The organism is Citrobacter sp. MGH106 (assembly GCF_001037495.1).
Lineage (GTDB): Bacteria > Pseudomonadota > Gammaproteobacteria > Enterobacterales > Enterobacteriaceae > Citrobacter > Citrobacter murliniae.
In genome coordinates this window covers 461,372-519,042 of the sequence record NZ_KQ089822.1, presented here as the reverse complement: position 1 = coordinate 519,042, position 57,671 = coordinate 461,372, and the positions used below count along the sequence as shown (strand labels likewise).

Annotated in this window: 44 protein-coding genes and 3 tRNA genes (2 of these 47 running past the window's edge); 16 read left to right on the top strand and 31 right to left on the bottom strand. The window is 51.6% G+C overall.

Going from position 1 to position 57,671, the window contains the following annotated elements:
* From eno to rlmD, 5 genes are all read right to left on the bottom strand, one after another.
* A protein-coding gene (eno, locus tag SK36_RS02330; RefSeq protein ID WP_045446862.1) for a phosphopyruvate hydratase crosses the window boundary here: on the bottom strand, positions 1-126 show its beginning. 1,173 nt of this gene lie to the left of the window's left edge; the window shows 126 of its 1,299 coding nt (coding positions 1-126); its start codon is at positions 124-126; the stop codon falls past the left edge of the window.
* 87 nt (positions 127-213) lie between these two features.
* Complete coding sequence (gene pyrG / locus SK36_RS02325; RefSeq protein WP_045446865.1) at positions 214-1,851, bottom strand: glutamine hydrolyzing CTP synthase; 1,638 nt, start codon at positions 1,849-1,851, stop codon at positions 214-216.
* 224 nt (positions 1,852-2,075) lie between these two features.
* A complete protein-coding gene (gene mazG / locus SK36_RS02320; RefSeq protein ID WP_048220657.1) occupies positions 2,076-2,867 on the bottom strand; it encodes a nucleoside triphosphate pyrophosphohydrolase in 792 nt (263 codons plus the stop codon).
* Between the two features lie 117 nt (positions 2,868-2,984).
* Complete coding sequence (relA, locus tag SK36_RS02315; protein WP_045446871.1) at positions 2,985-5,219, bottom strand: GTP diphosphokinase; 2,235 nt, start codon at positions 5,217-5,219, stop codon at positions 2,985-2,987.
* A 125-nt stretch (positions 5,220-5,344) separates the two neighbouring features.
* Positions 5,345-6,643, bottom strand: a complete 1,299-nt coding sequence (gene rlmD, locus SK36_RS02310) for a 23S rRNA (uracil(1939)-C(5))-methyltransferase RlmD (protein WP_048220656.1) — start codon at positions 6,641-6,643, stop codon at positions 5,345-5,347.
* A 57-nt stretch (positions 6,644-6,700) separates the two neighbouring features.
* On the opposite strand from rlmD, the gene barA reads away from it, so the two are divergent.
* Positions 6,701-9,457 carry a two-component sensor histidine kinase BarA gene (gene barA, locus SK36_RS02305; RefSeq protein ID WP_045446877.1) on the top strand — a complete coding sequence of 919 codons (2,757 nt, stop codon included), beginning with the start codon at positions 6,701-6,703 and terminating at the stop codon, positions 9,455-9,457.
* An 80-nt stretch (positions 9,458-9,537) separates the two neighbouring features.
* Here the strand turns inward: barA and SK36_RS02300 are convergent, their stop codons facing one another.
* From SK36_RS02300 to syd, 8 genes are all read right to left on the bottom strand, one after another.
* A complete protein-coding gene (locus SK36_RS02300) occupies positions 9,538-10,680 on the bottom strand; it encodes a glycerate kinase (protein WP_045446880.1) in 1,143 nt (380 codons plus the stop codon).
* 78 nt (positions 10,681-10,758) lie between these two features.
* Entirely contained in the window at positions 10,759-12,099 is a 1,341-nt protein-coding gene (gene gudD, locus SK36_RS02295; RefSeq protein ID WP_048220655.1) for a glucarate dehydratase, read from the bottom strand.
* A 20-nt stretch (positions 12,100-12,119) separates the two neighbouring features.
* Entirely contained in the window at positions 12,120-13,460 is a 1,341-nt protein-coding gene (locus SK36_RS02290) for an enolase C-terminal domain-like protein (RefSeq protein ID WP_048220654.1), read from the bottom strand.
* A gap of 2 nt (positions 13,461-13,462) precedes the next feature.
* Positions 13,463-14,815: a galactarate/glucarate/glycerate transporter GudP gene (gene gudP / locus SK36_RS02285; protein WP_045446889.1), complete on the bottom strand. Its 1,353-nt coding sequence runs from the start codon at positions 14,813-14,815 to the stop codon at positions 13,463-13,465.
* A gap of 480 nt (positions 14,816-15,295) precedes the next feature.
* Positions 15,296-15,745 carry a flavodoxin gene (locus SK36_RS02280; RefSeq protein WP_045446892.1) on the bottom strand — a complete coding sequence of 150 codons (450 nt, stop codon included), beginning with the start codon at positions 15,743-15,745 and terminating at the stop codon, positions 15,296-15,298.
* 18 nt (positions 15,746-15,763) lie between these two features.
* Entirely contained in the window at positions 15,764-16,546 is a 783-nt protein-coding gene (gene truC, locus SK36_RS02275) for a tRNA pseudouridine(65) synthase TruC (protein WP_048220653.1), read from the bottom strand.
* On the bottom strand, positions 16,546-16,875 hold the full coding sequence (locus SK36_RS02270; RefSeq protein ID WP_045446898.1) for a YqcC family protein: 330 nt from the start codon (positions 16,873-16,875) through the stop codon (positions 16,546-16,548). Before SK36_RS02270 ends, truC begins: the two co-directional genes overlap by 1 nt.
* Positions 16,876-17,507: 632 nt before the next feature.
* Positions 17,508-18,053, bottom strand: a complete 546-nt coding sequence (gene syd, locus SK36_RS02265) for a SecY-interacting protein (protein ID WP_048220652.1) — start codon at positions 18,051-18,053, stop codon at positions 17,508-17,510.
* Positions 18,054-18,121: 68 nt separating this feature from the next.
* Between syd and queF the strand changes: the two genes are divergently transcribed.
* From queF to xni, 5 genes are all read left to right on the top strand, one after another.
* On the top strand, positions 18,122-18,970 hold the full coding sequence (gene queF / locus SK36_RS02260) for an NADPH-dependent 7-cyano-7-deazaguanine reductase QueF (RefSeq protein WP_048220651.1): 849 nt from the start codon (positions 18,122-18,124) through the stop codon (positions 18,968-18,970).
* 113 nt (positions 18,971-19,083) lie between these two features.
* Positions 19,084-20,448, top strand: a complete 1,365-nt coding sequence (gene ppnN / locus SK36_RS02255) for a nucleotide 5'-monophosphate nucleosidase PpnN (RefSeq protein WP_045446906.1) — start codon at positions 19,084-19,086, stop codon at positions 20,446-20,448.
* 562 nt (positions 20,449-21,010) lie between these two features.
* Positions 21,011-22,300 (top strand): HAAAP family serine/threonine permease, encoded by a 1,290-nt coding sequence (locus SK36_RS02250; RefSeq protein WP_045446909.1) that lies wholly within the window; start codon positions 21,011-21,013, stop codon positions 22,298-22,300.
* A 50-nt stretch (positions 22,301-22,350) separates the two neighbouring features.
* The gene (locus SK36_RS02245; RefSeq protein WP_045446912.1) at positions 22,351-23,718 is read left to right on the top strand and encodes an L-serine ammonia-lyase; all 1,368 of its coding nucleotides are present in this window, start codon (positions 22,351-22,353) and stop codon (positions 23,716-23,718) included.
* A gap of 117 nt (positions 23,719-23,835) precedes the next feature.
* Positions 23,836-24,591: a flap endonuclease Xni gene (gene xni / locus SK36_RS02240; protein WP_048220650.1), complete on the top strand. Its 756-nt coding sequence runs from the start codon at positions 23,836-23,838 to the stop codon at positions 24,589-24,591.
* Positions 24,592-24,667: 76 nt separating this feature from the next.
* Here the strand turns inward: xni and fucO are convergent, their stop codons facing one another.
* The 7 genes from fucO to SK36_RS02205 form a co-directional block, all read right to left on the bottom strand.
* On the bottom strand, positions 24,668-25,816 hold the full coding sequence (fucO, locus tag SK36_RS02235; RefSeq protein ID WP_048220648.1) for a lactaldehyde reductase: 1,149 nt from the start codon (positions 25,814-25,816) through the stop codon (positions 24,668-24,670).
* Positions 25,817-25,842: 26 nt separating this feature from the next.
* Complete coding sequence (fucA, locus tag SK36_RS02230) at positions 25,843-26,490, bottom strand: L-fuculose-phosphate aldolase (RefSeq protein WP_045446921.1); 648 nt, start codon at positions 26,488-26,490, stop codon at positions 25,843-25,845.
* A gap of 232 nt (positions 26,491-26,722) precedes the next feature.
* Positions 26,723-27,721: a LacI family DNA-binding transcriptional regulator gene (locus SK36_RS02225; protein ID WP_045446924.1), complete on the bottom strand. Its 999-nt coding sequence runs from the start codon at positions 27,719-27,721 to the stop codon at positions 26,723-26,725.
* Positions 27,722-27,786: 65 nt separating this feature from the next.
* Entirely contained in the window at positions 27,787-29,367 is a 1,581-nt protein-coding gene (locus SK36_RS02220) for an FGGY-family carbohydrate kinase (protein WP_048220647.1), read from the bottom strand.
* 53 nt (positions 29,368-29,420) lie between these two features.
* The gene (locus SK36_RS02215) at positions 29,421-30,371 is read right to left on the bottom strand and encodes an ABC transporter substrate-binding protein (protein WP_045446930.1); all 951 of its coding nucleotides are present in this window, start codon (positions 30,369-30,371) and stop codon (positions 29,421-29,423) included.
* 73 nt (positions 30,372-30,444) lie between these two features.
* Positions 30,445-31,428, bottom strand: a complete 984-nt coding sequence (locus tag SK36_RS02210; RefSeq protein ID WP_045446933.1) for an ABC transporter permease — start codon at positions 31,426-31,428, stop codon at positions 30,445-30,447.
* A gap of 3 nt (positions 31,429-31,431) precedes the next feature.
* The gene (locus SK36_RS02205) at positions 31,432-32,931 is read right to left on the bottom strand and encodes a sugar ABC transporter ATP-binding protein (protein ID WP_045446936.1); all 1,500 of its coding nucleotides are present in this window, start codon (positions 32,929-32,931) and stop codon (positions 31,432-31,434) included.
* A gap of 464 nt (positions 32,932-33,395) precedes the next feature.
* Between SK36_RS02205 and fucI the strand changes: the two genes are divergently transcribed.
* From fucI to fucR, 4 genes are all read left to right on the top strand, one after another.
* Entirely contained in the window at positions 33,396-35,171 is a 1,776-nt protein-coding gene (fucI, locus tag SK36_RS02200) for an L-fucose isomerase (RefSeq protein WP_045446939.1), read from the top strand.
* Positions 35,172-35,289: 118 nt separating this feature from the next.
* Complete coding sequence (gene fucK / locus SK36_RS02195; RefSeq protein ID WP_048220646.1) at positions 35,290-36,708, top strand: L-fuculokinase; 1,419 nt, start codon at positions 35,290-35,292, stop codon at positions 36,706-36,708.
* 1 nt (position 36,709) lies between these two features.
* Positions 36,710-37,132 carry an L-fucose mutarotase gene (gene fucU / locus SK36_RS02190; protein ID WP_045446943.1) on the top strand — a complete coding sequence of 141 codons (423 nt, stop codon included), beginning with the start codon at positions 36,710-36,712 and terminating at the stop codon, positions 37,130-37,132.
* 58 nt (positions 37,133-37,190) lie between these two features.
* Positions 37,191-37,922, top strand: coding sequence for an L-fucose operon activator (gene fucR / locus SK36_RS02185; RefSeq protein WP_048220645.1), 732 nt, complete (start codon positions 37,191-37,193; stop codon positions 37,920-37,922).
* A 35-nt stretch (positions 37,923-37,957) separates the two neighbouring features.
* On the opposite strand, the gene rlmM is transcribed toward fucR, so the two are convergent.
* The 4 genes from rlmM to SK36_RS02165 form a co-directional block, all read right to left on the bottom strand.
* Positions 37,958-39,058, bottom strand: coding sequence for a 23S rRNA (cytidine(2498)-2'-O)-methyltransferase RlmM (gene rlmM / locus SK36_RS02180; protein WP_045446948.1), 1,101 nt, complete (start codon positions 39,056-39,058; stop codon positions 37,958-37,960).
* Entirely contained in the window at positions 39,051-39,446 is a 396-nt protein-coding gene (locus SK36_RS02175) for a DUF423 domain-containing protein (protein ID WP_045446951.1), read from the bottom strand. The genes rlmM and SK36_RS02175 overlap by 8 nt, the downstream gene beginning before the upstream one ends.
* An 18-nt stretch (positions 39,447-39,464) precedes the next feature.
* Positions 39,465-40,382: a glycine cleavage system transcriptional regulator GcvA gene (gene gcvA / locus SK36_RS02170; protein ID WP_005130970.1), complete on the bottom strand. Its 918-nt coding sequence runs from the start codon at positions 40,380-40,382 to the stop codon at positions 39,465-39,467.
* A 363-nt stretch (positions 40,383-40,745) separates the two neighbouring features.
* On the bottom strand, positions 40,746-40,973 hold the full coding sequence (locus SK36_RS02165) for a YgdI/YgdR family lipoprotein (RefSeq protein ID WP_045446955.1): 228 nt from the start codon (positions 40,971-40,973) through the stop codon (positions 40,746-40,748).
* A 191-nt stretch (positions 40,974-41,164) separates the two neighbouring features.
* On the opposite strand from SK36_RS02165, the gene csdA reads away from it, so the two are divergent.
* Positions 41,165-42,370: a cysteine desulfurase CsdA gene (csdA, locus tag SK36_RS02160; RefSeq protein ID WP_048220644.1), complete on the top strand. Its 1,206-nt coding sequence runs from the start codon at positions 41,165-41,167 to the stop codon at positions 42,368-42,370.
* On the top strand, positions 42,370-42,816 hold the full coding sequence (csdE, locus tag SK36_RS02155) for a cysteine desulfurase sulfur acceptor subunit CsdE (protein ID WP_048220643.1): 447 nt from the start codon (positions 42,370-42,372) through the stop codon (positions 42,814-42,816). Before csdA ends, csdE begins: the two co-directional genes overlap by 1 nt.
* 45 nt (positions 42,817-42,861) lie before the next feature.
* Here the strand turns inward: csdE and tcdA are convergent, their stop codons facing one another.
* Both tcdA and mltA read right to left on the bottom strand, forming a co-directional pair.
* Entirely contained in the window at positions 42,862-43,668 is an 807-nt protein-coding gene (tcdA, locus tag SK36_RS02150; RefSeq protein WP_048220642.1) for a tRNA cyclic N6-threonylcarbamoyladenosine(37) synthase TcdA, read from the bottom strand.
* A gap of 133 nt (positions 43,669-43,801) precedes the next feature.
* On the bottom strand, positions 43,802-44,899 hold the full coding sequence (gene mltA / locus SK36_RS02145) for a murein transglycosylase A (protein ID WP_048220641.1): 1,098 nt from the start codon (positions 44,897-44,899) through the stop codon (positions 43,802-43,804).
* Positions 44,900-45,104: 205 nt separating this feature from the next.
* On the opposite strand from mltA, the gene SK36_RS02140 reads away from it, so the two are divergent.
* The 3 genes from SK36_RS02140 (at position 45,105) to SK36_RS02130 (ending at position 45,504) form a co-directional block, all read left to right on the top strand.
* Positions 45,105-45,181: transfer RNA gene (locus tag SK36_RS02140), tRNA-Met, on the top strand.
* Positions 45,182-45,261: 80 nt separating this feature from the next.
* Positions 45,262-45,338, top strand: a tRNA-Met gene (locus SK36_RS02135).
* Between the two features lie 89 nt (positions 45,339-45,427).
* Positions 45,428-45,504: transfer RNA gene (locus SK36_RS02130), tRNA-Met, on the top strand.
* 74 nt (positions 45,505-45,578) lie between these two features.
* On the opposite strand, the gene amiC is transcribed toward SK36_RS02130, so the two are convergent.
* On the bottom strand, positions 45,579-46,832 hold the full coding sequence (gene amiC / locus SK36_RS02125) for an N-acetylmuramoyl-L-alanine amidase AmiC (protein ID WP_045446970.1): 1,254 nt from the start codon (positions 46,830-46,832) through the stop codon (positions 45,579-45,581).
* A 234-nt stretch (positions 46,833-47,066) separates the two neighbouring features.
* Between amiC and argA the strand changes: the two genes are divergently transcribed.
* Positions 47,067-48,398: an amino-acid N-acetyltransferase gene (gene argA / locus SK36_RS02120; protein ID WP_045446973.1), complete on the top strand. Its 1,332-nt coding sequence runs from the start codon at positions 47,067-47,069 to the stop codon at positions 48,396-48,398.
* A gap of 44 nt (positions 48,399-48,442) precedes the next feature.
* Here the strand turns inward: argA and recD are convergent, their stop codons facing one another.
* The 4 genes from recD to recC form a co-directional block, all read right to left on the bottom strand.
* Positions 48,443-50,275 (bottom strand): exodeoxyribonuclease V subunit alpha, encoded by a 1,833-nt coding sequence (recD, locus tag SK36_RS02115; RefSeq protein ID WP_048220640.1) that lies wholly within the window; start codon positions 50,273-50,275, stop codon positions 48,443-48,445.
* Entirely contained in the window at positions 50,272-53,817 is a 3,546-nt protein-coding gene (recB, locus tag SK36_RS02110) for an exodeoxyribonuclease V subunit beta (protein ID WP_048220639.1), read from the bottom strand. The genes recD and recB overlap by 4 nt, the downstream gene beginning before the upstream one ends.
* Positions 53,810-56,698, bottom strand: coding sequence for a pitrilysin (gene ptrA / locus SK36_RS02105; protein WP_048220638.1), 2,889 nt, complete (start codon positions 56,696-56,698; stop codon positions 53,810-53,812). The genes recB and ptrA overlap by 8 nt, the downstream gene beginning before the upstream one ends.
* 176 nt (positions 56,699-56,874) lie before the next feature.
* On the bottom strand, positions 56,875-57,671 hold the end of the coding sequence (gene recC, locus SK36_RS02100) for an exodeoxyribonuclease V subunit gamma (RefSeq protein WP_048220637.1). 2,572 nt of this gene lie beyond the right edge of the window; only the last 797 of its 3,369 coding nucleotides appear in the window; its start codon lies beyond the right edge, outside the window — the gene reads right to left on this strand; its stop codon occupies positions 56,875-56,877.

The window sequence follows — 57,671 nt, the reverse complement described above, 5'->3', positions numbered from 1 at the left end:
AGAAGCACCTGACGGAGCTGCTGCCATACCAACGAAACCACCTTCCAGGTGTACTTCGGCTTCAACAGTCGGGTTACCACGGGAGTCGATGATTTCACGACCGATGATTTTAACGATTTTGGACATTAGATTTTCCTCAGTACAAGTTAAACTAAAACTCCAGACAAACAATGCACCCGTGTGGGTGCATTGCCGTTCTAACTTTTCTACTTCTTACTTCGCCTGACGCTTCTGATGTTCACTAGCGGCTTTCACAAAGCCTGCGAACAGCGGGTGTCCATCACGCGGCGTGGAAGTAAATTCCGGGTGGAACTGACAGGCCACGAACCACGGATGATTCGGTACCTCAATGATCTCGACCAACTGATCATCACCGGAACGGCCTGCAACACGCAGACCCGCAGCTTCAATTTGTTTCAACAGCATATTGTTGACTTCGTAGCGGTGACGATGGCGTTCAACAATTGTCGGCGTGCCGTACAGTTGACGTACCAGACTCTCGTCGTCCAACTGACACTGCTGCGCGCCAAGGCGCATAGTGCCACCCAGATCGCTCTTCTCGGAACGGACCTCGACGTTGCCGTCTTCATCACGCCATTCGGTAATCAGGGCCACCACCGGGTACTTACAGTCTGGCACAAATTCCGTAGAGTTGGCGTTGTCCATCCCCGCTACGTTACGTGCAAACTCAATCAACGCAACCTGCATACCCAGGCAAATGCCCAGATAAGGAATATTGTTCTCACGCGCAAAGCGCGCTGTCGCGATTTTACCTTCAACACCACGGTAGCCGAAGCCGCCAGGGATCAGGATTGCATCGAGACCTTTCAGGATCTCAACACCACGTGTTTCGACATCCTGCGAATCAATCAGCTTGATGTTAACGGTGACACGATTCTTCAAACCACCGTGCTTCAGCGCTTCGATCACTGACTTATAGGCATCCGGCAGTTCAATATACTTGCCAACCATACCGATAGTCACTTCACCTGCCGGATTAGCTTCTTCGTAGATAACCTGTTCCCATTCTGACAGATTTGCTTCCGGACAGTTCAAGCTGAATCGTTTACAAATATAATCGTCCAGCCCCTGAGATTTCAACAGGCCTGGAATTTTATAAATAGAATCGACATCTTTCATTGAAATAACGGCTTTTTCTGGCACATTACAGAACAATGCAATTTTTGCACGTTCGTTGGCCGGAACCGCACGATCTGAACGACAGATCAGAATATCTGGCTGAATACCGATGGAAAGCAGTTCTTTTACGGAGTGCTGAGTCGGTTTAGTTTTGACTTCACCTGCCGCCGCCAAATAAGGAACCAGGGTCAGGTGCATGAACAGCGCGTGCTCACGACCAATATCCACCGCCAACTGACGAATCGCTTCCAGGAACGGCAGAGATTCGATATCACCGACCGTACCACCGATTTCAACCAGCACCACATCATGACCTTCGCCACCGGCAAGGACGCGCTCTTTAATCGCGTTAGTGATGTGTGGAATAACCTGTACGGTTGCGCCCAGATAGTCGCCACGGCGCTCTTTGCGCAGGACATCGGAGTAGATACGCCCGGTAGTGAAGTTATTGCGGCGAGTCATTTTGGTACGAATGAAACGCTCGTAGTGACCCAGGTCCAGGTCGGTTTCAGCGCCGTCTTCAGTAACGAACACTTCCCCGTGTTGGATTGGACTCATAGTACCTGGATCAACGTTGATATACGGATCCAGTTTCATCATGGTCACGTTGAGGCCACGTGCCTCAAGAATAGCTGCCAGGGAGGCTGCGGCAATGCCTTTACCCAGAGAGGATACGACCCCGCCGGTCACAAAAATATAGTTCGTTGTCATGCTGGACCTGAGAAGTTAGGGTGAAACGATGGAATAACCAAGACGGGAAAGTAGTATACCCGAACATGACGAGCGCCACAAACTTTCATTATTCCTCCTCTTCACCAGGCTCACATTAACATCGGGAGTGAGAAAATAGCCCCTTTGGGGTAAATGTTTTTGACGTAAATCAATCGCTTGTTATTTAAAAAATCACACAAATCGCCCTTGACCGACGAAATCCTTTAGAGATCAATTTCCTGGCGTTTTACCTGTTGCCAGACTTCTTCCATAGTTTCCAGATCAACTCCAGTCATTTCCAGACCTCGTTCAGCAACAATTCGTTCAACTTCACGAAAACGTCGTTCAAATTTCTCGTTGGCTTTTTGTAATGCAGTCTCTGCTTTAGTGCCTAAATGACGCGCCATATTGACCGTCGCAAACAGCAAATCCCCCATTTCCTCCTCCAGTTTAGCCTGGTCGACAACGGCCTGCTTCGCTTCGAACATCACTTCGTCGATCTCTTCGTAAACCTTATCGACAACCGGTCCTAGCGTCTTCCAGTCGAAACCAACATTTGAGCAACGTTTCTGGATTTTTTGCGCGCGCATTAATGCTGGTAAGCTGCGAGGAATATCATCAAGCGCGGAATGCTGCGCTTTCTCTGCACGCTCTTCGCTTTTTATTTGCTCCCAGCGGGTTAGTACCTCTGTACTGTTGCTGGCAGAAACATCGGCAAATACATGCGGATGACGACGCTCGAGCTTATCGCTGATAGCAGCACAGATATCATCAAAATTGAAACGTCCTTCTTCCTGCGCCATTTGGGCGTAAAACACCACCTGAAACAGCAGATCGCCCAGTTCTCCGCGCAGATCGTCGAAGTCTTCACGCGCAATGGCATCGAGAACTTCATAAGTTTCTTCGAGAGTGTAAGGGGCAATAGTGGCGAAAGTCTGCTCTTTATCCCACGGACAGCCGTTTTCCGGGTCGCGCAGGCGCTGCATAATACCGAGCAGTCGGTCGATTTGATTCATGTGAAGATCCTGAAAACGATTCAATAGACAGGCCGGATAAGACTTACGTCGCCATCCGGCGCTTTCATGATGCCTGATAGTGACGCCATTGCGTCTTATCAGGCCTACGAAGAAAAATTATCCACCGTGTAAACGACGCGCGTCGATCACATCGGGTACCTGATTGAGCTTGCCGAGTACGCGCCCGAGCACCTGCAGGTTATAAATTTCGATGGTCATATCGATAGTAGCAAGCTGCTGTTTAGTATCACTACGGCTGGCAACACCCAGCACGTTCACCTTCTCGTTAGCCAGAATGGTAGTGATATCGCGCAATAAGCCGCTACGATCGTTGGCCTGAACACGGACAACCAGCGAATACCCGGCAGAATAACTCTCGCCCCACACCGCGTCGACAATTCGTTCCGGCGCATGTGAGCGCAGCTCCACCAGTTGTTCGCAATCGGCCCGGTGTACGGAAATACCACGCCCCTGGGTGATAAATCCAACGATCTCATCGCCAGGGATCGGCTGGCAGCAGCGAGCGATGTGATGCATCAGGTTTCCAACCCCTTCAACCACGACTCGACCATCATCTTTACGACGGCTTTGCGGCGCATGCGTTTTCTGCTGAAGCTGTTTCAGCGCCGCCGCATCTTGTTCGGCTGCACTCGGCTTATTAAACTGCGATTGCAGGAAGTTCACCATCTGGTTGAGGCGGATATCTCCCCCACCAATCGCGGCCAGCAGTTCCTCAAGTTCGTTGAAGTTGTAACGCGGAAGCAGGTGTTTTTCAGCCTCTTTCAGACTAATGCCCAAATGCGCCAGTTCGTCATCGAGGATCTGTCTTCCGGCCAGAATATTCTTGTCCCTGTCTTGTTTACGGAACCAGGCATGAATTTTCGAGCGGCCACGACTGGTAGTCACATAACCCAGGTTAGGGTTCAGCCAGTCACGACTTGGGTTTGGCTGCTTCTGGGTGATAATTTCAATTTGATCACCCATTTGTAGCTGGTAGGTAAACGGCACGATGCGTCCACCAATTTTGGCACCAATACAACGGTGTCCCACATCACTGTGAATGTGATAGGCAAAATCAAGCGGCGTGGAGCCAGCGGGTAAGTCCACGACATCACCTTTTGGCGTAAAGACATAAACCCGATCGTCAAAGACCTGGCTGCGCACTTCGTCCAGCATTTCGCCGGAATCCGCCATCTCTTCCTGCCAGGCGATCAGCTTACGTAGCCACGCAATCCGATCTTCATGACCGGAGCGAGCCGCACCTGACGCGGTGCCCTCTTTGTACTTCCAGTGCGCTGCGACGCCCAGCTCCGCATCTTCGTGCATCTGTTTGGTACGGATCTGGATTTCAATGGTTTTACCGCCTGGCCCCAGCACAACCGTATGGATTGACTGGTAACCGTTAGGTTTCGGATTCGCGACGTAGTCATCAAACTCATCAGGCAGATGGCGATAGTGGGTATGAACAATCCCGAGCGCGGCATAGCAGTCCTGCAGACGTTCCGCCACGATACGCACGGCGCGCACATCGAACAGTTCATCAAAGGCCAACTGCTTTTTCTGCATTTTGCGCCAGATGCTGTAAATATGTTTCGGGCGACCGTACACTTCCGCTTTAACGCCTTCAATTTTCATTTCAGAGCGCAAATGTCCGACGAACTCATCAATGTAGTGTTCGCGATCGATGCGGCGCTCATGCAGCAATTTGGCAATGCGCTTGTATTCTTCCGGATGCAGGTAGCGGAAGCAGTAATCTTCCAGCTCCCATTTTAACTGCCCGATCCCTAAACGGTTGGCCAGCGGAGCATAGATATTGGTGCACTCTTTTGCCGCCAGTACACGTTCATCTTCCGGTGCGTCTTTCACTTCACGCAGGTGCGCAATACGTTCTGCCAGTTTGATGACCACACAGCGGAAGTCGTCCACCATTGCCAACAACATGCGACGGACGTTATCGACCTGTTCTGATGAGACTGAGTCGGTATGCGTTGCTTTAAGCTGGCGGATCGCCGCCATATCGCGTACACCGTGGATAAGATTGACGATAGACGTGCCTACGCTTTCACGCAGAGTATCTTCGCTAACCACGCTGGCATCCGCCAGAGGAAACAGCATTGCAGCCCGCAGTGTGTCGATATCCATACTCAACATAGAGAGTATTTCCACCATTTCCACACCACGCCACAGCAGCAGATCCGCATCCGGATGCCCCTGTGTTTGCTGCAGGCAGTACGCCCAGGTTTCGGCTAAGCGTTCACACGACTGCTGGCTGGAGATCCCGAGACTCGCGATCCATTTCTTTGGATCAAACTCACCAGCTTTATTTATATGTGCACTTCTTACCGCAACCATCGTCCTCTCCTTAAGGGGCCAGGCCTGTCGAAGTCGACAAGCCATACCCACTGTCTTTCAGGCTGCATTTTTGTTGGCTTCTGACAGACTCAATGCAACCCGAAATTCATCGGGTAAAATATTTATTACAAACGCTCAAACAGGACCATTGATTCCAGATGTCCAGTGTGCGGGAACATATCGAGCATCGCCAGTCGTTGAATGGCATATCCCGCGTTAAGTAACGCTTCGCTGTCACGAGCCAGCGTAGCAGGATTACAGGATACATAAACAACGCGACCAGGTTTTAATTTTATAATATGTTGCATCACGCCTGCAGCCCCCGCACGCGCAGGATCGAGAAGGACTTTATCGAACCCATTTTTCGCCCACGGCTGCCTAGTGACATCTTCCTCAAGGTTTTCATGAAAGAATGTCACATTGTGTAATCCATTATTCAGTGCATTTTCCCGGCCTTTTTCCACCAGCGCAGGCACACCTTCAACCCCCACCACACTTGCAGCTCGTGCTGCCAGCGGCAGCGTAAAATTCCCCATACCGCAGAACAGATCGAGCACGCGATCCTCAGGCTGCACATCCAGCCATTCCAGTGCCCGGGCCACCATTTGTTGGTTCACCCCTTCATTGACCTGGATAAAATCACGCGGGCTGAAGGTTAAACGTAGTCCATTTGAGTCGTACCAGGGCGATTCCCCTGAGATTGATTCAAGTATCTCGCTTTGTGGAGCCAGAAACAAAGACAGTCCCTGGGAATGCGAAAAGCATTCCAGTTTTTCTTTATCGGCTGCACTTAGTGGTGCCGTATGCCGCAGAATCATCAGGGTGCCGTTACCCGCCAGCACCAGTTCAACATGACCAAGATGCCGAAGCCCTTGCAAACTCTCCAGGCACGCCCTGATGTCGGGCAGCAGCGCCTCAAGTTGGGGCACCAAAACAGGGCATTGCTTCACATCGATAATGTCGCTGGAGCCGGATTGACGAAATCCCATCTGCAACTGCTGTTCTTTGGGTCGATAGTTCAGACTTAAACGCGCCCGACGACGATAACCCCACGGAGTGCCAGAAATGACTTCTGAAACCTCACATTTCATCAAACGTGACAGCGCCGCACTTTTACTTCGCTGCTGCAGATGAATGCTTGCATGCTGCTGCTGGCAGCCGCCACACACACCGAAATGTGGGCAACGTGGCACTTCACGATCCGAACTGTCGTTTAAGCGACGTTTGACTTGCGCTCGGGCAAACTGTTTTTTATCTTCGGTTATTACGACCTCGGCGCTTTCCTGGGGCAATAATTCCGGTATAAACAGGGCCTTCCCGTTATGGCGAGCTACGCCCTGACCAAAAGGATCGAGGTCATTGACAGTAACGGTTATGATCTGACGCGTCGTCACGCGTCGCTTTGCAGAGTAGAATTGCGCCATCGACGAGATATTTCTCTATTTAACAGTGTGACCCTAATTGTCCCATAACGGAACTCCATGACCAACTACAGCCTGCGCGCTCGCATGATGATTCTGATCCTGGCCCCGACCGTCCTGATTGGTTTGCTGCTAAGTATCTTTTTTGTTGTGCACCGCTATAACGACTTGCAGCGTCAACTGGAAGACGCGGGTGCCAGCATCATTGAGCCACTTGCTGTCTCCAGCGAATATGGCATGAACTTGCAAAATCGGGAATCCATCGGCCAGCTTATCAGCGTGCTGCACCGCCGCCATTCCGATATCGTGCGGGCAATTTCTGTCTATGACGAAAATAACCGATTGTTCGTCACATCAAACTTTCATCTCGATCCATCGGAAATGCAGCTTGCTACCGGCGAGCCGTTTCCCCGCAAGCTGAGCGTTACCCGGCTCGGGGATATCATGATCCTGCGTACCCCTATTATATCGGAAAGCTATTCTCCGGATGAATCTGCCATTAGCGATGCGAAAAATACGAAAAACATGCTGGGATACGTGGCACTTGAGTTAGACCTCAAATCAGTGCGGCTACAACAGTACAAAGAGATCTTCATCTCCAGCGTTATGATGCTGTTTTGTATTGGTATTGCGTTAATTTTCGGCTGGCGTCTGATGCGTGACGTCACCGGGCCTATCCGCAACATGGTGAATACCGTCGACCGTATACGAAGAGGGCAACTCGACAGCCGGGTAGAAGGATTCATGTTGGGTGAGCTGGATATGCTGAAGAATGGCATCAACTCAATGGCGATGTCTCTCGCCGCCTATCATGAAGAGATGCAGCACAACATTGATCAGGCCACCTCCGACCTGCGTGAAACACTGGAGCAGATGGAGATTCAGAACGTCGAACTGGATCTGGCGAAGAAGCGCGCCCAGGAAGCTGCGCGCATTAAATCTGAGTTTCTGGCAAACATGTCGCATGAACTGCGTACGCCGCTTAATGGCGTCATTGGTTTTACACGCCTGACGTTAAAAACTGAGTTAAACACCACGCAACGGGATCACCTGAATACGATTGAGCGCTCTGCCAACAATCTGTTGGCTATCATCAATGACGTTCTCGACTTCTCCAAACTGGAAGCAGGTAAGCTGATTCTGGAAAGTATCCCCTTTCCTCTGCGCAGTACGCTGGATGATGTCGTAACACTTCTGGCACACTCATCCCATGATAAAGGGCTTGAGCTGACGCTTAATATTAAGAATGATGTGCCAGACAATGTAATCGGCGATCCGCTGCGCTTACAGCAGGTCATTACCAATCTGGTCGGGAATGCCATCAAATTTACCGAGAGCGGTAATATCGACATTCTGGTCGAGAAACGCTCCCTCAGTAATACCAAGGTACAAATCGAAGTACAAATCCGCGATACCGGCATTGGTATTCCGGAACGAGATCAGTCCCGTCTGTTCCAGGCCTTCCGCCAGGCGGATGCCAGTATTTCACGACGCCACGGTGGCACCGGGCTGGGGCTGGTGATTACACAAAAACTGGTTAACGAAATGGGTGGGGATATTTCGTTCCATAGCCAGCCGAATCGCGGCTCCACTTTCTGGTTTCATATCAGTCTCGATCTCAATCCTAACGTTCTCAGTGAACGCTCACCAACCCGTTGCCTGGTCGGTAAACGGCTGGCCTACGTTGAACCCAATGCCACTGCAGCACAATGCACATTGGATATATTAAGTGAAACACCGCTGGAGGTGATTTACAGCCCGTCATTCTCCGCGCTGCCAGCGGATCATTACGATATTTTGCTACTCGGCGTACCCGTTACTTTCCGTGAACCGCTCACCATGCAGCATGAGCGACTGGCAAGCGCTGCAGCGATGTCAGATTTCCTGTTACTGGCGCTTCCTTGCCATGCGCAAATTAACGCGGAGAAATTAAAACAAGGCGGCGCTGCGGCGTGTCTGTTAAAACCACTTACCTCAACCCGCTTGCTGCCTGCACTCACGGAGTATTGTCATCTGAATCAAAGCGCAGAGCTGCTGCTGATGGATGAGAGTAAAATTGCCATGACCGTCATGGCTGTGGATGACAATCCGGCGAACCTCAAACTGATCGGCGCATTGCTGGAAGATAAGGTGCAGCACGTCGAACTGTGTGACAGCGGACATCAGGCAGTAGATCGCGCCAAGCAGATGCAGTTTGATCTGATTCTGATGGATATTCAGATGCCGGATATGGACGGTATACGCGCTTGTGAACTGATCCATCAACTTCCTCATCAGCAACAGACGCCAGTTATTGCCGTAACGGCACACGCCATGGCCGGTCAAAAAGAGAAGCTACTCAGTGCCGGAATGAACGATTATCTGGCGAAGCCAATCGAAGAAGATAAGCTGCATAATCTGCTGTTACGCTACAAGCCCGGAGCAGTTGCGTTGACCCGGGCGATTGCCGTTGAACCCCTTGAGCCAGTCGTCAACCCGAACACCACGCTCGACTGGCAACTGGCATTAAGACAAGCCGCAGGGAAAAACGATCTGGCGCGCGATATGCTGCAAATGCTGATCGATTTCCTGCCTGAGGTTCGTAACAAAATTGAAGAACAACTGGTAGGTGAAAATCCCGAAGGCCTGGTGGATTTGATTCACAAACTGCACGGCAGCTGCGGCTATAGCGGCGTTCCCCGTATGAAGAACCTGTGCCAGCTCATTGAGCAGCAGTTGCGCAGTGGCACCAAAGAAGAAGATCTGGAACCTGAATTTTTAGAGCTTCTTGATGAAATGGATAACGTCGCGCGAGAAGCGAAGAAGATGTTGGGATAACGGTTTAACTACCCGGCGAGCTTAGTGCCGCCGGGTAAATCGCCGGATAGCGGCGTAAACACCTTATCCGGCCCAATAATTCAACGTAATTGTTGCCCTACTTTAAGCGTTGCAGCCACATTTCGCGCCGTCATCCGTACATTTTCGCTCGCATTATCCAGCGCCTCGTCCAGCGTACAAATGGTAAAAATCACGCTAAAAACAGCATCGATACCATGCTCATGCACCACACCAACATCCGGTGTCAGACTACCCGCAATACCAATGACGGGCTTATTGTAACGCTTTGCAACGTTTGCCACACCGACCGGCACTTTGCCATGAATCGTCTGGCTGTCGATACGCCCTTCGCCGGTCACCACTAAATCCGCATCTGCGACGCAGTCATCAAGGTGTAACGCATCGGTTACGATCTCTATGCCACAACGTAACTGAGCGCCACAAAACGCATACAGCGCAGCCCCCATGCCACCGGCAGCGCCGCCGCCAGCCAGCTCGAGCACCTCAACATTCAGATCGCGGTCAATCAAATGCGCATAGTGCGTTAGCGCCTGATCCAAACGCGCAATCACTTCGGGTGTAGCCCCTTTTTGCGGACCAAATACCGCAGAGGCCCCCTCTTTACCAGTAAGCGGGTTGGTCACATCACATGCCACTTCGATGCGACACTCGGCAAGACGTGCGTCTAACTGAGAGATATCAATCCTGGCGAGCGCTTCCAGGCCCATACCGCCCTGTGCAATGTCGTTATTCTGCTCATCCAGTAATCTTGCCCCCAGTGCCTGCACCATACCGGCACCACCATCGTTTGTTGCACTACCACCAATCCCGATGATGATATGCTCAACCCCCGCATCCAGCGCATGACGTATCAGCTCTCCGGTACCCCAGGAGGTCGTTTTTAGCGGGTCACGTGAACCCGGTGGCACCAGCTCCAGCCCACTGGCTGCTGCCATCTCAATAAACGCGGAACGTGCATCCCCCGATAAGCCATAAAATGCCTGAACATTGCTTCCCAGAGGACCAGTAACATCAACATGAACAAGGCGACCTGCCGTTGCAGCAACCATTGCTTCAACCGTTCCCTCGCCACCATCAGCAAGCGGGATCTTTACGTAATCAGCATCAGGCCAAATTTCACGAAACCCCTGCTCAATGGCAGTTGCCACCTCAAGCGCACTCAAACTTTCCTTATAGGAGTCCGGTGCGATCACTATTTTCATAAAGCATCCTTACGCATGTTGACGGTGTTAAGCATACAACAGGAGAAGTGCCGGTTCCTGTCAGAACCGGCATAACGCTTAGCGCACCATGCATGGGCGTTTATTATCAAAGGTCCAGTTCGGGATCAGATACTGCATTCCCATCGCATCGTCACGCGCCCCCAGTCCATGTTTCTGGTACAGTTCGTGCGCTTTCATTACTTGATCCATATCGAGTTCCACGCCCAGCCCCGGTTTCGCAGGTACCTGCACCATGCCACCTTTAATTTCAAACGGCTCTTTGGTCAGACGCTGGTTGCCTTCCTGCCAGATCCAGTGAGTGTCGATAGCCGTAATTTTACCCGGTGCCGCCGCTGCTACATGGGTAAACATCGCCAGCGAAATATCAAAGTGGTTATTGGAGTGAGAGCCCCATGTCAGGCCAAACTCATGGCACATCTGCGCCACGCGTACGGAACCCTGCATAGTCCAAAAATGCGGATCCGCCAGCGGAATATCAACGGATTGCAGAGACAGCGTATGTCCCATTTGACGCCAGTCGGTCGCGATCATATTGGTCGCCGTCGGCAGTCCGGTAGCGCGACGGAATTCTGCCATCACTTCACGCCCGGAGAAGCCCTGCTCTGCCCCACACGGATCTTCGGCATAGGCCAGCGAGCCTTTCAGGTATTTACCGATTTTGATCGCTTCATTGAGCGACCAGGCACCGTTTGGATCCAGCGTCACGCGCGCCTGTGGGAAGCGTTTCGCCAACGCAACAATAGATTCAGCCTCTTCTTCCCCTGCCAGCACACCGCCTTTCAGTTTGAAGTCATTGAAACCATATTTTTCATACGCCGCTTCTGCCAGTCTTACCACTGCATCCGGAGTCATCGCCTCTTCATGACGCAGACGATACCAGTCACATTGCTCATCCGGCTGGCTCTGATACGGCAACGGCGTCGCTTTACGGTTGCCAACAAAGAACAGATAACCAAGCATTTCGACTTCGCTACGCTGCTGACCATCGCCCAGCAAAGAGGCCACGTTTACCCCCAGATGCTGACCCAGCAGATCCAGCATTGCTGCTTCGATCCCGGTAACAACGTGAATAGTGGTACGCAGATCGAAGGTCTGCAAACCACGCCCACCGGCATCGCGATCGGCAAATGTATTGCGTACGGCATTCAGCACATTTTTATATTCGCCAAGCGCTTTGCCGACTACCAGCGGGATCGCATCTTCCAGGGTTTTGCGAATTTTCTCGCCACCGGGAATTTCACCGACGCCAGTATGACCGGAGTTATCTTTGATAATCACAATATTACGCGTGAAGAATGGGGCATGCGCGCCGCTCAGATTCATCAGCATGCTGTCGTGACCCGCAACCGGAATAACCTGCATAGCGGTAACGACTGGGGTAGTAAATTGTGTACTCATCATTGTGTCCTTATTCAAAATCAGTGACGGCCGAAAACGGGACGTTTACGGTCAAAAGTCCATCCGGGGATCAAATACTGCATCGGGCCTGCGTCATTACGCGCGCCACCGGGCAACGCCTTATACGCTTCATGTGCTTTTTGTACCTGATCCCAGTCCAGTTCCACACCCAGTCCGGGAGCGTCCGGAACAGCAATTTTTCCGTTCTTAATTTCCAGTGGATTTTTCGTCAGGCGGCAATCACCCTCCTGCCAGATCCAGTGCGTGTCGATAGCCGTCGGATTGCCCGGTGCAGCAGCACCAACATGGGTAAACATCGCCAGCGATATATCGAAGTGGTTATTCGAGTGGCAACCCCAGGTCAGGCCCCAGTCATCGCACAACTGTGCCACGCGCACCGCGCCAGAAAGCGTCCAGAAGTGCGGATCGGCCAGCGGAATATCCACAGAGTTGAGCATCACTGCATGACCCATTTCACGCCAGTTGGTAGCGATCATATTAGTCGCGACAGGCAGTCCCGTCGCACGACGGAACTCCGCCATCACTTCGCGACCAGAGAACCCTTGTTCCGCACCACATGGGTCTTCCGCGTAGGTCAGAACATCATTCAACCCTTTACACAGCGAGATAGCTTCATCCAGTAGCCAGGCACCGTTGGGATCGACCGTAATACGTGCGTCTGGGAAGCGTTTTTTCAGCGCACGTGCGGTTTCAATTTCCTGCTCACCTGGCAGCACACCGCCTTTGAGTTTGAAATCTTTAAAACCGTAGCGATCCTGCGACGCTTCTGCCAGACGTACTACCGCATCGCTGTTCATCGCTTGCTGGTGGCGCAGGTGATACCATTCATGATTACCCGGAGTACTTTCCAGATACGGTAAATCGGTCTTTGTGCGATCACCGACATAGAACAAATAGCCAAGTACGGTCACCGCGTCGCGCTGTTTACCCGGCCCTAACAGTTCGCAGACCGGTACATTGAGCGCTTTGCCCAGCAGATCCAACAGCGCAGCTTCCAGCGCCGCCACCGCGTTGACTCGCAGCTCAAAGGTCCAGGCGCCTTTACCAAAGGTGTCAAAGTCAGCCGCCTGATTTCCTTTATGTACCTGCTGGACTACTTTATTCAGCCGGGCGACCTCCTTGCCCAATACCATCGGGATGGCGTCTACCAGCGTCTGATAAATCACTTCCCCGCCCGGCGCTTCACCGACGCCGGTATTCCCAGCGTTGTCGGTGAGAACGACGATGTTGCGGGTAAAATATGCGTTGTGCGCGCCGCCAATATTAAGCAGCATGCTGTCATGCCCGGCCACCGGGATGACCTTCATGTCGGTAATTACGGGACTCGATTGTGTTGTCATGATCATTGCCCTGCTACAGGTTTCAGTTCGATACGCTTAATATCGCCCACCAGCACCAGATAGCTCAGTACGGCAATCAGCGCGTGAACACCCACGTAAATCAATGCGCCGTTGAACGAGCCAGTGGTGCCAACGATGTAGCCGATGGCAATCGGCGTCACGATGCCGGAGATGTTACCGAACATATTGAACAGGCCACCGCTCAGGCCGCTGATCTCTTTTGGTGCGGTATCAGCCATCACCGCCCAACCCAGCGCCCCAATACCTTTGCCAAAGAAGGCCAGTGCCATAAAGCCGATGATCATCCATTCAACGTTGACGTAGTTACAGAACACCATCACCATCGATAACAGCATCCCCATAACAATTGGCGTTTTACGGGCGATATTCAGCGAACCAGTACGGCGCATCAGCCAGTCGGAAATAATGCCGCCGAGCACGCCACCAGCGAAGCCGCAAATCGCCGGCACCGAGGCGACAAACCCCGCTTTCAGAATCGACATGCCGCGTGCCTGCACCAAATAAACCGGGAACCAGGTAATGAAAAAGTAGGTCAGGGCGTTAATACAGTACTGACCGATATAGATACCTACCATCATACGAGAGCCAATCAGTTGCTTAATTTGCCCCCACTTCACGCTGAACGGAACCTTGGCTTTGGCTGCGGCCTGATCCATGTTGATCAGCGCGCCACCTGCGGCAATATACTCAAGCTCTTTTTGGTTCACACCAGGATGCTGGTTCGGTTCGTGGATAACCTTCAACCAGATAAAGCTAATCACGATCCCGAGGCCCCCCATAAAGAAGAACACGTGTGACCAACCCACTTCATGAGTCAGCCAGCCCATAATCGGAGCGAAGATAACGGTGGCAAAGTACTGTGCAGAGTTGAAGATAGCGACCGCCGTTCCCCTTTCCTGTGCCGGGAACCAGGCCGCGACGATTCGACTGTTACCGGGGAATGAAGGCGCTTCAGCGAGACCAACCAGGAATCGCAGAGTGAACAGCGCAACGATGATGCCGAAGCCGCTAAAGATGTCGACGAAGCCCTGCAACAGGGTAAACATGGACCAGATAAAGATGGACCAGAAATAGACACGTTTTGAACCGAAGCGGTCGAGCAGCCAGCCGCCTGGGATCTGGCCGATAACATAAGCCCATGAGAAGGCAGAGAAAACATATCCCATGCCAACCGCATCCAGGCCAATGTCTTTGGCCATTTCTGAACCAGCAATCGATAAGGTAGCGCGATCGCCGTAGTTGAAGGATGTGACGATAAACAGCATCACCACTATCCAGTAGCGAGCATTTGTGCGTTTTTCCGCACTGCTCGCTGCCTGACTTAATGAACTCATTGTTGCACTCCTGAATTTTCGTGTTAGCCACGCTCACTCTGAACTGCACAACCGGTAGGGAATCAGAGGTGACGTTTCATATATATGCAGCTTTTTATGAGGTCGTTCGCCTTGCATGCTGCGTTTTTATTTACTGGCATAAGCAGTATAAAAAGCGTCCCGCGCGCTCTCACCGTGCAACAACACAACATTTTGGCAGCGTATCACGTATGTTTGTGGCAAAAGCCCAGGGTACTGGAAGCAACTTCACGGAAATGAAATCCGATGGGTTGAAAAGGAGAATGTCAGGCGTGAAAAGAGAGGAGTGTGAAACAGGTCGCTTGACCCTATGAAAACGCCAGTAAAAACCCTTTCAAATGAAAGGCTTTTACTGGCATTTGCCCGAAGCTAACACGATTCAGTTTTATTAGGATAGAAACGCGTCGTTCTTTTGCTTGCTGGCACAGGCAAGGCACCCTCCCGGTAGGGGGAGGGTGAACCTTAAGACAGGAGGGTTCCCCAGTTTTCTACCCAGGGATTGGATTCACTTTCCGGCTCAGGGTGCTCACTGGCATCAATCAGCAGCATCTCACCCACGCGCTGGGCGCTCTGCTCCTGTAGCAAAGCGTCAAACTGTTTTCCACCATTGCAGAAATTAACGTAGCTACTGTCACCCAGTGCAATCACGCCGTAACGCAGATTTGGCTGGAAACCAAGATTATCTTTAATCCCCTGAAACAGCGGCACAATGCTGTCGGGAAGATCCCCTTGTCCGGTTGTTGAGGTTACTACCAGCACATATTTTTCCTGATACGCCTGCCAGTCAGTCAGCTCAGGATCTTCAAACACCGTGGCTTTATGACCCTGCGCAGTAAGGATCGCTTCGGCCTCTTCGGCTACCAGCAGCGCGTTTCCGTACATCGTGCCGACAAAAATACCAATTTCCGCCATACCCTTTGTCTCCCTGAATTAAGAATCTATCTGCTCATCCTGACCCGACGGCTCGCTTAACTCAACCCTTTCATTCTCAGGGAGAAGTCCACGCCAGCCAAACTGTGATAACGCCTGCATCCAGACCTCGTCAAGTCCGGCGCGAATAACCAGCGGCTCCCCGGTAAACGGATGAATAAGTTCAAGCTGGCTGGCATGCAGCATTAATCGCTGGCAACCGAAATGCTCTGCAGCACTGCGATTTTGCCGCAAATCTCCATGCTTACTGTCGCCAATTATAGGATGGCGCAAGTGAGCAAGATGGCGTCTGAGTTGATGTTTACGCCCTGTTTGAGGATCAAGCTCCACCAGCCCGTATCGGGTTGTCGGATACCGCCCGGTTGCCACCGGCATTTCAACCGTCGCCAGACCTCGATAATGTGTGACCGCTGGCTGCGGCTCTTTGTCCACGCGGGCAAATTTATCGGCGATTTTGTCCAACTCCTCCACCAGTGGATAATCCAGCACCGCATCATCCATCAGCCAGCCGCGCACAATCGCATGGTAACGTTTCTGGATTTGGTGCTGTTCAAACTGCTGCGACAACAGACGCCCGGCTTCACTGGATAACCCCATCAGCAGCACACCAGATGTCGGTCTGTCGAGGCGATGAACGGTAAAAACATGCTGACCAATCTGGTCGCGCACCGTTTGCATCACCACCACTTTCTCGTCACGGTCGAGCCAACTACGGTGGACCAGCCAGCCAGAAGGTTTATTTACAGCAATCAGCCATTCATCCTGATAGAGTATTTCCAGCATCAGATGTTATCGCTTGTAAACAGCGCATCCAGATCCTGCAATGCCATCAGAATAACCTCACGCTGCGGATGATCGGCTGCCAGCGCCATTTCGTAATACGGCGAGATGGCAAATGCCTCCGGAAGCGGCTGAGCATTATCCAGCAGGGCATGCATGCGGGGAATCAACACCCATTGCAGCCATTCAACTGGTTCCATGGTATCCATACAAAAAGGCTGCGTGCTGGTAAACAGATGCTCCTCTGGCTCATCCATCCGCCAGTGATTATGTTCACGCAGCAACGCTTCTAGCGCATGTAACTGCTCGCGCACACGGTCATGAGTCGTCATGAAATTAACCTCAATGATGAAAAATCTGGCGCGAAGAATAGCACTTGTGAGAAGGAAATAAAAAAAGGGAGCACTGTAAAAACAGTGCTCCCGGTTCGTTTCGCAGCATTCCAGCTACTTTTAGTGCTCCCTGCTCATCCGTGACAACTTTTCCTGTGGTCTTTCGACCTGTTCGTCCTGAACGTTTGCATCCTGCTCACACCACCCCGATGTGAAAACTTCATCCTGAAGTGTCCCTGGCCATCCTGACCCACCGGCTATCCTGACCGGCTCTCGTTCTCCTTCCTGGAGGTGTCCTTTAACGCATCCAGCGTTTTCCTCTTTGCTTCATCCTGAAGCCTGTCCTTGCAACACCATCCTGGTGTGTCCTGCAGAAGTGTCATCATCCTGATGTTCACTTCGTTGTGCGACTCCTTGTCGACAGAGATAGAATCGCCTGTTTCGCCTTATCTTACAAGACACTTACAGACAACCCCTTAAGCTTTTTTTCATATGAAAGCGGGTAGTAAGATAGTAATACGTTGATTTACATAAAATTAGTGTTAAATGGAACAACTAAACCTTTACTTATTACCTGGCAATCTCCTACAGGGTTTGTAAGAGATCTCTCACACGGTTCAGGGCAAACTGGACTACAGAGCAGGCTTAAGTTGAGTGAGAAATTCCGCAAGCGAAGCCGCCAGTACCGTTCTGTTACGGGTACCCAGCGTTTCTTTGCACACTTCTCCTGACAGGTTGCACACGGAAATGACATCAAGTTCATTTTCTTGTGTGGCAATAAAAAGCGTAGGCGATAACTTGAGTCGCTTTTGCGTAACCAGATGGCCGATCAGGTTTTCCTGAACACGCCTGAAGTCATCTTCACTCCAGGTTTGCAGCAATGTCAGCTTTTCATCTGCAAACTGCGCGTGCATATCCCCGGCAAACTGGGTGGTATAAAAAGCATGAATAGCGGGTTGTATCACAATATCAAAGGCGCGTTCAACCGCATTTACGTTGGCGTCTCCCACAAAGGGTTGGGGTTGCCAGTACACCGCATCATTGGTGGAAGAAATAATGCACGGAGAAGGTACGCCGTACAGCTCTTCGCTCAACGGCCAACTGTTATTTTGTTCATGCCATGCGTCGCAATAACGTGTCGTAAAGGCTGTCAACGCCTGCGCAGTCAATTCGTCCACTGATTTCTCTCTTCACAAAAGCCAGGATACACTTGTCGCATAGTGTATCTGGTTTATGACGGTGAAACATGTCTTCTTATGAAAACCATCAGGCGCTTGATGGCCTGACTCTCGGAAAATCAACAGATTACCGGGATAATTACGATGTCAGTCTGTTGCAGGGCGTTCCGCGCAGCCTGAACCGCGACCCGCTGGATTTAAAGGCCGATAACCTGCCTTTTCACGGTGCCGATATCTGGACGCTGTATGAACTGTCCTGGCTGAATGCTAACGGCTTGCCGCAGGTTGCCGTCGGTCATGTTGAACTGGATTACACCAGCGTTAATCTGATTGAATCGAAAAGCTTTAAGCTCTATCTGAACAGCTACAACCAAACCCGGTTTGACTCCTGGGATGCGGTTCGCCAGACGCTGGAAAACGATCTGCGCGCCTGCGCTCAGGGTGATGTCAGCGTGGCACTCTATCGTATTGACGAACTGGAAGGGCAACCTATTGCTCATTTCAACGGTACCTGCATCGATGACCAGGACATCGTTATCGACAGCTACGAATTCAGTACAGAGTATCTGGAAAATGCCGTTAGCGGTGAGAAAGCTGTGGAAGAAACCCTGGTCAGCCACTTGCTGAAATCCAACTGTCTGATCACTCATCAGCCGGACTGGGGCTCCATACAGATTCAGTACCGTGGACGGAAAATCGATCGCGAGAAGCTGTTGCGTTATCTGGTCTCTTTCCGCCATCACAATGAATTCCACGAGCAGTGCGTGGAACGCATTTTCAATGACATTCTGCGCTTCTGCCAGCCGGAAAAACTGAGCGTCTACGCGCGCTACACTCGACGTGGCGGCCTGGACATTAATCCGTGGCGAACTAACACCAATTTTGTCCCCGCCATCGGCAGACTGGTACGTCAGTAATCTTTTTTCTCAATTTTGCGTGTCGGATTCCGCACGCAAGGTTGTGAAAGATCATAAGCCAGGGCTATTGTAATCAATAGAGGATGATGTCTCTCGTCCCGTAAGGAGTTTACTTGATTACACATATTAGCCCCCTTGGCTCAATGGACATGTTGTCGCAGCTGGAAGTCGATATGCTTAAACGCACGGCCAGCAGCGACCTGTATCAACTGTTTCGTAACTGTTCTCTTGCCGTCCTGAACTCCGGCAGTTTGACTGACAACAGCAAAGAGCTGCTGTCACGTTTTGAAAGTTTCGACATTAACGTGCTACGCCGCGAACGTGGCGTGAAGCTGGAACTGATTAACCCACCTGAAGATGCGTTTGTTGATGGACGTATTATTCGCGCGCTACAGGCCAACCTGTTTGCCGTGCTGCGCGATATTCTTTTTGTCAACGGACAGATCAGTAACGCCGGTCGCTTTCAACATCTGGATCTTGAAAGCTCAGTGCACATCACTAACCTGGTCTTCTCAATCCTGCGTAACGCCCGAGCGCTGCACGTCGGTGAAGCGCCGAATATGGTCGTCTGCTGGGGCGGTCACTCGATTAACGAAAATGAGTACCTTTATGCCCGTCGCGTCGGCACTCAACTGGGTCTGCGTGAACTGAACATCTGTACCGGTTGTGGTCCAGGAGCGATGGAAGCCCCGATGAAAGGTGCTGCGGTCGGCCACGCCCAACAGCGCTACAGAGACAGCCGCTTTATCGGTATGACTGAGCCATCAATCATTGCCGCTGAGCCGCCTAACCCGCTGGTTAACGAACTCATTATCATGCCGGACATTGAAAAACGTCTGGAAGCGTTTGTACGTATTGCGCACGGTATTATCATTTTCCCTGGTGGCGTAGGAACAGCGGAAGAGCTGCTGTATCTGTTGGGGATCCTGATGAATCCGGCCAACAAAGATCAGGTTCTGCCACTGATCCTGACCGGTCCTAAAGAGAGTGCGGATTACTTCCGGGTCCTGGATGAGTTTATCGTGCACACGCTGGGAGAAAATGCTCGTCGTCACTACCGCATCATCATTGATGATGCTTCGGAAGTAGCGCGCTTGATGAAAAAAGCGATGCCGCTGGTGAAAGAGAATCGCCGCGACACCGGAGATGCCTACAGTTTCAACTGGTCGATTCGTATCGCACCTGACTTGCAGATGCCGTTCGAGCCGTCCCATGAAAACATGGCCAATCTGAAACTGTATCCTGACCAGCCCGTTGAAGTGCTGGCGGCTGACCTGCGTCGTGCGTTCTCCGGTATTGTTGCGGGTAACGTGAAAGAAGTTGGCATCCGTGCCATTGAAGAGTTTGGCCCGTACAAAATCCACGGTGACCGCGAGATGATGCGGCGCATGGACGATCTCCTGCAGGGCTTTGTTGCGCAACATCGTATGAAGCTACCTGGTACTGCGTATATCCCTTGCTACGAGATCTGCGCTTAACCTCCAACGACAGATTGACGCTGCTATCGCGGTGACAGATTTGTCCATATACAAGCCGGGATTGGCACCTCTGCCTCCCGGCTTTTTTAGTGATACCAGTCACATAGCACAACTCCAACACATAAATACCAATAATATCTCCTCAAAAAAGCCTCAACACGCAAACGTTTACCTTTCGAAGCCGACCGTGATTTATCGCCGCAAATTATTATTAGTCGCCAGAATTCACTAAAAATGACAGTTTTTACAGCGCAACGCTCGTATCTTCTCGCCTTACCTTTCATGGCATATGTCGTTAATGGTAGCCTTCGCGCCCGTAAATTCGCTTTGACTATTTTTTAACAGATTAATGGTCCAAATTTATCCACATAAAAGGTGGATTATTGCATTTGAGATCGCGATCACTGATACATTCATAACTAAAATGTATCTTTCCGCCCGAAAATTATTACGGCGAAAAATTATATAAAAAATCGCTAAACGAATTTCGTTTTACAGTCGGGTCTTTTTTCATTGGATTGAACCCAAACCTGACTTTTTAAGCTTCCTCCAGGAGAAATAGATGGAAAACACGCAAACCAGCACTATCGTTACGGGCCAGACCCGCAGCGCATGGCGCAAGACAGACACCATGTGGATGTTGGGCCTTTACGGCACGGCGATTGGCGCGGGTGTATTATTCCTGCCAATTAACGCAGGCGTTGGCGGTATGATCCCGCTGATTATCATGGCCATTCTTGCCTTCCCGATGACCTTCTTTGCTCACCGTGGCCTGACTCGCTTCGTGTTATCCGGTAAAAATCCGGGTGAAGACATTACCGAAGTTGTAGAAGAACACTTTGGCATTGGCGCGGGTAAGCTGATTACCCTGCTCTACTTCTTCGCTATTTACCCAATTCTGTTGGTGTACAGCGTTGCTATCACTAACACAGTAGAAAGCTTCCTGACCCATCAGCTAGCAATTACCCCACCGCCGCGCGCGATCCTTTCTCTGATCCTGATTGTCGGCATGATGACCATTGTTCGCTTCGGTGAGCAGATGATCGTGAAAGCGATGAGCATCCTGGTGTTCCCGTTCGTTGCTGCATTGATGCTGCTGGCTCTGTACCTGATCCCTCAGTGGAGCGGTGCGGTTCTGGAAACTCTGTCTTTTGACTCTGCTGCAACCACCGGCAATGGCCTGTTGTTGACCCTGTGGCTGGCAATCCCGGTAATGGTGTTCTCCTTCAACCACTCCCCGATCATCTCCTCCTTCGCCGTAGCGAAGCGTGAAGAGTACGGTGATGAAGCTGAGAAGAAATGTTCTAAGATCCTGGCATTCGCTCACATCATGATGGTATTGACCGTTATGTTCTTCGTCTTCAGCTGCGTATTTAGCCTGACCCCGGCGGATCTGGCTGCGGCGAAAGAGCAGAACATCTCCATCCTGTCTTACCTGGCGAACCACTTTAACGCGCCGATCATTGCCTGGATGGCACCGATCATCGCGATTATTGCTATCACCAAATCCTTCCTCGGCCACTACCTGGGCGCACGTGAAGGTTTCAACGGTATGGTAATTAAGTCTCTGCGTAGCAAAGGCAAATCCATCGAAATCAACAAACTGAACAAAATCACTGCGCTGTTCATGCTGGTAACCACCTGGATTGTGGCAACGCTGAACCCGAGCATCCTCGGTATGATTGAGACCCTGGGTGGCCCAATCATCGCGATGATTCTGTTCCTGATGCCGATGTATGCGATTCAGAAAGTACCGGCAATGCGTAAGTACAGCGGTCATATCAGCAACGTCTTCGTTGTGATTATGGGCCTGATTGCAATCTCCGCTATTTTCTACTCGCTGTTTAGTTAATCCCCTGCGCCGCCCTCGGGCGGCGCACCTCGTTACACAATGGACGCCTAATGATTAGCGTATTCGATATCTTCAAAATCGGCATTGGCCCTTCCAGTTCCCATACTGTAGGCCCAATGAAAGCAGGCAAACAATTCACGGACGACCTGATTGCACGCGGAATACTCACTGACGTAACCCGCGTAGTGGTTGATGTTTATGGTTCTCTGTCTCTGACGGGGAAAGGCCACCACACCGACATCGCGATTATTATGGGCCTGGCGGGTAATCTGCCGGATACCGTAGACATCGACTCCATCCCGGGATTCATCCAGGATGTTAATACTCATGGACGTTTGCTGCTGGCAGACGGTCAGCATGAAGTTGAGTTCCCGGTCGATAAGTGCATGAATTTCCATACAGATAATCTGTCTCTGCACGAAAACGGGATGCGAATTACTGCGCTGGCGGGTGAAAAGGCCATATACAGCCAGACCTACTATTCCATTGGCGGTGGATTTATCGTTGATGAAGAACACTTTGGTTTACCGAATAACTCGCCGGTAAACGTGCCTTACCCGTATAAATCCGCAGCCGATCTGCAAAGACATTGCCAGGAAACTGGTCTGTCGCTTTCCGGTCTGATGATGCAAAACGAACTGGCGTTACACAGCAAAGAAGAGCTGGAACAGCACTTTGCCAATGTCTGGGAAGTCATGCGTAGCGGAATTGAACGTGGCATCACCACAGAAGGCGTGTTGCCGGGCAAACTGCGCGTTCCACGTCGAGCGGCAGCGCTGCGTCGTATGCTGGTTAGCAGCGATAAAACCACCACCGATCCGATGGCGGTTGTTGACTGGATCAACATGTTCGCGCTGGCGGTTAATGAAGAAAATGCTGCCGGTGGACGCGTGGTCACTGCACCGACTAACGGTGCGTGCGGGATTGTTCCGGCTGTGCTGGCGTATTACGACAAGTTCATCCGCGAAGTGAACGCTAACTCACTGGCACGCTATATGCTGGTCGCAAGCGCCATTGGTTCACTATACAAGATGAACGCCTCTATCTCAGGTGCTGAAGTCGGTTGCCAGGGTGAAGTCGGCGTAGCATGTTCAATGGCGGCGGCGGGTCTGGCAGAACTGCTGGGCGGTAGCCCAACGCAGGTATGTATCGCCGCGGAAATCGGTATGGAACACAACCTCGGGTTAACCTGCGATCCGGTTGCCGGTCAGGTTCAGGTACCGTGCATTGAACGTAATGCCATTGCCTCCGTGAAAGCGGTTAATGCTGCACGTATGGCGCTGCGCCGTACCAGCGAGCCGCGCGTGTGCCTCGATAAAGTTATCGAGACCATGTACGAAACGGGTAAAGACATGAACGCCAAGTACCGCGAAACTTCTCGCGGCGGCCTGGCAATGAAGATTGTTACCTGCGATTAATTCTCTTCAGATTGCCGGACTGGCGTTAACCGCCATCCGGCAAAATGTTGATTTCTGATATTAGCCTCGCTTCGCCGTGAATGTTACCCTACACCCTGATTTGTAAGGGAGAACATTGTGGCCGTCCATCTGCTTATCGTTGATGCACTGAATCTCATCCGCCGCATTCATGCGGTTCAGGGTTCACCTTGTGTGGAGACATGCCAGCACGCGCTCGATCAATTAATTGTGCACAGCCAGCCCACGCATGCTGTTGCAGTATTTGATGATGAAGCACGTAACAGCGGCTGGCGTCACCAACGACTGCCCGACTACAAAGCGGGCCGTCCACCGATGCCCGACGAATTACATAATGAAATGTCCGCCTTACGCACCGCTTTTGAGCAGCGTGGGGTCTGCTGCTGGGTCTCAAGTGGTAATGAGGCTGACGATTTGGCCGCAACCCTGGCAGTAAAAGTCACCCAGGCCGGGCATCAGGCTACCATTGTCTCGACCGATAAAGGCTACTGTCAGTTGCTCTCCCCGACGCTGCGTATACGCGATTATTTTCAAAAGCGCTGGCTGGATGCACCGTTCATTGAGAAAGAGTTTGGCGTACTGCCTCAGCAGTTACCGGATTACTGGGGACTGGCGGGGATAAGCAGTTCAAAAGTACCTGGCGTCGCAGGCATTGGTCCTAAAAGCGCAACCCAGTTGTTAGTTCAGTTTCAACATCTGGAAGGGATTTACGCCCATCTCGATAATGTGCCTGAAAAATGGCGTAAGAAACTGGAGGCGCACAAAGAGATGGCATTTCTTTGCCGCGATATCGCCCGGTTGCAAACGAACTTACATATCGACGGGAATTTGCAGCAACTTCGGCTGATACGATGATAAATGAATTGCCGTGTGGCTGCGCTCATCCGGCTTACAGAACCAACAAACTGTAAGCCGGATACGTACATAAGAACTACCAGGCCGTATGGTACAACTCGACAATATCGGCAAGGCTCGCTTCACGCGGATTTCCACCGGTACAAACATCATCGAATGCCGCCTGCGCCAGCGCCGGTATATCGTCTTTACGAACGCCAACGTCACGTAAGTGCAGCGGGATCCCCACGTCACGGTTAAGCCCAAACACCGCATCAACGGCGGCTTTGCGTGCCTCTTCCAGAGTCAGATTTTCCACCTTCACACCCATCGCTCGGGCGATATCACGGAATTTCTCTCCGGTAAATTCAGCGTTGTACTGCATTACATGCGGCAACAAAATAGCATTGGCGACGCCGTGCGGTGTGTTATAAAACGCCCCCAACGGGTGCGCCATACCATGCACCAGCCCCAGACCGACGTTTGAGAACCCCATTCCCGCAACGTACTGGCCCAGCGCCATCGCTTCCCCCGCCTGAAGGTCTCCGGCAACTGAACCGCGTAACGCACTGGCAATAATCTCAATAGCTTTAATGTGCAGCGCATCCGTTAACGCCCATGCTGCACGCGTGATGTAGCCTTCAATGGCGTGGGTCAGCGCATCAACGCCGGTCGCAGCCTTTAATGCGGCAGGCATGCCATCCATCATATCCGCATCAATAAACGCCACCTGCGGGATATCATGCGGATCGACACAAACAAACTTACGCCTGTTCTCCTCATCCGTGATCACGTAGTTAATGGTCACTTCTGCTGCCGTCCCCGCCGTAGTGGGGATTGCCATAACCGGTACGCTCGGGAAGCGCGTTGGCGATAACCCTTCCAGACTGCGTACATCGGCAAACTCAGGGTTATTATGGATAATGCCAATAGCCTTACAGGTATCCTGCGGCGAACCGCCACCAATGGCTATCAGATAGTCTGCACCACTTTTCTGGAAGACACTCAGCCCTTCTTGTACCACCGCAATGGTTGGATTGGGCATTACGCCGGAAAAAATGTCCCATTCCAGACCTGCTGCGTCCATCCGCGATGTTACCTTATCGACAACACCACACTGCACCAGATTAGCATCTGTCACAATCAGCGCTTTACGGTAACCACGGCGGATGACCTCATCGGTTAACGCCCCAACAGCTCCCCGGCCAAACCATGCCGTTTCGTTCAGAATCATTCTGTTCGCCATCGTTTTTCTCCTTTCGCTATGCGAAATTACTCTTCAATACGTAATCCATAGGATTTGAATTTCTCCAGCACAATAGCGATTTCTTCATCATCCAGTACCGGAACAGGATCGACAATCGCCAGCGTGCTCAGATAAAGACGGGCCAGAACTTCCACTTCTTGTGCCAGCCACAAGGCTTTTTCCAGATTCGCCTCGCAGGCAATCAGCCCATGATGCTGCAACAGTGTGGCTTTTCGGTTTTGCAGGGCAACAACCACATGCTCTGACAGTTCGCGAGTACCAAATGTCGCATACGGCGCACATGGAATGGAGTTACCTCCGGCAGCCGCAATCATGTAGTGAATGGCAGGGATTGGACGGTTCAGAATCGACACCGCAGTGCAATGAATCGCATGATTATGCACGACCGCATTAGCATCTGGCCGTGTCTGGTAGGCAGCCAGATGAAAACGCCATTCGCTGGAAGGTAATTGTCCTTTATCATAATTACCGTCGTTATCGACATACACGATCATATTTTCTGTGAGTCTTTCATAAGGAATACCGCTGGGCGTGATCAACATTCCGTTCTCATAACGTGCACTCACATTTCCCGCCGTTCCCTGATTCAGTCCAAGGCTGGTCATTTCAAGGCAGGTTTCAATAATTTCTCGAGATAAACGCATTCTTTCCATAATGAATCTCCGGGTACAGTTTCCCCTCGTCTTTATTGCGAAATAATGCACCCGCAGAATAAGACGCGGTCAGGTTTCAGATATGAGCAGCCACTGAATATTATTATTCAGATTCAGTAGGCTGAATTATTTTTGGTACATACACAAAATCATTCAAATTGCGTCAAGACGGCAAGTGAGCGAACGCAGCCAACACGGAGGCAGCTTGAAGGATGACGTGTAGAGCTACGTGTTATTTCTGTCTGACACGCTTAATAAGTTTCATCTCAACTTTTACCGTTTCTTTAATTGGCTGATCGTCAATTGCACTCATCATCATATCGAATGCTTTTTCTGCCCAGACATTTTCGTCCTGCTGCATTGACCAGACATTATTGGCCAGGAATCCCAACATCGGATGTTCATCGAATGTCCCAATATTGATATCAGGTGGAATAACACCAAAACGGTTGCGAATCGCGATAACTGCACCTTCCAGCACGGGTAACGACGAGGCGATAAACGCCTGAGGGCAGCCCTGCTCGTTGATCAGTTTGTCCATGAGTCGATAGCCACCATCCGGGGTATTGTCCGGGCCTTCACGCACCCAATCCTGATGAGAAATACCATTTTTACTCAACGCATTTAGGTAACCTTTCAAACGATCGCCGATACTGGGTAAACCGGTATCCCCCACTAAAAACCAGATTGGCGATTTCCCCGCGTCAAACAAACTTTGCGTCAGCTTTTCACCACCCAAAATATTATGACTTTCAACCAGCGCGTTATCGGTGTACTTAAAATCACGGTCAAGTAACACCATTGGTTTTCTGACCTGGCGTAAATGGTGTTGCTGATTTTCTAATGTCGAAGGAACAATAAAGAGACCATCAACATTGCGTGCAATTAACGCTTTGGTTAATTTGTTTTCGTAATCCACATCATCGTAGGTACAGCTAATCGTTAGCTGATATCCAGAGCGACGACAGCGTTGCTCGAGTTTTTCTGCGAGCGTGGCAAAAAAGACGTTGGAAATATTGGGCACAATCAGACCCAGCGTATCCGTTTTATTGAGTTTCAGGCTACGGGCCGAATGGTTTATCACGTAACCATATCGCTCAACGTATTCATTAATGCGAGTCTGGGTTTTGACGCTGATCCGATATTGCTCAGCTTTCCCATTCAGCACCAGTCGCACGGTCGTAACCGATAAATTCAGATCGCTGGCTATCTGTTCTACTGTTTTAGCCATCTATATGCCCCAGTCCACATCCAAAACGTCCATTCACAATCATAAAAGTATTTTAAACTTTTGTCTTACTGCATCAGTTGGTTAAGCGTCTGCTGTTGATCCCACATTGTAAGATAAGCCTGATATTTGCGGGTATAAAAGTCCTGCCGCTGTGGATTTGCCTTAATCACTTCACCTGGCGTAACCATCGCCTGGCACGCTGCTGGAAAATTCGACCACGCGCCGCTTGCGACCGCGCCGGTAATCGCCGCGCCTAATGTCACGGCATCTTCTTCCTGCATCAGATGGATATCGCATCCGGTAGCATCGGCATACTCTCGCAGCCACAAAGGATTATGCGTAGCGCCGCCACACAGCGTCAGTCGAGAAATGGTATGGCCGTTTTCGCGCATCACTTCCATAATATGCCGCGTACCGCAGGCGATCGCCTGTAATGTCGCCAGATACAAGCGGGCAAGCTGTCCCTCTCCTCGCTCAAGAGTCAAACCGCAGACGCTGCCCCTGGCATCGGGTCTTGCTCGCGGTGAACGGTTTCCGTGGTGATCGGCCAATACATGCAGATAGCGCCCCGGTTCCGATTCATTTTCTTCCAGCGCAGCAACCCATTCATTCACTAAAACGATCGGATGACAGCCCCGCGCTTCGGCTTTACGAAACAGCTCGGCGCTGGCTCCTGACTCCTGAAGTGTCCAGTCAACTAACGCACCGGCAGCACTCTGCCCACCTTCCGTCAGCCAGTAGCCTGGCAACATGGCGGACCAGTACGGCCCCCATACACCCGGCGTATGAATTTCCTGTGCGCTGCATAACATATGACAATTTGACGTTCCGCTAATCAGCGCCAGCGTTCCCGCAGGCTGAGCACCAGCAAGTGCAACTCCGCCAGCATGGGCATCAATCATTCCACTAGCGACCACTACTGCTGTCGTCAGCCCCAACGCCTGTGCAGCTTCTGGGCTAAGCGTACCAACAGCAGCTCCCGGCGGCAGGATCCGAGACGGAATTTTGCCCAGTAGATCGGTTAATTCAACAGCGTCGAGCAGGGAATGGCTAAAGCGTTGCTCATGTGCCAGATAGTTCCATTTGCAGGTCAGGGTACACAGTCCCGCCACATCATTATCGGTGGCTTTCCAGACCAGAAAATCCGCCAGATCGTAGAGGCGATGCGCACTCTGCCAGGTAGCGGGAAAATGATTCTTCAGCCAGAGTGCTTTAGGAAGCTCCATTTCTACACTAACTTCACCACCTACGTAGCGCAGAGCCGGATCCTTTGTCGCATTGATACACTGGGTCTCTTGCGCTGCACGGTGATCCATCCACATGATGATGTTATGGTCCGGCGATTCCCCAGGTGAAACCGCCAGCCCCTGCCCTTGCTTATCCAGCGCGACCAGAGAACAGGTGGCATCAAAACCCAGTGAACGGATCTCCTCTGCAGGAACGCCGGCTGACGACACAGCCCCTTTCACCGCACTGCAAACCTGCAGCCAGATTTCAGCAGAAGATTGCTCCACTCGCTCCGGGCCTGGTCGAAACTGCGAGATAGGGAAAGTCGCAAAGGCCAGGCGCTTGCCGCTGGCATCAAATACACCGGCCCTGACACTTGCGGAACCGACATCCACACCGAGGAAATATCCACTGCTCATAGTAACTCCCTGACGCTGGCTAAAAATGGGGCGAGAGTTTCGCCCCAACGGGCTTATTTCTTACCGAATGGGTGCAATAACTTCTCGATTTCCGGCGTGTTAATGTTCTTCGCGTTAACAAATTTCACGGGAATATCGATCTCTTTCGGTACGGACTGACCCGACACTGCGGCATTCAGCGTTTTGATACCCTGATAGCCAATCTGATAGGCATCCTGTACCACAAAGCCCTGGATAACTCCGGACTTCAGGAAGGCAATAATCGCCTCGGTACTGTCAAAGCCAATCACCTTCACTTTGCCCTTCAGGTTTTGACTATCAATAGCGTTAGCAACCCCCAAAGTTGAACCTTCATTGGTGCCATAGATCCCTGCGATGTCAGGGTTCGCCTGAATCATATCGATGGTCTTATCCATCGCTTTTTGCGGATCGCCATCGCTGTACTGGACAGGGAGAACCTGGATATCCGGATACTTTTCCTTCATGCGGGCAATAAATCCTTCCGAGCGTTCAATCGCTGAAGAGGTGCCAGCCACATGCGCAATAATGCCGACTTTTCCTTTGTTACCCACCTCAGCAGCAAGCGCATCTGCCGCTTCTGCCCCCGCTTTACGGTTATTGGTTGCCACAAAGCTGGCAGGAATATCGGAATTCACGCCAGAGTCAAACGTCACGACCTTAATGCCACGTGAGTTGGCCGTTTCCACCAGCGGTGCGAGTGCATTGGCATCTAACGCCGCCAGCAACAGTCCATTAGGTTTTTGCGCCATTGCGTTTTCAACTAACTGAATCTGCTCAGCAATTTGGGTTTCATCCGCCGGTCCGACATAGCTGGTTTTATCACCCAGCTCTTTCGCTGCCGCTTCTGTACCCATTTTCACGGTTTGCCAGAATTCATGCTGGAAACCTTTACTGACCACCGGAAGATTCATATCTTTAGCCAATGCGCTGGAGGTCATGCAGGCCAGCAGAGATAACGCATAGACAAAATGCCTGGTTTTCATTGTTGTACTCCGTTCTGAGTGAGTCACCCTAAACGTCAGGGTTATGATGCCCCGTGACTACCGGGAGCGTTAATCAACGAATTTTCTTGCGTAATGTATCGAGGTAAACCGCAGCGATAACCACGACACCCATTGCTACCATTTGCCAGAACTGAGAGACACCCATCAGGTTCAGACCATTTTTCAGTACACTCATAATGAATGCGCCGATGATAGTGCCACCGATAGTCCCAATCCCGCCCATCAGGCTCGTACCGCCAATCACAACCGCAGCTATCGCTTCCAGCTCATAACCCACACCGACCGTAGGTTGTCCTGAGTTCAGACGAGAAGCCAGAATGACCCCGGCAATCCCGGTCAGCAGACCGCAAAAGGCGTAGACGAAAATTTTGACGCGCTGGACTTTGATCCCGGAAAGATGTGCTGCAACTTCGTTACTGCCCACAGCGTAAACATAACGACCAATGACCGTTTTCTTCAGGATATAAGCGGCAATCAGCGCGACAACAACAAGGTAAAAAACAGGATAAGGCAGCACATCGAACAGGCGTCCCTGCGCCAGCATTTTGAACGTAGGGTAATCAGCAAAGTAAATCGCGCGACCGTCAGTCATCACCATGTTGATACCCCTGACAGACATCATCAGTCCCAGCGTGGCGATAAATGGCGGTATCGTCATTTTGGTTACCAGTATCCCGTTGATATAACCGCATAATCCTCCGGCCAGAACACCTGCCAGGATACACACTGGCAACGGCAGGCCCAGCGTTGCGCATATCCCTACCGCTACCCCGGAAAAGGCGACGACAGACCCGAGAGAAAGATCGATCCCTGAGGTGATAATGACGAAGGTAACGCCAATTGCCATGATGCCAATCACCGAGGTTTGCAGGGCAATTGTCATAATGTTTTCAGTATTAAAGAAAAAAGGTGAGCCAAAGCTAAAAAATATCACCAGAATAATCAGGCTAAAAAGCGGCGCAAGGCGCATTAAAAGTTCTTTGTTAATTTTTATTTTCTTATTATTGCTGTCTGAAGAGGTTACAGAGATAGTCATAAATTAGTCCTCTAACGTCGCGTATTGCATGATTTTTTCTTGTGTGGCGTCATCAGAAGCTAACTCACCGGTAATACGGCCATTGCGCATAACTAAAATGCGATCGCACATACCCAGCACTTCCGGTAATTCAGAAGAAATCATGATAATTGATTTTCCTTTTGCCACCAGGCGATTCATTAATTCATAAATTTCAAGTTTAGCCCCTACATCAATACCACGCGTGGGCTCATCAAAGATGAGAATATCAGTATCCTTACATACCCATCTGGCAATAATAATTTTCTGCTGATTACCGCCACTTAAATTCAACGCAGCCTGCTCAAGATGCGGCGTTTTAATTCGCAGAGTTTTTACCTGTTCCTGACTTATTTTCTGACAGCGTTTACTATCAACATTGCCATAGCGATCGGAATACTCCGGGTAATTGCCGAGCATAATATTACGCTCAACAGACAAGCCTAATGCCAGTCCTTCTTTTTTTCTGTCCTCGGTTAAATAGCTGATACCTTGCCTGATGGCGTCAGGGATATCTTTTACCACCGTCTCTTTGCCGCGCAGCTTAATCGTTCCACTATCTATTGGGTCAGCGCCGAAAATCGCACGCGCCAGTTCAGTACGACCTGCGCCCATCAGACCGGCAAAGCCTAAAATCTCCCCCTGGTGAAGGGTAAAGTTGATGTCGTTCAGTACACCTTTTCGTGTCAGGCCGCTCACCTCCAGCACTGGTTTGCGCTGGGGTTGTGGTTCGCGACGAGGATAGATATTGCCGAGATCACGGCCAACCATCATCGCGATCAGATCGCTGATTTTTACCGCATCATAATCAACGGTGGCGATAAACTGTCCATCCCGCATGACGGTGGCACGATCGGCAATCAGCGCCAGTTCCTCAAGCCGGTGAGAGATATAAACGATGCCAGTACCCTGTTCTTTAAGTAAACGGGTAACCTGAAATAAACTGTCGATCTCCGTTTCGGTTAGTGCAGCGGTCGGTTCATCCATAATTAGAACTTTGGCATTCACCGATATCGCTTTTGCAATCTCAACCATTTGTTGTTGCGCGACAGTGAGGTCGGCAACCAGAGTCTCTGGCGAGATATTCAGGTTTAATTTTTGCAAAATATCGATAGCAGCCTGGCGCTGTTGTTTTTCATCAAGGCGCCAACGGTTATTTTTGCAAAACTCCCTGCCAATAAATATATTCTCTTCAACCGTGAGTTCAGGAAAAAGATTAAATTCCTGGTGAATAATCGTGATCCCGGCTTTCTGGGCGCTCAATGGGTTCGCGAATGCAACGGGTTGGTCCTCGAAAACAATATCTCCCTCATCAGGTTGATAAACACCGGATAAAATTTTCATCAGGGTAGACTTTCCCGCGCCATTTTCCCCCAGCAGCGCATGAACCTCACCTTTGCGTAAAGCAAAATCCACATTACTCAACGCTAATACTCCGGGAAAACGTTTCGTAATATGACTCATCTGTAAAAATGTTTCGGACATTGCTGCTTTCCTCAATATACAGAAACTGCAGTCAGTGAATCAGGCGAAAACAGCGTTGTCAGGGAGCCATCGTCACCGTTGATGCGAATACTTCCTAAAGATCATATACGTTTTATCAAAAATGCTAACTCGAGTTAGCGATTTGCCTTTTAAAGCTATTTTAGCTGCCAAAAATAACCAAATCATTTGGTTTAAAATTGTGATGCCGGGCAGACAATTTATTCTATACCTCTGATTACAAATAAAATTATCTTAAATCAGTGATTTTGTTTATTTGACGCAGATCGAATTTTAACCACTTCTCGTGAAGCTTCTCACAGTTCCACAACAAAAAAGTTGTGCAAAAAACTCTCTAATACCTAAGCTAACTCGAGTTAGCAAAAATGAAAAATTCAGCCAACTGCGGCAGTGGTATCCAATATCCACTTCAGCTGCACGGCATAAAGTGAGATGAGGAACCTCGAATGAACAAAATCAGTTTACCGAAAATCGGTATTCGTCCGGTGATTGATGGGCGTCGCATGGGTGTACGTGAATCGCTCGAAGAACAAACCATGAACATGGCGAAAGCCACTGCCGCGCTTATCACAGAGAAACTTCGTCACGCCTGTGGCGCACAGATTGAATGTGTGATCGCAGACACCTGCATTGCCGGAATGGCTGAATCCGCCGCCTGTGAAGAAAAATTCAGCGGTCTGAACGTTGGTGTGACGATTACCGTTACCCCATGCTGGTGCTACGGTAGCGAAACTATCGACATGGATCCTATGCGTCCGAAAGCCATCTGGGGCTTCAACGGAACAGAACGTCCTGGCGCCGTTTACCTGGCGGCAGCTCTGGCTGCGCATAACCAAAAAGGTCTCCCCGCCTTCTCTATTTACGGCCATGATGTGCAGGATGCTGGTGACACCACTATCCCCACCGATGTAGAAGAAAAACTGCTACGTTTCACGCGGGCGGGCTTAGCCGTTGCCAGCATGAAGGGCAAAAGTTATCTGTCCGTAGGGGGTGTTTCGATGGGGATCGCAGGATCTATCGTCGATCATAACTTCTTCGAATCCTGGCTGGGAATGAAGGTTCAGCCTGTTGATATGACCGAATTACGTCGTCGCATTGACAAAAAAATCTATGACGAAGCTGAACTGGAAATCGCACTGACGTGGGCGGACAAAAACTTCCGCTACGGCGAAGATCAGAATGCGCAGCAATACAAGCGTAACGAGGAACAAAGCCGTGCGGTACTGAAAGAGAGTCTGCTGATGGCAATGTGCATCCGTGACATGATGCAAGGGAATAAGAAACTGGCAGAAAAAGGCCTTGTAGAAGAATCTCTGGGCTACAACGCTATTGCTGCTGGTTTCCAGGGGCAGCGCCACTGGACGGATCAATATCCAAACGGCGACACCGCCGAAGCGTTGCTGAACAGCTCATTCGACTGGAATGGTTTACGCCAGCCGTATGTTGTCGCCACCGAAAACGACAGTCTGAACGGTGTGGCGATGCTGTTTGGTCACCAACTCACCGGAACGGCGCAAGTCTTTGCCGATGTGCGCACCTACTGGTCACCCGAGGCGGTAGAGCGCGTAACCGGTAAACCGCTGACCGGTCTTGCTGAACACGGCATCATCCATCTGATTAACTCTGGATCTGCGGCACTGGACGGCTCCTGCAAACAGCGCGACAGCGAAGGCAAGCCAACCATGAAACCGCACTGGGAGATCTCGCAGCAAGAAGCAGATGATTGTCTGGCGGCTACCGAATGGTGTCCGGCAATCCACGAATACTTCCGTGGCGGCGGCTACTCTTCGCGCTTCCTGACCGAAGGCGGCGTGCCGTTTACCATGACTCGCATCAATATCATCAAAGGTCTGGGTCCGGTACTGCAAATCGCTGAAGGCTGGAGCGTGGAGTTGCCGAAGGATGTGCACGCGCAGCTTGATGAGCGCACCAACTCCACATGGCCGACAACCTGGTTTGCACCGCGCTTAACCGGAAAAGGCCCATTCACCGATGTCTATTCAGTGATGGCTAACTGGGGCGCTAACCATGGCGTACTGACGATTGGGCATGTTGGCGCAGACTTTATTACGCTTGCCGCCATGCTGCGTATCCCGGTTTGTATGCACAACGTGGAAGAAGAGAAAATTTACCGTCCTTCAGCCTGGGCAGCCCACGGTATGGATAGCGAAGGCCAGGACTATCGTGCCTGCCAAAACTACGGGCCGCTGTATAAGCGTTAAGAGTTCCATCCCCATAACGACAGGGTTCTCATACCCTAAGTCATTCAAGCGCAGGACAAAAACACATTAGCATTTTTGTCCTGCAGTTTGAGGTATGACGGGTATGCCAGGAGCGATTATGAAACAAGACGTTATTTTGGTCCTCGACTGTGGTGCGACAAACGTGCGAGCCATTGCCGTTGACCGTCAGGGACAAATTATCGCCCGCGCCTCCACCCCCAATGCCAGTGATATTGCCGCTGAAAACAGTGTCTGGCATCAGTGGTCCCTTGATGCCATTCTGCAGCGCTTTGCCGACTGCTGCCAGCGACTCGCAACTGAACTCGCCTCCTGCCAGATCCGCGGGATTACGGTCACTACGTTTGGTGTTGACGGCGCGCTGGTTGATGAGCATGGTGAGTTGCTTTATCCGGTGATCAGCTGGAAATGTCCGCGTACCGCCGCCGTCATGGCCAGTATCGATCGCCTGATATCACCACAGCAGTTGCAGGACATCTCCGGTGTCGGCGCTTTCAGCTTCAACACGCTGTACAAACTGGTGTGGCTCAAAGAGAACCACCCACGATTGCTGGAGCAGGCGCACGCCTGGCTTTTTATTTCATCGCTTATCAACCACCGCTTAACCGGCGAATTCACCACAGATATCACGATGGCGGGAACCAGCCAGATGCTGGAGATCCATCAGCGAGATTTCAGCCATGACATTCTGCAGGCAACTGGTATACCCCGCCGGCTTTTCCCACGCTTAGTCGAGGCAGGGGAACAGATCGGAACGCTGCAAAACGAAGCCGCAAAGCAGCTTGGGCTTCCGCCAGGTATTCCGGTTATTTCCGCCGGGCACGACACGCAGTTTGCGCTGTTTGGCGCAGGCGCGCAGCCGGATGAACCGGTGCTCTCTTCCGGCACATGGGAAATTCTGATGGTGCGCAGCGCACAAGTGAATACTCCCCTGCTCAGCCATTATTCAGGTTCCACCTGCGAGCTGGACAGTCAGAACGGACTGTACAACCCCGGTATGCAATGGTTGGCTTCCGGCGTGCTCGAGTGGGTGCGTAAACTGCTGTGGACGGCAGAAACGCCCTGGCAAACGCTGATAAGTGAGGCGCAAACTATTCCAACAGGCGCTGAAGGCGTAAAGATGCAGTGCGATTTGCTCACCAACGCTAACGCAGGCTGGCAGGGTGTCACATTGAACAGCACTCGCGGACATTTTTACCGTGCAGCACTGGAGGGATTAACGGTACAGCTCCAGCAAAATCTACACACGCTGGAAACTATCAGCCACTTCAAGGCGACGGAGCTGCTGTTAGTTGGCGGAGGAAGTCGCAACGCGCTGTGGAATCAGATAAAAGCCAACGTACTCGGGATCCCCGTCAAGGTACTGGATGACGCCGAAACTACCGTCGCCGGAGCTGCAATGTTTGGCTGGTCAGGTATTGGTGAGTTTGCTACCCCGGAACAGGCCCGCGCACAGGTGCGCTACCGATATCGCTACTTCTATCCCCAAACCGAATCCGAACTCACAGGAGTCGAGTGAAATGCTTAAAACGATTTCCCCCTTAATTTCCCCTGACCTGTTGAAAGTGCTGGCGGAAATGGGACATGGCGATGAGATAATTTTCTCCGATGCCCACTTTCCGGCACACAGCATGGGACCACAGGTTATCCGTGCCGATGGTTTGCAGGTCAGCGATCTGTTGCAGGCCATTATTCCGTTGTTTGAGCTGGACAGCTACGCCCCACCGTTGGTGATGATGGCCGCCGTAGAAGGAGATTCTCTCGATCCGAACGTTGAAAGGCGTTACCGCGATGCGCTCTCTTTAACGACTTCCGGACCGGATATTACCCGCATCGATCGCTATGCATTCTATGAACGGGCGCAAAAAGCGTTTGCGATCGTCATTACCGGAGAGCAGGCAAAATACGGAAATATTCTTTTGAAAAAAGGGGTAACGCCGTAATCTCTGGTCAGAATGCCCGTCAGATACGGGCATTCATCAAATGATGAGGATCAGAACAGTGAAAGCGGCACGCCAGCAAGCAATAACAGACCTGCTAATTACCCATAAAAACCTGACAACCGAAGCCTTATCTTTACAACTTAATGTCAGCAAAGAGACTATTCGCCGCGATCTCAATGAACTACAAATGCAAGGGAAAGTGCTGCGCAACCACGGACGTGCCAGGATAATTCATCAGGAAAATCAGGACAGCGGCGAACCGTTTCATATTCGACGTAAAAGCCATTATGCGCATAAAGCGGATGTTGCCAGGGACGCATTGGCATGGATAGAGGAAGGAATGGTAATCGCTTTAGATGCCAGTTCCACCTGCTGGTATCTTGCCCGCCAGTTACCGGACATCAACATACATGTGTTTACTAATAGCCAGCCAATTTGTCAGGAACTGGGCAAACGTGAACATATTCAGCTCATCTGCTCAGGTGGACGACTCGAGCGCAAAGATGGCTGCTACATTAATCCGTCGCTCATCTCGCAGTTGAAACCTCTCGACATCGATCTGTTTATTTTTTCCTGCGCGGGGATCGACAGTAACGGTACTCTCTGGGACTCGACGGCTACTAACGCTGAATTTAAATCCATTCTGCTCAAACGGGCATCACAGTCATTGTTGTTGATCGATAAAAGTAAGTTGCATCGTTCTGGCGAGGCCCGGATCGGGCATCTGGAGGAGGTGACGCATGTGATTTCGGATGAACAGCAAACTGACGGTGTTCTGCCACAGGCCTGATAAGCGCATGCGCCATCAGGCCTGCAGGGAGGTCTTTATCGCTCGTCGCGACGACCGCCGACAGCGGCCCACAGACGACGCACGTGCACGGTCACTTCTTCGCGGTCATGATAAAGCTGACGTGCCTGAATCTGCGCATTGATGTTATGTTCATCCAACTGCGCCTGGATATAGGCCAGGTTTTGCGACACTTCTTCGTAGCGCTTTTTCATCGGTAACTTGAGATTGAAAATCGTCTCACGGCACCAGCCATTAACCAACCATTGCGCCATCAACGCGGCAACTTTCGCAGGCTTCTCCACCATATCGCAGACCATCCACGAGATGTTGTTGCGATTCGGACGGTATTTAAATCCGTCTTCACGCAACCAGGTCACCTGTCCGGTATCCATCAGGCTTTGCGCCATCGGACCGTTATCCACGGAGTAAACCCACATATTGCGTTTGACCAGCTGATAGGTCCAACCGCCGGGGCAAGCCCCTAAATCCACCGCATACATTCCATTTGCCAGACGCTCATCCCACTCATCGGCAGGAATAAAAACATGCAGCGCTTCTTCGAGCTTCAGTGTTGAACGGCTCGGAGCATCGGCCGGGAACTTCAAACGCGGGATGCCCATGTAAAACGGTGAATTATTGTCAGGCCAGGAATAACCGGTGTAACAACAACCTGGTGCGATAAAGAAAACATGGACTACCGGGCGCTTTGGCGTCTCGTATTTTGCCAGCACGCCCGCTTCACGCAGCGCCGCGCGCAGCGGCACGGTAAATTTACGGCAAAACTTAACCAGCTCTTTGCTTTCGTTAGTGTCTGCGACTTCGACGCGCAGGTCACCACCTTTCTCTACAACGCCCTGCAACATACCGACAATCGGCGTAATGCGATCTTCCGGCGGCAAATATTGCAGCAATTCACCGACGACAAACATTTGACGGGCAAAAATCAGCGAACTGAACGGCAGCTCTTTGACCAACTTTTCAGCATCACCCTGCTGATAGCACTCATAAATGACGTAACCCGCATTGTCTTTCACGCGAGCAAAGCCAAACACTTCCCGACGAGTTGCTTTATCCGTAATTTCTGCGGCGCACTCTTTTTCAAAACCTGGGCGACACAACAATACAACCTTATTCATGGCTAACGCCCTTACGTTTCAATCGAATAGCACCAACTAACATCAGAACCCAACCTGCCAGGAAGCTGAAGCCACCAACAGGGGTAACAAACGCCCACAGGCGTAGATGAGACAGCGCGAGGCAATACAGGCTGCCGCTGAACAGCACCGTGCCTAATGCCATAAACACGCTACTCCAGTAAAACCAAATGCTAATACGTCGCTGCATAGCGACCGCGAGGCCAAAGATGGCCAGCGTATGGAACGCCTGATACTCAAGGCCCGTCTGGATCCACCCCATTTCAACGACGCCGAGGGTTTTACTCAGAACATGTGCCCCAAAGGCGCCCAGTGCCACAAAAATAAAGCCACTTACGGCGGCAAAAATCAGCATAAAACGGCTGGTCATGTTAATACCCTAAGTAAATTATTGTTCATAACGAAAGCGGAATTTTTCTTGTTCAGTGGCCGCTTTTGCCAGTATCCACTGACGGAAGGCGGCTATTTTACCCAGTTCTGCCTGACTGTCATGACAAACCAGATAAAATGCGTTCTTGCTGACCAGAACATCATTAAAGGGACAGACCAAACGCCCGGCTTCAATTTCAGACTGCGCCATAACGTTATTGGCCAGCGCCACTCCCTGTCCATGAATAGCAGCCTGAAGCACCATGGCACTATGGCTGAAGATAGGTCCCTGCTGTACGTTGATATGATTCAGGCCAAGCTGGCGCGTATAGGCTTGCCAGTCACGCCGCGAAGCATCGTGCAATAAAGTGTGTTTTGCCAAATCCTCTGGCGTCTTCAATGGTTTATCGCCAGTGAGTAACAGAGGCGAACAGACTGGCAATAAATATTCTGCGTACAATTTTTCCACACGCAGGCCAGGCCAGTTACCGCGCCCATAAAAAATAGCGACATCAACATCGTCAGCCAGTTTGTCTTCCTGGCGGTCTACCGCCTGGATCCTGACATCGATTCCCGGATAAGCTGAGTTAAAGCTAGAGAGTCTTGGCACCAGCCATTGAATTGCAAAACTGGGCAATAAACTCACGGTGAGCGCGCCTTTTGCACTGCGTGCCTGAAGTTTACGCGTCGCATCGGTTAATTGCGAAAAAATCTCTTTGATGTCGAGGAAATAGCTTTGACCTTCTTCCGTCAACAAGAGAGATCGATTGCGTCGACGAAACAGCTTAAGTCCCAAGAAATCCTCAAGTGACTTGATTTGATGACTTACTGCGGCCTGCGTCACAAAAAGCTCTTCGGCTGCGCGAGTAAAACTCAAATGACGCGCCGCAGCATCAAAAACACGTAACGCATTTAAGGGTGGTAATCGTTTTGACATGACTTTTTAGGCTTTGATGTTAAAAGAATTTAACAGTTACATAACAGCCTGTAACCTATTAGTTTTTTTAATCTGAGCCATTATAAATTGTCCGTTGAGGTTCTACCAGCAAATACCTATAGTGGCGGCACTTCCTGAAGCCGGAACGAAAAGTTTTATCGGAATGCGTGTTCTGGTGGGCTTTTGGCTTACGGTTGTGATGTTGTGTTGTTGTGTTTGCAATTGGTCTGCGATTCAGACCATGGTAGCAAAGCTACCCTTTTTCACTTCCTGTACATTTACCCTGTCTGTCCATAGTGATTAATGTAGCACCGCCAAATTGCGGTGCTTTTTTTTGTCCGAGTTTCTGTCGATGACGCCCGGCTATTTCTCCAGTTCCACCATCTCTTTCACATCGGTACGGTTAATCTGCTGTTTGTTGCCATTAGCGTCCTTGTAGGAAATCATTCCCGTCTCATTATCGGTCTTTGGCTTACCGTCAGACACGATCGACCGACCATCATTGGTGTGCATCACGTAATTCGAACCAGAACAGGCGCTCAGGGCAAAAGTCAGCATACATGCAGAGATAATTGCGGCAGTCTTTTTCATATTCTTCTCCTTAAAGCGATTTATGCTAAATAAAACGAATTCCATAACAGGCAAAAATACTCACCTAACACTATTTAGCATAAGCCACTGTTCTGACTTTACCAGGATATCCAGAGGATTCTGATAGTTAGCCTCCCCTTGTGTCTGCGCTCTTTTTGCGCCACGATCGGTTTATTGAACTGAGGAATACCATGAACGCTTTTAACCCCGCGCAGTTTCGCGCACAGTTTCCCGCTCTCAGCGATGCTGGCGTCTATCTCGATAGCGCCGCAACAGCGTTGAAACCACAGGCTGTGATTGATGCCACTCACCAGTTTTATAGCCTGAGCGCCGGTAATGTCCATCGCAGCCAATTTGCCGAAGCCCAGCGGCTGACCGCCCGCTATGAAGCCGCACGGGAGAAGGCCGCCTGCCTGATCAATGCACCGGATGATAAATCCATTGTCTGGACCCGCGGTACGACAGAGGCTATCAACATGGTGGCCCAAAGCTACGCACGCCCGCGCTTACAAAGAGGCGATGAGATTATCGTCAGCGTGGCGGAACACCATGCCAACCTCGTTCCCTGGCTGATGGTGGCGGAACAAACGGGGGCAAAAGTCATCAGACTCCCTCTCAACGCCCATTTACTGCCGGACGTGGAACGCTTACCAGAACTCATCACACCACGCAGCCGCATACTGGCGCTCGGGCAGATGTCTAACGTAACTGGCGGCTGTCCGGACCTGGTTCGCGCCATTTCGCTCGCCCACGCTGCGGGTATGGTGGTGATGGTTGATGGCGCCCAGGGCGTTGTACATTTCCCCGCAGACGTGCAGCAGTTGGATATTGATTTCTATGCTTTTTCTGGTCACAAGCTGTACGGGCCGACCGGGATCGGCGTTTTGTATGGTAAGCCAGAGTTGCTGGATGCCATGTCTCCCTGGCTCGGCGGCGGCAAGATGATTAATGAAGTCAGTTTTGCGGGGTTTACCACCCAGGCGGTTCCCTGGAAACTGGAGGCAGGTACACCTAACGTTGCGGGTGTTATTGGCCTGAGCGCTGCGCTGGAATGGCTGGCGGATGTCGACATCGAGCAAGCAGAAAGCTGGAGCCGTGGTCTGGCTACACTGGCAGAAGAGGCACTGGCGAAGCGCCCGGGATTCCGTTCTTTCCGCTGCCAGGACTCCAGCCTGTTGGCCTTCGATTTTGCCGGTGTTCACCACAGCGACATGGTGACACTGCTGGCCGAATATGGCATCGCGCTTCGCGCAGGACAACACTGTGCGCAACCGCTGCTGGCAGAACTTGGTGTATCAGGGACGCTGCGCGCCTCATTTGCACCTTATAATAGCCAAAGTGATGTGGATGCGTTGGTGACGGCGGTTGACCGCGCGCTGGAAATATTGGTGGATTAATGACAAACCCTCTGTTCGCCGAACATCCGTTTGGCACAACCGTGACCGAAGAGACTTTACGAGCTATCTTTGTCCCACTTACTCAGTGGGAAGATAAATATCGCCAGCTTATCCTGCTGGGGAAGCAACTACCGCCACTCCCGGAGCCATTAAAGGCCCAGGCAAAAGAGATCGCGGGATGCGAAAACCGCGTCTGGCTGGGGTATGCCGTACATGAGAATGGCACTATGCACTTTTTCGGCGACAGCGAAGGCCGTATCGTGCGCGGTTTGCTGGCAGTGCTGCTCACCGCGGTAGAAGGTAAAACCGCCGCCGAATTACTGACACGTTCGCCAATGGATTTTTTTGATGAATTAGGTTTACGCGCCCAGCTCAGCGCTTCGCGTAGCCAGGGACTGAATGCCCTTAACGCGGCGATTCTTGCGGCAGCGCAGCAGGTTGAATAGCTGTTTTGCCGGATAAGCGCTGGTGCCCCATCCGGCAAACAATCATTAAGTCTGACGCGCCGCCTTCGCCATCATCTTCTTCAACGCGTGTGACACCGCGACAAAGCCAAATGTCGCTGTCACCATCGTCGCAGCGCCAAAACCAGATGCACAATCCATACGCTTCGGCCCTTCTGCCGTCGCCTTCATCGCACACACTGAACCATCAGCCTGCGGATAGACCAGCGCCTCGGTCGAGAACACACAGTCCACACCCAGCTTGCCTTTGCTGTTTTTAACCACGCCAAAGTCACTTTTTAGCCGCTCACGTAGCTTCGCCGCCAACGGATCCTGAATAGTTTTGGCTAAATCAACGACCTGAATCTGCGTAGGGTCAATCTGCCCACCCGCACCACCGGTGGTGACCAGCGGAATTTTATTGCGACGGCAGTACGCGATCAGCGCTACCTTCGGGCGCACACTATCGATAGCATCAATAACATACGAAAAGCCGGCGTTCATATACTCTGCAACGTTATCCGGCGTGACAAAGTCATCGACCACACTGACTCGACACTCGGGATTAATCTGCCGTATACGTTCGGCCATCACCTCAGCCTTCGCCTGGCCCACGTTATCACGCAGAGCATGGATCTGCCGGTTAGTATTGGTAACGCACACATCATCCATATCGATGAGCGTAATTGCGCCAATTCCGGTACGCGCCAGCGCTTCCGCCGCCCACGATCCCACGCCGCCAATCCCGACCACACACACGTGCGATCCGGCGAACAGGTGCAGCGCATTTTCGCCATACAGACGCGCTGTGCCGCCAAAACGCTGACGCCAGGCATCACTTATCACAACAGACATACGACCTCAGAACAGAAAATTCAAAGAGCGGTGATCGCCACTCACTATAGTGGCGACAACACCGTTCTTGCGCCGAATGGCGCTTTGCTTATCCAGCCTGCTCGAAAAATGGCAGATCTGATAAGGCTATTTATTAACCGCTAAATACGTTACCCGCTCCGGCGCCACTTTTCAGCACCCAGACACGACCGTAGTGATTATACCAGCCCGCACGATGCCCTGCGTCTGCACCAATACCCTGATAGATATCGAAGTGCTGGCCTTTGATCGCTCCACCGACATCTAATGCCACCATCAGACGCAGTTCATACTGACCGGTAAATTTCCCGTTATTGTCCAGCAGCGGCACTTCTGCCAGTAACGTCGTGCCCGCAGGAATAATACTACGGTCAGAAGCAACGGAGGCCCTGCCAATCAGCGGCACTGCGCTGGCCCCTTTTACCGGGGCAAAAGATTGTGGTTTAAAGAAGACGAACGACGGATTCTGTTCCAGCAGTTCACGCACTTCAGCTTCGCTGTGCGTTTCACCCCAGTGACGGATCGCCTGCATCGACATATCTTCTTTCTTCACTTCGCCACGATCGATCAGTACTTTACCAATACTGCGATAAGCATGGCCGTTTTTGCCGGCATAGCTAAAGAAGTTAAGCGGGCTGCCATCACCGAAGTCGATGTAGCCACTGCCCTGAACATCCATAATGAAGTTATCCATCAGGGAGTTGCTGTATGCCAGGATATAGTTGTCACTCAACGCACCTGCGTAGATTTCAGCGCGGGAAGGTAAACGCCCACGTTTTGGCGGCATACGATAGATAGGGTATTGAAATTCCCCCTGACGCGTGTGCCGCGCCTGGATTACCGGCGTGTAATAACCAGTGAACTGAACGTTGCCATAGTTATCAGCCCCTTCCATCTGCCAAGCATCAATACCAAACTGGCGCATATTGCGCGTATCGCCACCTGCACGTAGCCACTCCTGGATAGCGTTGTAGACATTGCTTTGGTTGCCATACAAACGCGGAGAGGCGTTGCGGATCTGATTTACCTGCTCGGCGAAATCACCGGCATTGATTGGCGCGCCAACCGCATCAGGTTGGTTCACCAGTGAGAAAGGCTGGGTAAATTTCCCGTCTTTATACTGCTGTCCACGATCGGTGGGTTTAGAGGAACACGCAGCGAGCATCGCGACTACGGCCCCCGCCAGAAGATATTTTGCCCAACGTCCTTTCATTATTCTCGTCTTAAGTTGCCTGAATGCGAGATGAAGATAACAAACCCCCGAACCTAATGAAATGCGAATGCATACCCCATCGCAAATTTTGCGCAAAAAATAAACCGAAATGCTTTGTTTTTGTTCATTTTCATCCTTAAACCGTGATCAAGGTGAAAAAAGGGTTGCATGAAAACGTTAGCAGAGTATAGTGCGCATCCACGGACGCGGGGTGGAGCAGCCTGGTAGCTCGTCGGGCTCATAACCCGAAGGTCGTCAGTTCAAATCTGGCCCCCGCAACCAATTAAAATCAGAAGCAGTAATATTTCTGTTAAGCAGTTCGAATCACACATGTGATTTGAAATACGCAGCAGAAAGACGGACGCGGGGTGGAGCAGCCTGGTAGCTCGTCGGGCTCATAACCCGAAGGTCGTCGGTTCAAATCCGGCCCCCGCAACCAATTAAAATCTGATGTGATATTTTTGCAAGGTAGTTCGAATCACAGCAAAGCCAACGCAGATGTGGTTTGAATACGAAGCAAAAGACGGACGCGGGGTGGAGCAGCCTGGTAGCTCGTCGGGCTCATAACCCGAAGGTCGTCGGTTCAAATCCGGCCCCCGCAACCAATACATTGAACACCCTGACGGGTGTTTTTTTGTTTCTGCGGTCCGTAAAAAAAGCGCTTCTCAGCGCTTTTTTATTATCCCCTTCTCGCCAGCGTTGCCCCATCGGCAAAATACGCTTTGATCCCAGCCAGAATCGACTCAGCAACTTCCTGCTGGAAGGTCGCGGTTTTGAGCTTTCGCTCCTCTTCAACGTTACTGATAAACGCCGTTTCCACGAGGATCGAGGGAATATCCGGCGCTTTCAACACCGCAAATCCTGCCTGCTCAACCTGATTCTTATGCAGATTATTAATCTTACCGAGCTTATTCAGTACCGCTTTACCAAACTTCAGACTGTCAGCAATCGTCAGCGATTGCACCATGTCGAACATGGTGTGGTCGACGTAGCGGTCACCACTCTTACTGACACCACCAATTAAATCCGAGGCGTTCTGGGTTTGCGCCAGATATTTTGCTGCGGTACTGGTCGCACCTTTAGTGGAAAGTGCAAACACCGACGAACCACTGGGCTGTCGACTGGTAAAAGCATCCGCATGAATGGAGACAAACAGGTCAGCGCGCTGCTTCTGGGCTTTCGCCACGCGGACTTTCAACGGAATGAAGATATCCTCATTACGCGTCATATAGACCTTCATATTGCCTTCTTTTTCGATCAGCGCGCGCAGGCGACGGGCTATCTGCAACACCACATCTTTTTCGCGCGTCTTGTATTTCCCCACGGCACCGGAATCTTCGCCACCATGGCCGGGATCGAGCATAATGACAATTGGACGGTCACGCCCCGCTTTACCGGGCTGCGGGCCACTTTGTGCAGGTGGCACCTGTTTATCGAGATCGCCCTTGTTGTAGTCTTCAAGTAACGCCAGCAGAGGATCCTGCACATCCTGGGCATTCGCGGGATAAAGATCCATCACCAGACGTTCTTTAAATCCTGCAACGGGTGCCAGGGCGAACAGCTGCGGCTTCACATCTTGTTTCAGCTCAAACACCATGCGCACGGTCTGTGGGTCAAACTGGCCTACTCTTGCTGACTTAATGTACGGATCGTCAGGGCGGATCTGCGTCCCGATCCCCTTGAGCACCGAGTTCAAATTAACGCCTTCAATATCCACAACCACACGCTCAGGATTACTCAGGGCAAACTGTTTGTATTTCAGCAGACGGTTGGATTCCACCGTGACGCGGGTATAACTGGAGGCAGGCCAGATGCGCACTGCAACGACCTGACTAACGGCGGCCAGACCGACCTGGCTGACGCTCAAAAGCCACATAGCACCCGCACCTTTCAGTAAACGGCGGCGACTGATTGCTGAATTGGATCCCGACATGCTTCTCCCGAGCAAAAGAAATCTTTATTTAGGTAATAGGTAAAACGTCCTAATTGACCGGAAACTTTAGCGAATGACGCATAATCTGTCATCTACAAAAGGGTAAACATTCTTTTTATATTCACGGCATTACTGAGAAAAATCTTCAGGAAGGGTAAAAATTACGCTTGCGCATGGAGCAAAAACAGAATAAAAATACACAAATTACGAATAATCATGCAATGAGGGTGTGCCGTGGTGAAGGAGCGTAGAACCGAACTGGTACAGGGATTCCGCCATTCTGTTCCCTATATCAATACCCATCGGGGAAAAACGTTTGTCATTATGCTGGGCGGCGAAGCCATCGAGCATGAAAACTTTTCCAGTATCGTCAATGACATTGGCCTCCTGCATAGCCTGGGCATCCGCCTCGTTGTGGTGTATGGCGCCCGGCCACAGATTGATGCCAATCTTGCTGCTCATCATCATGAGCCGGTGTACCACAAAAATACGCGCGTAACTGATGCCAAAACGCTGGAGCTGGTGAAGCAGGCTGCAGGGCTACTCCAGCTTGATATCACCGCCCGCCTGTCGATGAGCCTGAACAATACGCCATTGCAGGGCGCGCACATCAATGTGGTCAGCGGTAACTTTATTATCTCCCAACCTCTTGGCGTCGATGACGGCGTAGATTACTGCCATAGCGGACGCATCCGTCGTATTGATGAAGAGGCGATTCACCGCCAGTTGGACAGTGGCGCCATTGTATTGATGGGCCCGGTAGCCGTTTCCGTCACCGGAGAGAGCTTTAATCTGACTTCAGAAGAGGTCGCCACCCAGTTGGCTATCAAGCTGAAAGCAGAAAAGATGATCGGTTTTTGCTCCTCCCAGGGAGTTATTAACGATGATGGCGATATTGTTTCCGAACTTTTCCCCAACGAAGCCCAGGCTCGCGTTGAGTCACAGGAAGAGAAAGGCGACTACAGCTCCGGCACCGTGCGCTTCCTGCGTGGTGCCGTAAAAGCCTGTCGCAGTGGCGTACGCCGCTGCCACCTGATTAGCTATCAGGAAGATGGCGCATTGTTACAGGAGCTGTTCTCACGCGATGGGATCGGGACGCAAATCGTGATGGAGAGCGCCGAACAGATCCGTCGCGCCACCATTAACGATATCGGCGGTATTCTGGAACTGATTCGCCCACTCGAGCAGCAAGGTATTCTGGTCCGTCGCTCACGTGAACAATTGGAAATGGAGATCGACAAATTCACCATTATTCAGCGTGATAACCTGACCATCGCCTGTGCCGCCCTGTACCCTTTCCCGGAAGAACGAATTGGCGAAATGGCGTGTGTAGCAGTACATCCGGACTATCGAAGTTCTTCACGCGGAGAAGTTTTGCTGGAAAGGATCGCCGTGCAGGCCAGACAAATGGGGCTTAGCAAACTGTTCGTGCTGACAACACGCAGTATTCACTGGTTTCAGGAGCGCGGCTTCACGCCCGTGGATATTGACCTGCTGCCAGAGAGTAAGAAACAGATGTACAACTATCAGCGGCGTTCAAAAGTGCTAATGGCAGATCTGGGGTAACCACAGTTGCCGGATAGCGTTAACGCTTATCCGGCCAACAAATCCTACTGTGCAATACCATCATTAAACAACGCCGACAGCCCACTGCGACGTTCAGTGCGAGTGGCAATGGCCCCACTCAATATCCGCTCATCGGCATACAGCGACAAGCGACGGCGCGCGCGGGTCACCGCCGTATAAACCAGCTCGCGGGTAACAACGGGCGAATGCTGGCTGGGTAAAATCAACGCCGCATGATCAAACTCGGATCCTTGTGATTTATGCACCGTCATCGCCCAGGTTGTTTCATGTTCCGGTAAACGGCTGGGCTGTACCGACTTGATATTGCCATCCGGCAACGCAAACCACACCCTTAAGCCCTGACCACGATCGAGCGCGATCCCGATATCACCGTTAAACAGACCCAGCGAACTGTCATTTCGCGCAATCATCACCGGTCGCCCCTCGTACCAACGGGTATGTGCGAGACGGGAAATCTTACGTTTTTGCACCATCACCTGTTCGATGCGCTCATTCAACCCACTCACGCCGAACGGACCTTCACGCAGTGCGCACAATAGCTGATATTCATTAAATGACTGAATAATAGCATCCGGCTCTGCACGCTCATGGAGCAACTCAAGGTAGTGCCCATAGCCCGCTAGCGCTTCATCAAGCATAGCTGCGTAATCTTCACTACTTTGCAGCGTGCGTTTTTCGATATCACTAAAACCTTGCTGGAAGACCGTTTTGATCGCGGCTTTATCACCCCGATTTATCGCAGAAGCCAGTTGGCCGATACCGGAATTACTGCCAAAACGGTAACTCTTTTGCAGCAGGCATAAGCTGTCACGTAATGATGCCGCCTGAGTTCCTGAACCCGCAGGAATGGTGCTACCGGTCAGGCGGCTCAGTTGTTTTGCGCGTTCCGCAGTAAATCCGGCATTCACAAAAGCACAGATATCCCCCAGCACAGCCCCCGCCTCAACGGAAGCAAGCTGGTCACGATCGCCAAGAAAAATCACCCGACCATGGGGAGGTAATGCATCAATAAGGCGCGACATCATAGGCAAATCAATCATCGAGGCTTCATCAACCACCAACACATCAAGATGGAGAGGATTGCCTGCATGATGGCGCAGTCGCTGGCTACCCGGCTGTGCGCCTAATAATCGGTGCAGCGTACTGGCGTCATCAGGAATACGTTTCTTTTGTTCATCGGTCAACGGCAACTCACGTAATGCAGCGCCCAGCGACGCAGTCAGTCGCGCCGCCGCTTTTCCCGTTGGAGCGGCCAGCCGGATACGACAGCGTTCACCATCCGCCATCTGAATCAACGCCGCCAACAGCCTGGCGACCGTTGTCGTTTTTCCCGTTCCCGGCCCACCAGAGATCACTGATATACGACGCGTCAGCGCTACAGCCGCTGCAACTTTCTGCCAGTTAATTCCTTCCGTATGCGGAAAAAGCGTCCCCAGCGTGTGGGTCAACCGCGATTCATCCACCTCGATTGCCTGGTTAACCTCACTAAAGAAGCGAGCCACCGTACGTTCGTTATTCCACATTCGGTTCAGATACAGGCGATCGCAATACAGCACCAGCGGCGTCGGGCGCTCGCCGCGACTTACCGCATCAGAGGCAAGCAGACATTCAGCCCAGTCTTCAGGCTCCCCTTTTTCACTCATCCAGGAGGTAAGCAAAGGGTGGGCGTCTTCGCTTAAAGATAAACGCGAAAGCGGTAAACAGACGTGGCCTTCTCCCGCTTCGCGGCTAAGCAATGCCGCAGCCAGCGTGACGACCGGGTTGTCGTTTCCGGCAACCGCCAGCGCAAACTGGGCATCTAACGGCCGTAGCTGTTTCTGCTCCACAGCCTCCAGTAATCGCTTCTGGATTGTCATTGCATTTCCTCCAGTGCTGCGCCCGCAAACATCTCGTCCATCATCGCAATCAGCTCTCCGTCTGGTCGGGTCGCATAAATTCCCTGCTGAGGTTCCTCGCTATCAACACCGCGCAAAAAGAGATAGATAACGCCGCCAAAATGGCGTTCATAATCGTAGTCTGTAATGCGGTGACGTAAATAGCGGTGCAGCGCCAGAGTATAAAGTTGATATTGCAGGTCATAACGGTGTGCCTGCATTGCTGAGGCCATCGCCTGCTGGGTATAAGCGCTGCTGTCTTCTCCCAGCCAGTTAGATTTGTAGTCAAGCAGGTAATAACGCCCCTGGTGGCGGAACACGAGGTCAATAAAACCTTTCAGCATGCCGCGAACCTGCATGAAATCCAGCGGTGGACAGCCCGCCGAGAGAGGATCGTATTTGCGGATCAGCGCGTCCAGTTGGCTGGCTATCAGCGGCTGCGAAATGGGCAGATAAAACTCCATCTCCACCTGTTTTTCCCGTGCAGACAGAACGCTCAGACTCACGCCCGATTCGTTAAGCGGCGCACGCAAAATGGCCTCCAGCCAGTGGGTCAAAACCGGCGCCCAGTGTGCCTCATACCCACCCAACGCCAGTTTTTCCTGTACCCATTGCGTTTCAACCGGTTGGGTAAAATCCAGGTCCTCAAACAAGCTATGTAAAAATGTTCCCGGCGATGCACCTCGTGGAAACTGATGCGGTGTTAGCCCTGATTCCACAACCGCCTCACCCACGCCTGATGCATCAATGTCCAGCCGGGGGATCAGATCCTGCGCGATGTCATGTCCACGTTGTTGCAGGCCGGAATAGCTGGTCACACGCCAGCTGTCACCGGGAGCACGTTGCAGCGTTCTTGCACTCAATACCGAACTGGCGGGTTGCGAAACCAGCCAACGCTCACCGTCTGGCTCATTCGGCGTCAGGCAGGCAATATCTTCACTGCAAAGCGCTTCAATAGCAGCACGAAGCCCTGCGGCATCCTTCGGCTCGCCTTTTTGCAACAAGCGTCCCAGAGCACTCTGATGCACATCGGTATCACCTTTCTTATCACCCCGACGGCGCACCAGCGGCGCAACGCCGAGACTGCAATGCCATACCGAACGCGTCAGCGCAACATAAAGCAATCGCAGGTCTTCCGCCAGACGTTCAGCTTCTGCCAGCTCAATACTCTCATCCGCTTCGCTGAGATCCAGCACAGCTTCAAAAGAGCTACGATCATGGTAGAACGCCTGATCCTGAACGCGAAAATTAGTGATAAAAGGCAGCCAGACCAGTGGATATTCCAGCCCTTTCGATTTGTGGATGGTGACGATTTTAACCAGATGCTTATCGCTCTCCAGCCTCAACTGCTGACTGGAAGCATTGCTGTCAGGTTCCAGAATATGCTGGGAAAGCCAGCGCACCAGCGCATGCTCACTTTCCAGTTGCGATCCCGCTTCCTGCAACAGTTCACTGATATGCAAAATGTCGGTCAGACGGCGTTCGCCACCCGCCGTTGCCAGCAGGTTTTCTGCAATTTGACGCGCTGACATCAGCGCGCGCAGCATCGGCATGACGCCACGCTTATGCCAGAGCTGGCGATAACCGTCGAATTCCTCTACTACGGCATCCCAGGCATTCTCGTCATTGTTCAGCGCTTCAATATCCTGCGCATTAAGTCCCATCATGGACGTCGCCAGCGCGCTACGCAGTGTGTTTTCACGTTCCGGCGTCATCACCGCCTGCAGGACCCATAGCAGTTCCTGCGCCTCCAGCGTTTCAAATACACTGTCACGGTTGGAGAGATAGACCGACGGGATAGCCAGTTGCGTTAGCGCGTCGCGTACCAGCGCCGCCTCCTGGCGACTGCGGACCAACACGCTGATATCCGATGCGCGTACCGGGTTGGACGCTTTACCGCTGACCAGCAACGCCTCACCAGACTGCCCGGCTTTAAGCCAGTCACGAATTTGCGTTGCGCACACCTGGGCCATATAGTTCTGGTAATCGCCCACGCCACAGCTTTCTCCTTCCATTAGCCACATGCTCATCGCAGGTTGCTTTTCACCGTGAAGTACAAACCGCAGCGATTGATTCTTCTCTGCGGATTTCACCGGGCTAAAGGGGATTTCGCGGAACATGAAGGCGTCGTTCATCTGGCTGAAGAGCGTATTGACGCCATTGACCATCCCAGGCGCAGAACGCCAGTTGGTATCGAGCGTGTAATGTGCGCTAACTTCACTACGCGCTTTCATATAGGTGAAGATATCCGCACCGCGAAACGCATAAATAGCCTGTTTGGGATCGCCAATCAACAGCAGCGCGGTTTCCGGCTGATGCTGCCAGATACGACGGAAAATACGGTACTGCTGCGGGTCGGTGTCCTGGAATTCATCGATCATCGCCACCGGAAAACGGGTTCGAATGGCAGTAGCCAGCGCATCGCCGCTTTCACTACCCAGTGCCGCGTCCAGCCGACTGAGCATATCGTCAAAGCCTAACTCTCCGCGTCGACGTTTCTCCTGCGCAACCGCTTCGCGGATTTCCGCCAGCGCCCGGGTAATCACCAGATCGCGGATCGTCAGCGGTTCGCTAATCAGTTCATCAATGGCGACAAATAGCGGATGCCGGGGCGTTACGCCGCCCGCTTTGGTGCGATCTTCTAAAAAGCGTTGAGAGAATTTCTCCAGCGCATCAGGGAGCTGGTAGCTTTGTGTCTCTTCCTGCGCCCAGGCACTGATCTTTTCGATCCACTTACCCTGATTACCACGATTAAATTTACGCCTGTCGATTCCGGAATCTTCAAGCAGACCTTCCAGCTCATCGACCGAATCGCGCCATTGCTGCTTAATCTGGTTGATACGCGCCAGAATTTTTTCGTGTCGGGATGCCAGCGTTTCATCCGTTGGCGGCGGCGCTTTAATGACCGGGGCTTCACCCTGTAGGTAGCGGTCGATATCTCGTAGCAGCGCTTGTGGGCCTTTCCACGTTTCGAAGATCACCTGCGCAATATCGCGAGAGAGCGGGTAACAATGTCGACGCCAGAAGTCCGCGCAGGCCTGGTAACGCAGCAGCGATTCATCTTCTATCAGTTGCTGTTCAAACAGCATGCCTGACTCAAAGGCGTTCAGACTAAGCATACGCTGGCAGAAACCGTGAATGGTAAACACCGCCGCTTCATCCATCTGTCTTTCAGCCAATAACAGCCAATGCGCGGCCTGTTTTTTATCGGCAATTTCATCTAACAAGCGGGCATAGAGCGGATTGTCGGTAGTTTCACGCAGGCAGGCAATTCGCAGCTCATGAATGTTGCTACGAATACGACCGCGCAGCTCTTCAGTGGCGGCCTCGGTAAAGGTAACCACTAACAGCTCTTCGACGGTCAGAGGGCGAGGAAAGGCGGCGGAGCCGCCCAGTCCAAGCAGTAAACGTAAATAAAGGGCGGCGATGGTAAAGGTTTTACCGGTGCCCGCAGAGGCTTCAATCAGTCGCTCGCCCGTCAGGGGCAAGCGCAGTGGATCAAGGGACTCAGCGGCATCATTCATTCTTTTCACTCATCAGGGGTAAGGTTTGCTGCAACGCGCTGACGGTCGGCCACACTTTCCAGCCTTCCGGGTGCACATACTCTGCTTTCCCGTTCTGACTGCCGGAAACCTGTGACAGTATCGCCATGCCTTGCGGCTCAACCACCGCCTGATGGAAGAAATCGGCAAGCTTTTGCGGCGTCAGCAGTTTAATCTGAGCCACGATTTTATCACGTGAATCGAAGCGCATATTACCTCGATCGAAATCTTTGCTTAACTGCGAAGCTTCTGCCCCCAACGTTTGGGGCGCCTGCAGCATTTGCGCAATGATGGCCTGCTGAATTTGTACGAATTCATCAGCTTTCATTGCCCGCAGTTTCGCTTCCGCCGTCGGGAAAAACGCTTTATACCGTTCCCACAGGTAAGACGGTTGCTTATCGCTGCTTTGCAGCAGGAAACCCATTCCCCACTGACGGCCAACGCTCATTGGGAAAGCAAATACGGCGTAGCCTAATTGCTCTTCAGTACGCAGTTGATTGTAGAACCACGGCTGAACAATTTGCCCTAACATCGCGCTGTAGGCCGAACTGGTATACTCGTCATAACCGGTAGGCACAAATACCGCTGCCAGCGCGGAGTCCGTGCTGCTGCCCGCTTTTTCAAAGATGACGGACTGCTTTTTATCAACTACAACATCTTTGTTCCGGCACCATTCTGACCCGTTCGCACCAAGCTGTTTCTGAATATCACGTGCCATGGTTTTCGCCTGAGCTTCGCTCATGTTACCAATCACCAGAAATTCAGGACGCGCACCGGCTTTTAAGGTGTCACGGTAAGTCATCACTTCTTGCAAAGTAATGGATGGCAACAGTTTACGGCGTTCATCGCGTGAGAAGTACGGCACCTGAGAAAGCATCTGTACCGGCATAATTGCCTGATCATAGGCTTTGCCTTTCTCTGCAGAGTCCATCATCTGGGCGTACCAGGATTTCGCCTGCTCCAGCTGTTCGTCCGTAGCGGTGTAGCTGAAATAGCCTGTCAGCAGAGCCTGAAAAAGCTGAGGTAAACGTTGGGTATAGCCGTTTGCGTTAAGCATCAGACCATTGTTAGCATTCGTTGAGAAACCAATCCCCCCCACCGCAGCCTGATTGCTTAACTGGTCGAGCGCAATACCGGCCAGATAATCGTTCAGTGCGAATAACACCTGATTTTTGGCGCTATCCATCGCTTTCGGGTTGCGCAGAATCACGCTGACATCGGCCTTTGGCTCACTGGCAAAATACTGACTCGGCGCATATACCACGCGTAAATCAGGCTCATCAACGATCAAATCCGGATGGGCGTATTTTTTATCCGTCTTAATCAGCGTGAAATCATCAGGGATATAGGGGTTCAACTCCGGCAGAGAGAGCGCAATGCCCTGGGCTTTTTGCTGCCAGTCGGCGAAGGTTTTTTCGCTGATTTTATCCACCTGATAAGGGGCATCGACAAAATAAGCGGTTTTATTATGTGGCTCTTTCGGACTGATATACCAGATACGCGCATTTTGCGGTGTCATCATCGCCAGACGTTCCTGAACCGCCTTAGCATCATATTGATCGGCAATATTCACCGCATCCAGCGTATGTTCGACGGGAACGCGGATCATGGTATCAGCCAGCCATTCCACGTAGTCCATATCACGCGTGATAGAGGGATAACGGAAGTCGAGATCCAGTACGTGTGCCAGTTCGTCAAAATAGCGTTTATCAACGCCTTTTTCACGCAACAGATTGAGATAGCTAAAGATAGCAGCAACAACTTCATCGCGATTCGCCAACCCTTTGTCGGTTAACGTCGCCGAAATAGCCAGCACACCGCTGTTACCATTGACAACCGGATCGGAGTCAGCACGAATGCCTTCAACCAGCCCCTGCTTTTGCAGCCAGTCGGACAACGTCCCCGGACTGCGGTTGCCAATCAAATAGGTAACGAGTTCGTCGGTTTTGCTACGAAACTGTGCACTGTTGTTATCGATACGAAACTCTACGCGCAGCACTTTACGCGGCATTGCAGGGACATAGTGGATGACGACGCCCTTTTGCGCGTCAGTCACGACCGGTACGGTAATTTCCGGTTTTTCGACATTTTTATTCGGTACTCGCCCGAAGTTATCAGCCGCGATCCGCGCCAGCTCTGGCAGGGGTTTATTACTGTAAATCACCGCTTTCATCAGGTTCGCGGAGTAGTACTTTTCATGGAATGTCTGCAAGGCTTGCAGTACCGGGTTACCCGGTTTATCGCTTAATGTCTGCAGATTTCCGCCGGAGAAGCGCGAACCAGGGTGTGCCGGGTTTATTGTTTCTGCGCTCACCTGTGCCATACGCATACCGTCCCGGGTACGCGCCAGCGTCAGCTCAGAATTAACGGCATTTCGCTCGCGATCGGCATATTTTTTATCGAGCAGCGGCGAGGCAATAGCGTCAGCCAGACGATCAACGGCCCCCGCCAGCGCATCGTTTTCAACTTCGAGATAGAAAGCCGTGCGATAGGGCGCAGTGCTGGCGTTGTGGCTGCCGCCGTGCATTTTGAGGAATTCAGCTAAGCTGTCCGGCTGTGGGTATTTTTTAGATCCCATCAGGCACATATGTTCAAGGTAATGCGCCAACCCCTGGTGATCGTCGGGATCTTCCAGAGACCCCACCGGGACCACCAGTGCAGAGAGTGACTTAACGGCCTGAGGGTCGGATACCAGCAACACGACCATGCCGTTATCAAGGCGCACGGCCTGATACTGGCGAGTGTCTTTATCGCTTTTACGGATGGTTTCAGCTAAAGGCTGCCAACCAGTATCTGCCTGACTTACGGGTACCCAAAGGGCAACGAACAACAGTAATGCGCTGAACCAGGTGCTGCGGGGCATTCACAAACCTCATCATTAACGTATTCACCTGTTCACTACAAACCACGCATTAAGCGTGGTCTGAACAGGGCAAGACTCTGTGCTGAACGAGTCAGCATCTTATGTGTAAGAATCAGTCCGTGACAGAAAGCGCATCATAGTAGAAGTCATCAATCTGTGCAATTTTTATACAATCATCATGACTGATTAAAGCGAAATAACGGTAACAAATAGCGCTGAGACTGCGACACAATGGTCTCCAGAGTTTCAGGAGCCAGCTGACGCCACAGGCGTTGATACCAGATATCATCGCCTTCACCACGCACCATCATGTTGCCTTCATAAGCCTGCAAAAACTTATTTCGTGCTTTTTGCAGCGTATCATCGTCATCTAACATGGCATCATTTACGGCGTCATAACAGGTTTTTATCCACGCCCCACCACTTTCCGGTAGCACCAGCAAAGGCGATGACATGCCTTCCCGATACCCCTCAATAAGTTGTGACAGATACAGTAACGCCTGCTCTGCCTCCAGTGGAGGGAAACGCCATTCTCCGTCTTTACGCAGGAACAAACGACTCTCTCCCGCTCCGCCACTGGCACAATAGACAAGATGTTCCAGCCAAAGTTGCACCCCCTGGGACACACTTATTAAAGATGGGCGCCAGCGCAACAAACCATCTTCCTGGACCTGTGGTAACCAACCCGTGATTTGCACACCGTTGCAGCTCAGATCAATTTCCATGCTCTGGCAAGGCTGGCGAGAGGCAATAATGCGATCGGCAAGCGACTGCATCTCCTGACGTTGGGTATCCCAAAGAATCTCACCAAATGCCCCATAAGGAAGCGAGCCAGCCGCACGGAAGCGACGGAACAAACGCTCGGCGTCGTTCTCTTCCACCAGCGTGTTAAGCAACTGCTGGTTAAGCTGATAGCGGGTTAACCCCTCAAGGGTAAAAGGCTCCGTTTCCGGGATCTCACTCTCTTCAGAAC

What these genes read in the sequence shown, in the direction of transcription:
- mazG (WP_048220657.1), bottom strand. Translation starts at nt 2,867, where the DNA reads ATGAATCAAATCGACCGACTGCTCGGTATTATGCAGCGCCTGCGCGAC.
- fucI (WP_045446939.1), top strand. Translation starts at nt 33,396, where the DNA reads ATGAACAAAATCAGTTTACCGAAAATCGGTATTCGTCCGGTGATTGAT.
- ptrA (WP_048220638.1), bottom strand. Translation starts at nt 56,698, where the DNA reads ATGCCCCGCAGCACCTGGTTCAGCGCATTACTGTTGTTCGTTGCCCTT.
- rlmM (WP_045446948.1), bottom strand. Translation starts at nt 39,058, where the DNA reads ATGAATAAGGTTGTATTGTTGTGTCGCCCAGGTTTTGAAAAAGAGTGC.
- recB (WP_048220639.1), bottom strand. Translation starts at nt 53,817, where the DNA reads ATGAATGATGCCGCTGAGTCCCTTGATCCACTGCGCTTGCCCCTGACG.
- rlmD (WP_048220656.1), bottom strand. Translation starts at nt 6,643, where the DNA reads ATGGCGCAATTCTACTCTGCAAAGCGACGCGTGACGACGCGTCAGATC.
- relA (WP_045446871.1), bottom strand. Translation starts at nt 5,219, where the DNA reads ATGGTTGCGGTAAGAAGTGCACATATAAATAAAGCTGGTGAGTTTGAT.
- SK36_RS02215 (WP_045446930.1), bottom strand. Translation starts at nt 30,371, where the DNA reads ATGAAAACCAGGCATTTTGTCTATGCGTTATCTCTGCTGGCCTGCATG.
- gudP (WP_045446889.1), bottom strand. Translation starts at nt 14,815, where the DNA reads ATGAGTTCATTAAGTCAGGCAGCGAGCAGTGCGGAAAAACGCACAAAT.
- gudD (WP_048220655.1), bottom strand. Translation starts at nt 12,099, where the DNA reads ATGAGTACACAATTTACTACCCCAGTCGTTACCGCTATGCAGGTTATT.
- truC (WP_048220653.1), bottom strand. Translation starts at nt 16,546, where the DNA reads ATGCTGGAAATACTCTATCAGGATGAATGGCTGATTGCTGTAAATAAA.
- SK36_RS02210 (WP_045446933.1), bottom strand. Translation starts at nt 31,428, where the DNA reads ATGACTATCTCTGTAACCTCTTCAGACAGCAATAATAAGAAAATAAAA.
- SK36_RS02220 (WP_048220647.1), bottom strand. Translation starts at nt 29,367, where the DNA reads ATGAGCAGTGGATATTTCCTCGGTGTGGATGTCGGTTCCGCAAGTGTC.
- csdE (WP_048220643.1), top strand. Translation starts at nt 42,370, where the DNA reads ATGACAAACCCTCTGTTCGCCGAACATCCGTTTGGCACAACCGTGACC.
- fucK (WP_048220646.1), top strand. Translation starts at nt 35,290, where the DNA reads ATGAAACAAGACGTTATTTTGGTCCTCGACTGTGGTGCGACAAACGTG.
- SK36_RS02165 (WP_045446955.1), bottom strand. Translation starts at nt 40,973, where the DNA reads ATGAAAAAGACTGCCGCAATTATCTCTGCATGTATGCTGACTTTTGCC.
- SK36_RS02245 (WP_045446912.1), top strand. Translation starts at nt 22,351, where the DNA reads ATGATTAGCGTATTCGATATCTTCAAAATCGGCATTGGCCCTTCCAGT.
- SK36_RS02205 (WP_045446936.1), bottom strand. Translation starts at nt 32,931, where the DNA reads ATGTCCGAAACATTTTTACAGATGAGTCATATTACGAAACGTTTTCCC.
- SK36_RS02280 (WP_045446892.1), bottom strand. Translation starts at nt 15,745, where the DNA reads ATGGCGGAAATTGGTATTTTTGTCGGCACGATGTACGGAAACGCGCTG.
- barA (WP_045446877.1), top strand. Translation starts at nt 6,701, where the DNA reads ATGACCAACTACAGCCTGCGCGCTCGCATGATGATTCTGATCCTGGCC.
- fucO (WP_048220648.1), bottom strand. Translation starts at nt 25,816, where the DNA reads ATGGCGAACAGAATGATTCTGAACGAAACGGCATGGTTTGGCCGGGGA.
- SK36_RS02175 (WP_045446951.1), bottom strand. Translation starts at nt 39,446, where the DNA reads ATGACCAGCCGTTTTATGCTGATTTTTGCCGCCGTAAGTGGCTTTATT.
- gcvA (WP_005130970.1), bottom strand. Translation starts at nt 40,382, where the DNA reads ATGTCAAAACGATTACCACCCTTAAATGCGTTACGTGTTTTTGATGCT.
- SK36_RS02250 (WP_045446909.1), top strand. Translation starts at nt 21,011, where the DNA reads ATGGAAAACACGCAAACCAGCACTATCGTTACGGGCCAGACCCGCAGC.
- mltA (WP_048220641.1), bottom strand. Translation starts at nt 44,899, where the DNA reads ATGAAAGGACGTTGGGCAAAATATCTTCTGGCGGGGGCCGTAGTCGCG.
- fucU (WP_045446943.1), top strand. Translation starts at nt 36,710, where the DNA reads ATGCTTAAAACGATTTCCCCCTTAATTTCCCCTGACCTGTTGAAAGTG.
- queF (WP_048220651.1), top strand. Translation starts at nt 18,122, where the DNA reads ATGTCTTCTTATGAAAACCATCAGGCGCTTGATGGCCTGACTCTCGGA.
- SK36_RS02225 (WP_045446924.1), bottom strand. Translation starts at nt 27,721, where the DNA reads ATGGCTAAAACAGTAGAACAGATAGCCAGCGATCTGAATTTATCGGTT.
- tcdA (WP_048220642.1), bottom strand. Translation starts at nt 43,668, where the DNA reads ATGTCTGTTGTGATAAGTGATGCCTGGCGTCAGCGTTTTGGCGGCACA.
- SK36_RS02300 (WP_045446880.1), bottom strand. Translation starts at nt 10,680, where the DNA reads ATGAAAATAGTGATCGCACCGGACTCCTATAAGGAAAGTTTGAGTGCG.
- pyrG (WP_045446865.1), bottom strand. Translation starts at nt 1,851, where the DNA reads ATGACAACGAACTATATTTTTGTGACCGGCGGGGTCGTATCCTCTCTG.
- SK36_RS02290 (WP_048220654.1), bottom strand. Translation starts at nt 13,460, where the DNA reads ATGACAACACAATCGAGTCCCGTAATTACCGACATGAAGGTCATCCCG.
- csdA (WP_048220644.1), top strand. Translation starts at nt 41,165, where the DNA reads ATGAACGCTTTTAACCCCGCGCAGTTTCGCGCACAGTTTCCCGCTCTC.
- fucA (WP_045446921.1), bottom strand. Translation starts at nt 26,490, where the DNA reads ATGGAAAGAATGCGTTTATCTCGAGAAATTATTGAAACCTGCCTTGAA.
- recD (WP_048220640.1), bottom strand. Translation starts at nt 50,275, where the DNA reads ATGACAATCCAGAAGCGATTACTGGAGGCTGTGGAGCAGAAACAGCTA.
- amiC (WP_045446970.1), bottom strand. Translation starts at nt 46,832, where the DNA reads ATGTCGGGATCCAATTCAGCAATCAGTCGCCGCCGTTTACTGAAAGGT.
- SK36_RS02270 (WP_045446898.1), bottom strand. Translation starts at nt 16,875, where the DNA reads ATGACGACTCATGACCGTGTGCGCGAGCAGTTACATGCGCTAGAAGCG.